Below are 57,671 nucleotides of genomic sequence, written 5' to 3'. Positions count from 1 at the left end.
CAGTCCTTTAATCACTGGGATGATATTGATACCCATTTCAAGGGGCAGGTTGTTACCTCTGGCGGCCACGGTTTTTGCGGCATAGGCCGCAAGCGTTTGCTGAATATCCTGCAAGAACGTTGCGAGGAGCTGGATGTCAAGCTGGTATTTGAAACCGATGTGACAGACGACCAGTCACTTGCGCTGGAATATGATGCCGATCTTGTTATCGCCTGCGATGGCTTGAATAGCCGTGTGCGCACCCGTTACGAGCAAAGCTATCAGCCCGATATTGACACACGTAAATGCCGCTTTGTCTGGCTCGGTACCAAAAAGCTGTTCTCGGCTTTTACCTTTGCCTTTGAAGAAACCGAACATGGCTGGTTCCAGGCGCATGCCTATCAATACGATGGCGATACGGCGACCTTTATTATCGAGACTCCGGAAGAAACCTGGCTCAAGGCTGGCATAGATAAAATGAGCCAGGAAGAGGCCATCGCTTTTTGTGAAAACCTGTTCGCCAAATATCTTGATGGCAATCCCCTGATGTCAAATGCCACGCACTTGCGCGGCTCTGCCAACTGGATCAAGTTCCCGCGCATCATCTGCAAGAACTGGGTGCATTGGACTCAGTTAAATAATAAACGCGTGCCCGTTGTTTTGATGGGGGATGCTGCCCATACCGCACACTTTTCAATAGGTTCAGGCACCAAGCTGGCTTTGGAAGATGCTATAGAACTGGCACGCAGTTTCGAAAAACATGGCGAGCAAGGCATGGATGCCGTGCTGGAAGCCTATCAGGATTTGCGTTCCATAGAAGTCTTGAAGATACAGAGCGCAGCCCGCAATTCCATGGAATGGTTTGAAAACGTCCAACGCTATACCGCCATGGAAGCGCCTCAGTTTGCCTATTCCATGCTGACGCGCAGCCAGCGTCTGTCGCATGAAAACCTGCGGGTAAGGGATGCTGACTATGTGCGCAGTTTTGAACACTGGATAGCACAACAGGCGTATGCCAAGGCTGGCTTGCAGGTTCCTAAAACAAAAACAGCGATTCCACCCATGCTGACGCCCTACAAGCTGCGCAATGTAGTATTGAAAAATCGTATCGTCGTCTCACCGATGGCGCAATACTCTGCGGTTGATGGCGTGGCCGGAGACTATCATCTCGTGCACCTGGGTAGCCGTGCCATGGGCGGTGCAGGCCTGGTGTTTGCCGAAATGACTTGCGTCTCTGCCGATGCACGTATCACGCCAGCTTGCCTAGGGCTGTATGCACCTGAACATACACAAGCCTGGAAGCGCATCGTCGATTTTGTTCATGCCAATACTGATGCAAAGATTGCCGTGCAGCTCGGCCATGCCGGAGCCAAAGGTTCCACCTGCGTGGCATGGGAGGGAACAGATCAGCCATTGAAAGAAGGCAACTGGCCACTAGTGTCTGCGTCTGAGCAGCAATACCTGCCCGGTATTTCGCAGGTTGCGCGTGCTGCGACAAAAGCAGACATGCAACGCATACAGGATGATTTTGTGCGTGCGACCGCGGCAGCAGCAGAAGCAGGCTTTGACTGGCTGGAACTGCATTGCGCACACGGTTACCTATTATCAAGCTTCATTTCGCCACTGACCAATCAGCGTGAGGATGAATACGGTGGTTCACTGGAAAACCGTTGCCGTTATCCGCTGGAAGTGTTTGCCGCCATACGTGCTGTCTGGCCTGCTGATAAACCCATCTCCGTGCGTATATCTGCACATGACTGGGTGGAGGGCGGGATTACGCCAGATGATGCAGTCGCCATCGCCAGGCTGTTCAAGGTAGCAGGTGCCGATATGATAGATTGCTCATCCGGACAGGTCAGCAAACAGGAAAAACCTGTCTATGGCCGCATGTTCCAGACGCCGTTTGCGGACCGCATACGCAACGAAGCACAAATCCCTACTATCGCCGTTGGTGCGATATTTGAGGCCGATCATGCCAACAGCATCATCGCCGCCGGCCGTGCTGACTTGTGCGCCATCGCCAGGCCACACCTTGCTGACCCTGCCTGGACTTTGCATGAGGCAGCCAAACTGGGCTTTAAAGATATGCCCTGGCCCAAGCAATATCTCGCTGGAAAAATGCAACTGGAACGCAATCTCGAACGTGATCGGCAAGTTGCCGCAGCTAGTGCCGGTCTGACGCCGCAGCAAGTTGCTGCCAAATTGCTGGAAGGATGAACATGACAGCGTATCAGGAACGTTTGCAAGGCAGGCATGCACTGGTTACTGGTGGCGGCAAAGGTATAGGCCTGGCGATAGCGCGAGCTTTGCTCAATGAAGGTGCGACAGTAACACTGGCAGGCCGTAGTGAAACGACCTTGCAGGAAGCTGTGGCTTCCCTGGCCCATGCAAAGGTTCAGTATGTAGTCATGGATGTCAGCAATGCGGATTCGGTACAAGCGGCTTTTGAATTATCGCAAGGCAGGGATGGTCGCATCGACATCCTCATCAATAATGCAGGCCAGGCCAGTTCCGCTACTTTCCTGAAAACCGATGCCAAATTGTGGCAAAACATGCTGGACGTGAACCTGAACGGCAGCTTCATTTGCATGCAACAAGCCTTACCTGCAATGCTGGAAGCGGGCTGGGGCCGTATCGTTAATGTGGTCAGCACGGCGGGTTTGAAGGGCTATGCCTATGTCTCTGCCTACTGCGCTGCCAAACATGGCGTCATCGGTCTGACGCGGGCAGTGGCGTTGGAGGTTGCAGCCAAAGGCGTGACGGTGAATGCGGTTTGTCCTGGTTATACCGAAACCGATATCGTCAAGGAAGCCATTTCCAATATCGTTGCCAAAACCGGTCGTACAGAAGAACAGGCGAAAGCTGAGCTGGCTGCGGGTAACCCACAAAAACGCCTGGTGCAACCGCAAGAGGTCGCGAATGCGGTGTTGTGGCTATGCATGGACGGTGCGTCGGCAATGAATGGGCAGTCGATTGCTGTCGCTGGTGGCGAAGTGATGTGATGAAATCTGAAGAGCAGACAAAATCAGGTATGAAAGAAGACAGTAATCCCGTGTTCGACATGGAAACCCGCCTGACGCAAGATGACCATCAGTCTTTGCGCCTGTGGTTGCGCATGCTGTCTTGTACCGTGATGATAGAAGGCGAGATCCGTAGCCGCCTGCGTAGCGAGTTCGGCATTACCCTGCCACGTTTTGATTTGATGGCGCAACTCGAACGGCATCCCGAAGGCTTGCGCATGGGGGAGTTGTCCAAGCGCATGATGGTTACCGGTGGCAATATCACCGGCATTACCGATCAGTTGGAGCAGGAAAAACTGGTGACCCGCGTCGCCGACCTTAAAGACAGACGTGCTTACAGCGTCAAGCTGACACCTGCTGGCCGCCGTGCTTTCAAGCGCATGGCTGCGGTGCATGAAGCCTGGATAGCCGATATGTTTTCCGGCTTGCAGTCTGAGCAGAAAAGTAAATTATTTGAATTATTGTCGCAAGTGAAAACGCATTTGCATGAGCCGGGCACTGATGGTGGCCTGGACAACAAACCTTTGCAGGAACAATCAATATGAAATATCTACCTGGACAAGCCCAGGATTTACCTGGCAATCGCCAGCAGCTGGCAAACTATACAGCTCAGCATTTTACCTATGCCTTCAACGCAGGCGTTGCCACCATTACCCTGAACCGGCCTGAGCGCAAGAATCCGCTGACCTTTGATTCTTATGCAGAGTTGCGCGATTTGTTCCGCACTTTGTCGTATGGCGATGATGTCAAGGCCATTGTCATTACCGGCGCGGGTGAAAACTTTTGTTCTGGTGGTGATGTGCATGAAATCATCGGCCCGCTGACCAAACTTGATATGCCAGGTCTGCTGAGTTTTACCCGCATGACGGGTGATCTCGTCAAAGCCATGCGAGCCTGCCCACAGCCGATTATCGCGGCAATTGATGGCGTCTGCGCTGGCGCTGGCGCCATCCTCGCGCTGGCTTCTGACATACGCATAGGCACGGCACGTAGCAAGACAGCCTTCCTGTTCACGCGGGTTGGACTGGCAGGTTGTGATATGGGCGCTTGTTCCATTTTGCCACGCATCATAGGGCAGGGGCGGGCTTCGGATTTGTTGTATACCGGACGCTCCATGTCTGGTGAAGAGGCAGAACGCTGGGGCTTTTTCAATCGCCTGGCAACACCGGGGGACGTGCTGGCAGAAGCGCAGGCCTATGCAAAAAATCTGGCTGAAGGCCCGAATTTTGCTCACGGCATGACCAAGAAAATGCTGCAACAGGAATGGAATATGGGCGTTGATGAAGCCATAGAAGCAGAAGCACAGGCCCAGGCGATATGCATGATGACCAATGACTTTCATCGTGCCTACCATGCTTTCGTTGCCAAGCAAAAACCTGTCTTTGAAGGAAATTGAGCATGACGCATATAATGTCTGACACCAGTTACCTGGACTGGCCCTTCTTTGAAGACAAGCACCGTGAGCTACAACGCACGCTGGATATCTGGTCTGCAGAAAACCTGCCAGATCATCACGCCTCTGATGTTGATCAGGCCTGCCGCGATCTTGTCAAGCGACTGGGTACAGCTGGCTGGCTCAAAAATGCCATAGGCGGCAGTGCCTATGGCGGTAACGCTGATGTTATCGACACCCGCGCCATTTGCCTGATACGCGAAACCCTGGCCCGTCATTCTGGTCTGGCAGATTTTGCTTTTGCCATGCAAGGGCTTGGTTCTGGCGCGATTAGCCTGCATGGCACAGAAGTGCAAAAGCAAAATTATCTAAGTAAGGTAGCTAAAGGCGAAGCGATTGCTGCCTTTGCCCTGTCTGAGCCACAAGCTGGTTCGGATGTGGCAGGCATGCAATGTGCTGCAGAATTTGTCGCTGATGCAGATGGTGGTCACTATGTCTTGAATGGCGAGAAAACCTGGATTTCCAATGGTGGTATCGCCGACTTCTATGTATTGTTTGCCCGCACTGGCGAAGCACCCGGTGCACTTGGTATCACTGCCTTTATCGTTGATGCTGGTTTGCCCGGTTTTGAAATTGCCGAACGTATCGATGTGATCGCACCACATCCTCTGGCACGCCTGAAGTTTACTAATTGTCGCATCGCGGTTACGCAGCGCCTGGGTGAGGCGGGGCAGGGTTTCAAGGTGGCGATGGCCACATTGGATATCTTCCGTACATCCGTTGCTGGTGCTGCCCTTGGCTTTGCCCGTCGTGCCATGGACGAAGCCATGCACAGAGTGACGACACGCAAGATGTTTGGTCAGACCCTGGCCGATTTTCAGCTGACGCAGGCCAAACTCGCGCAGATGGCAACCATTATAGACAGTTCGGCATTGCTTATTTACCGCGCTGCCTGGCAAAGAGACCAGGGCAGAAAAGTCACTAAAGAAGCTGCCATGGCAAAACTGACTGCGACTGAAGGTGCGCAGCAAGTGATAGATGCAGCGGTGCAGATGTTTGGCGGGCTTGGTGTCGTCAGCGAAGTACCGGTAGAGCGCCTGTACCGTGAAATCCGGTCTCTGCGTATTTATGAGGGGGCGACGGAAGTGCAGCAACTGATCATAGGCCGTGAATTGCTGAAAGAGTTTGCCGCATCATGAGCTTTAATTATGATTTTTACCGCTGAATTAGCTATACGCTTTGCCCATTGTGACCCGGCAGGCATCGTGTTTTATCCGCGCTATTTTGAGATGATGAATGGCGTAGTGGAAGACTGGTGCGCGCAAGGTTTGGCTTGCAGTTTTCATGACATGCATATGCAACGTGGCATAGGCCTGCCTACCGTACATCTGGAAACGGATTTCATCAAACCGGCTGAACTGGGCGAAAGTTTGCTGGCAGAATTGGTCGTGACGAAGTTGGGCAAGAGTTCAGTCGAACTGGAAATTTGCTTTAGCGGACCGCAACAGGATGTGTGTCTCAAAGCGAAGTTGGTGCTGGTCATGATGGATTTGAAATTGCGCAAATCTATAGCCATACCAGATGAACTGCGTACTGCCATGCAGAAGTACTGCGATATATAAGATAGATATAATGGACTTTTCAGACTTTAGGGGCTGAATAGTCATCAATGAAAGGATAGATGATGGACATTTTGCAACCTCCAGGCTGGGCCAGGCCACGTGGCTATTCGAATGGCATTTCTGCCAGTGGCCGCACTGTGTGCGTCAGCGGCATGGTGGGCTGGGATGCGCAATGCACCTTTCAGACAGATGATTTCGCGGGCCAGGTAAGACAGACCTTGCAAAACATCGTAGAAGTCTTGACAGAGGCAAATGCCAAACCTGAGCATATCGTGCGCATGACCTGGTATGTCATCGATAAAAAAGAATATGTAGGAGCCTACAAGGAAGTTGGCGAAGCCTATCGCGATATCATAGGCCGCCATTACCCAACCATGACTGCCGTGCAGGTGGCTGGCTTGATAGAAGACAGAGCCAGGGTAGAGATAGAAGTCACCGCCATTGTGCCGGAGTAAATATGAAGACCAGTATTGCAGATGTCGGCGCTGTTGGCATCGTCGGTGCCGGTGCCATGGGGCGTGGCATCGCCCAGATTGCGGCACAGGCAGGTTTTACTGTGCTCTTGTTTGATGTACAGGAAGATGCCGCCAGCAAAGCCAGCCAGTTGATTGCTGAACAATGGCAAAAAATGTTGAGCAAGGAAAAAATCAGTGCAGAACAATATCAGCGTGCTGTGGAAAACCTGCAGGTCGTCAATAGCATGCAGGAACTGGCTAAATGCGATCTGGTCGTAGAGGCAATTGTTGAAAAGCTGGACGTCAAACGTGCTTTGTTCCAGCAATTGGATGCCATCGTCAGTGACACTTGTATACTGGCGACCAATACTTCTTCCCTGTCAGTCACCGCCATTGCGGCTGGCACAAAAATACCTGAGCGTGTCGCTGGCCTGCATTTTTTTAATCCTGTCCCCTTGATGAAGGTGGTGGAAGTCATCGATGGCTTGCTGACCGATGCTGCGATCGCAGAGCAGCTCATAACATTTTCCACGCAAACCGGACACTTGCCAGTGCGCGCCAAAGATACACCTGGCTTTATCGTCAATCATGCAGGCCGTGGTTATGGCACGGAAGCCCTGAGGATATTGCAAGAGAATGTCGCCAGCTTCCGCCAGATAGACCAGATCATGCGTGAGGCAGCAGGTTTCAAGCTTGGCCCGTTTGAATTGCTGGACCTGACCGGGCTGGATGTATCTCACCCGGTCATGGAAGCGATTTATCATCAGTATTATGAAGAGCCACGTTATAGGCCCAGTGTCATTACTGCACAGCGGGTATATGCAGGTGTGCTGGGTCGCAAGACCGGGCGCGGTTTTTATTCTTATAGTGGCAACCAAGATGTACCGGCGGTTCCTGAGCAACAGCCTGCGTGGATGGGGTCAATATGGATCAGTCATGAAAACGCAGACGCTTTGCCAGCGCTGCTTGCGCTGTTTGAGCGTTGCGGCGCTATCGTCGAAAATGGTGAGCAGCCATCTGCAGAGGCACTGTGCATAGTCAGCCCATACGGCGAAGATGTCAGTACCTGTGTAGCAAGAGCCGGGCTGGATGCACGTCGCACCCTTGGCATCGATGCACTGACTGCTTGTCAGGGTCATCTGAGCCTGATGATGAATCCCGCTACAGATGCAAACCTTGCAGCACAATGCCAGTCCCTGCTGCAAAAAAGCGGGCAGGGCGTCAGCCTGATACAGGATAGTGCAGGTTTCGTGGTTCAACGTATTCTGGCGACCATCATCAATATTGCTAGCGACATAGCCCAGCAAGGAATATGCAGCCCGCAAGACCTCGATAAGGCAGTGGTATTAGGCCTCGCTTATCCGGCAGGCCCGCTGGCATGGGGCGACAAACTCGGTACTTCGCGTATACTATTGGTTTTGCGGAACTTGTATGCCAGCACTGGCGACCCGCGCTATCGCCCCAGCCCCTGGCTGGTGCGCAGGGCGCAACTGGGTTTATCCTTGCTGCATTTGCCGGGTCAGGCAAGTACTTAAGACCGTATAAAACATGACTTGTCACTTCTTATTGTGGGAAAGTGGCATGCAAAAAATAATGAAATACATAATTCAATCAGGAGAAACAGATGGCCAAGGCTGTATTTAGTTGGGAAGATCCCTTGTTATTGTCCTCGCAACTCAGCGATGAAGAACGCATGGTGCAGGATGCCGCACGTGTTTATTGCGAAGAAAAGCTGACGCCGCGGGTACTGGAGGCTTTCCGTCATGAAAAAACAGATCCAGCCATTTTCCGTGAGATGGGTGAGCTTGGTTTGCTGGGTTCCATGATCCCTACGCAATACGGCGGTGCTGGTTTGAACTATGTTTGCTATGGCCTGGTGGCGCGTGAAGTGGAGCGTGTTGATTCTGGTTACCGTTCCATGATGAGCGTACAAAGCTCGCTGGTCATGGTGCCTATCAATGAATTTGGTAGCGAAGCACAAAAACAAAAATACCTGCCCAAGCTGGCGACGGGTGAATGGATAGGCTGCTTTGGCCTGACTGAACCTAACCACGGTTCTGACCCCGGCAGCATGGTGACCCGTGCCAGGACTGTGCCGGGTGGTTATTCCCTCAGTGGAGCGAAGATGTGGATCACCAATAGCCCTATCGCTGATGTCTTTGTGGTTTGGGCAAAAACGGATGATGGCCGTATCCGTGGCTTTATCCTGGAAAAAGGCTGGAAAGGCCTGACAGCACCAACCATTCATGGCAAGGTCGGCTTGCGTGCTTCCATCACTGGCGAAATCGTCATGGATGAAGTATTCGTGCCAGAAGAAAACCTGATGCCGAATGTGGAAGGCCTCAAAGGCCCGTTCACTTGCCTGAATTCAGCCCGTTATGGTATCGCCTGGGGTGCTTTGGGTGCGGCAGAATTCTGCTGGCATACAGCACGCCAATACACCATGGACCGCCTGCAATTTGGCCGCCCACTGGCAGCAAATCAGCTGGTACAGAAAAAACTGGCAGACATGCAAACAGAAATCACACTCGCACTGCAAGGTTGTTTGCGTCTGGGTCGTATGAAGGATGAAGGTACGGCAGCCGTTGAAATTACGTCCATCATGAAGCGTAATTCTTGCGGCAAGTCCCTGGATATCGCCCGCACTGCGCGCGATATGCTGGGTGGTAATGGTATTTCCGATGAGTTTGGCATTGCCCGTCATCTGGTGAACCTGGAAGTCGTCAACACCTATGAAGGTACGCACGATATCCACGCACTGATATTGGGCCGTGCGCAGACTGGAATCGCTGCTTTCTAAAATCGCAGCATTCCAGGCTACTTACAAAACCATAAAAGCCGCTTTGCCTTTAAGGCAGGCGGCTTTGGTTTTATGGCATGGCTTGATTTGCCTGCCTGATTTTTTTACCGCAATTTCTCCCGCCTATTCTTCGACTTTCTATAAAATTTGCGCGATCGCAAGGTGTGTTCAATTTTTTCCATTGATGATTGCCAAAAAGCGATAAAGCAGGATTCAGATCCTACAGATGCTGTCGCGTGTTCGTCTTGATGAGATTTTTGGTGAAAATACAATGAAATTTCCAGTGACTCAACGCTTCTGGACCTGGTTTACCCGTCCTTTGTTATTGGTGGGGTTGCTGTTGACCATCCCGGCATTTTATCTGTTGCTGGGTGGTACTACTGACATCACCGAGCTGGCCGGGCGCAGCCTGTACGCGGCCTCAGCTTTGTTGATGCTGGTCGATACTGGTCTGCAATGGCAAAAGAACAGGAGTCAAAAAAGGCGTAGTGGCAAGCTGGCACTGGATGGCGTGATTATCGCTGGTTGCCTGCTAAGCGTCATTTTTACCGGCGAGGCTTGGGGGACGCTTGAATGGCTGCTGCGCCTGGCGCTGGTAGCCGTCATTCTGCTGCGTCTTGCCACCCTGGTTTTGCAGCACATGAAACCCAGTCATCTGGTGCAGATGATAGTGCTGGCCTTGTTGATGCTAAGTTCCGCAGGTGCCGGGTTTTACTGGCTGGAACCCAATGTGCATAGCTATGCAAATGGTGTCTGGCTGGCTTTTACGACGATAGCTACCGTGGGTTATGGAGATATTGTTCCATCTACACCCGCGTCCAAGATATTTGCCGTCTTCATCGTTTTGCTTGGATATGCCATGTTTTCCATCGTAACGGCCAATATCGCCGCTTTATTTGTGGAGGAAGAAGAAGCGAATCTGGAAAAGCAACTGCATGCTGATATACGCCACTTGAGCAGGGAAGTGGCTGCGCTCAGGGAAGAGTTGCGCAGCCGGGATCGTCTTTTCCTGGAGAAGGAAAAGGCTAGGGAATTGAAACAGGCTGCGCAAACTGAGTAATGTCCGGCAGCCTGTAGGCTAATTGATTTTTTGGTAAGTGAATGAGCGGGCGATGATACGGTCCAGCAGAGCGCTCTTCGCCTGTCCATGCAAGCTTCCATAGACACGACCACATTCAGCATCTGCGCGGCTTTGTATAAAGGTGAGGGCGATATCTTCTTCAGCATATTCGGCCATCAAAAAAGCCTGTGCCGTCAGTACCAGTTTTTGGGTAATGCGGCGGGCGTTCATTTCCCTGAATTCTGTTGATGCCAGGTCTGGTTGTAATTCCTGCACCATTTTCCTGACCTGCTCAGATGCTGAATTGCTCCATAATTGCAACAGTAATTGCAGGCCTTCCGGGTCTTTTTCCATGGCACGCAAGACATCCAGGCACATTACATTACCTGAGCCTTCCCAGATGGAGTTGACTGGCGCTTCACGATATAACCTCGCCATGGGGCCAGTCTCGACATAGCCATTGCCACCCCAGACCTCCATGCATTCACCGGTAAATTCCAGCGCACGCTTGCAAATCCAGAATTTCGCGGCAGGCGTCATGATGCGTTTCCAGGCGCGTTGCAAGGCGTCATCTGGTGCATCCAGGGCTGCCGCCAGGTGCAGCATGAGGCGGGTTGCTGCTTCACTTTCCAGTGCCAGGTCAGCCAGAACATTGCGCATTAAAGGTTGATCTGCCAGCTTCTTGCCGAAAGCCGTGCGGTGGCGTGCATGATGGATGGCCTGCACCAGTGCCTGCCGCATCAGGCCCGCGCTGCCTATGACGCAATCCAGCCGGGTCAGGTTGGCCATTTCTATGATGGTTGGTATGCCCCGGCCGTCATTACCTATCATGACGCTATAGGCATCCTGGAATTCGACTTCGCTGCTGGAGTTGGATTTATTACCCAGTTTGTCTTTGAGTCTTTGTACCAGGATAGAATTCTTGCTACCATCAGGGCGCCAGCGTGGTACGAAGAAGCAGGACAAGCCGGTTTCGGTTTTGGCCAATACCAGATGGGCATCGCACATGGGAGCCGAGAAAAACCATTTGTGGCCGGTGAGTGCGTAGGCCTGGCCCCGTCCCTCAGCACCCAGCGCTACAGCCTTGGTGGTATTGGTGCGCACATCCGAGCCGCCCTGTTTTTCCGTCATACCCATACCGATCAGGATGGATTTTTTCTGGGCTATAGGCAAGTCACGCGGGTCATGTTCCAGCGAGTACAGTTTGTCTTTGAGTTCCGCGAAAAGGGCTGCTTCATTTTGCAACACGGGGATGGAGGCAAAAGTCATGGTGCTGGGGCATAAGGAGCCAGACTCTACTTGTGACTGCATGAAATAACCTGCGGCACGCGCAACATTTGCGCCCATGCGCGGCTGACTCCAGGGGCTGGCATGCAGACCTTGCTTGCGCAAGATCCCCAATAAGTGATGCCAGCTTGGGTGAAAATCTACCCTGTCTATGCGTCTGCCCTGTCTGTCATGAGTATGTAGTTCAGGCAGATGTGTATTGGCCAGCGCAGCAGCTTCCAGTACAGCGCTGCTGCCCAACTCCTGACCGGATTCCGCCAAGGTGTTTTGATGCCAGTCAGCCTGATACTGTGCCAGGCTGGTCATTAGAACGGCATCACTAGTGAAAATATTGTAATCTTGCAGGTCTGCGACCTGATTGCTTATTTCATGGGTTTGCCACTGCATATGGGCCTCATTGAGATGGGAGTATTTATGTGGAGTAAATAAGTAAGCCAGATGAATAGTGTAGTCTGATGAAGTAATCAAGATGTTCGCCTTTTGGCATTTCCCCCAAGTACCTGAACTTATAAAACAAGAATCACCATGAGCGAGACTGCCAGCCCTTTGAAATTACGCCGCAAGCCAGTGCAGCAACGCTCTAAAATGACACAATTGGCAATCTTGGATGCCTTTGTTCGGCTTTTGGTAGAAAAAAGTTATGCCGATCTGACCATGCGCGATATCGCCCTGGTCGCTGGGGTGGGTCTGGGCACCTTGTATGAATACTTCCCCGGCAAGAAATCGATAGCAGCGCATTGCATCCATGAGCGCATGAAGAATATCGGCGCGCAGATGCGCATCTGGGTAGAATTGCAGCATGGTCAGCCCTTGCAAAACATCGTCACGGATCTGTTGGAGCGCATCATACTTTTGCATGCCGACAAGACCGAGGAGTGGTCGGCCCTGATTTTCCTGGAGCGGCAGATTTCCAATATGGAGGCCTATAGCGCCTTGTACGGGCAGGTTGTTGATATCTGGGAATCTGCTTTTGCGGCAAGTTCAGACCGTGCAGCTTACCCAAATACCAGCCCGGCCATAGTCCATGCGGCTGTCTATGGTGTCTTGTATCAGACCCTGATGTTGTCCCCACAAAGCCTGCAAGAGCCTGAATTTCTTGCTCAGATGAAAAACTTGGTGTTGGGATATCTGCAAATCACTGATCAGAGCGCCCGAATAAGGTAAAATCGCGGGATGTCCTATCAAGTCCTCGCCCGAAAATATCGCCCCAAGAGTTTTGAAACTCTGGTGGGGCAAGAGCACGTGGTCCGTGCCTTATCGCATGCGCTAGAGCAGCAGCGGCTGCATCACGCCTATTTGTTTACCGGTACCCGTGGTGTCGGCAAGACGACGCTGTCACGCATACTGGCCAAATCCTTTAACTGCGAGACCGGCATTACTGCCCATCCTTGCGGTGTTTGCGAAGCCTGTACGGCGATTGATGCCGGGCGCTTTGTCGATTATATAGAAATGGATGCCGCCTCTAACCGTGGCGTCGATGAAATGGCCTCGCTGCTGGAGCAGGCGATTTATGCACCGTCCAATGCACGCTTTAAAGTCTATATGATAGATGAGGTGCACATGTTGACCAACCACGCTTTCAACGCCATGTTGAAAACGCTGGAAGAGCCGCCTGAGCACGTCAAATTCATTCTGGCAACGACAGACCCGCAGAAAATCCCTGTCACGGTCTTGTCACGTTGCCTGCAATTCAATCTCAAACAAATGCCGCCTGGCCACATCGTTGGTCATTTGGAAAACATTCTGGGACAAGAGCAAATCGAATTTGAATTGCCTGCCTTGCGTTTGCTGGCGCAGGGTGCCCATGGTTCCATGCGTGATGCCTTGTCGCTGACTGATCAGGCAATTGCCTATGCTGCCGGTAAAGTCAGCCTTGATGCCGTGCAAGGCATGCTGGGTGCGCTGGACCAGTCTTATCTGATACGTCTTCTGGATGCTTTGCTGGCCCAGGATGGCAAAGCCTTGCTGGATGTTGCCGACGAAATGGCAGCGCGCAGCCTGTCGTATAAAGCCGCCCTGCAAGACCTGGGTAGTTTGCTGCACCAGATCGCCGTGGCGCAAATGGTACCTGCGGCAGTGGCAGAAGATATTCCCGAGCGTGAGCAGGTTTTGCGTCTGGCACAAAGTTTTGCCAAAGAAGAAGTACAACTGTTTTATCAAATTGCAGTACATGGCCGTAACGAGCTGGCACTGGCTCCTGATGAATATGCAGGCTTCAGCATGACGCTGTTGCGCATGCTGGCGTTCAAACCTGTCAGTGGTGAGCAGTTGGCGCAGCCGCCTGCCAGTACGCCACCGGCTGGTGGTCGTCCTGCATTGCCAGTTAATACTGTGAACAATGCAGCACCTGCACAAAGTCCTGCGCGTTCTGGCCCTGTTTCCAGCCCTGTTTCTAGTCCCGCAGCTTCCAGCAGTACTGCTAGTGCTACACCTGTAGTAAATACAGTGCTGGCAGCGATGCCTGCACGTTCTGCGGCAGAAGTGCCGAAACCGGCGATACAGGATAATACCGAGACACCCGCCAGTGCACCTGCTGCTGGCACACGGGTCAGCCCAGTAATGGCTGCCCTGGCTGCGGCACGCGCAAATACCAAGAATGGCACGCCAGCAGGAAAAGCTGCTACTGCCGAAGTTGCACCAGTAGCCAAAGCTGCAATTGCACCCGTGACTCCTGTGTCCCCAGTTGCTCCAGTCTCACCTGTAGCTCCGGTCAGGCCCGTTACTCCTGTCGCAACACCGTCAGTCAAAGTAGTACCGCCAGTGGTCAAGCCTGCTCAGCCCGTGTCTGCGCCCGCGCCTTTGATTGCCGAGCAGGACATGCAATCCATGGGCATGGATGATATGCCTCCGCCGTGGGATGAGGGAATGTTCTTTGATGCAGAGCCTGCAAAACCGGCGATGCCACCACGAGTGATTGCTCCTGCTTCTGCCCCTATTGTGCAGCAAGAGCAAGCCGCGCAAGTTGAAGTGGCCGTGCTGGCTGATGCTGCTGCATTTGCTGCATCTGCTGACCAGGAATCGCAAGCCGCCGCTGCAGAAGCGGTCAAGCCTAGAGAATCGATCACCCTGAATGCTGATCGCCTGATCGCGAATGCGCCAGTCCCTGAGTTGAACTGGGATGGTCATTGGCCTTCGCTGGCAGCCAGCTTGCCAGTACGCGGCGTAGCTCAGCAAATGACACAGCAAAGTGAACTGGTCAGTTGCAAGCAGGATGGTAATGCCCATGTATTCCGCCTGCGCCTGCCTTTATCTACACTTTTGTCTTCGGGCAGCGTTGAAAAACTCAGTGCGGCTTTGTCTGAGCGTTTTGAAAAGACCATACGGGTAGAGACCGAGATAGGTGCCGTTGAGCATACTGCCAACGCACAGGCTGTGGCTGAGCGTGAAGTGCGCCAGCAACAGGCAGAAAAATCCATACAGGGCGACAGTTTCGTGCAGACTTTGATGCGTGAATTTGGTGCCACTATCGTCACGGGTAGCATAAGGCCGGTCTGATGTCGGTGATATGCAAAAATAATGCAAGTCCGCGTGACCAAATTTAATCAATATTCCATTTTTATTTTCGGAGAAATTTTATGATGAAGAATCAATTAGCTGGCCTGATGAAACAAGCCCAGGCAATGCAGGACAATATGAAAAAAGCCCAGGATCAATTGGGCCTGGTAGAAGTAGAAGGCCAGGCTGGTGCTGGCTTGGTCAAGGTTGTTATGACCTGCAAGAACGATGTCAAGCGCGTTACCATCGATCCATCTCTGCTGGGTGACGACAAGGACATGCTGGAAGACCTGGTTGCTGCTGCATTCAATGATGCAGTACGCAAGGCTGAAGCTACTTCACAAGAAAAAATGTCAGCTTTGACCGCTGGCATGCCTTTGCCACCTGGCTTCAAAATGCCATTCTGAGTGTGAAAAAACTCGGTAGCCTGGAAGCCTTGTCTGAGGCGCTGCGCCGCTTGCCCGGCGTAGGGCCAAAGTCAGCTCAGCGCATGGCTTATCACTTGCTGCAACATGACAGGGAAGGCGCCGCCATCCTTGGCATGGCGCTGACTCACGCGGTTGAACGCATACAGCATTGCGCATCCTGCAATACCTTTAGCGAGAGCGAAGTTTGCGAAACCTGTCTGGATGCGGTGCGCGATACCAGTCTGCTGTGTGTGGTGGAAACACCTTCTGATCAGATGATGATAGAACAGACCATGACGTACAAGGGACTGTACTTTGTGCTCATGGGGCGGCTCTCTCCGCTTGATGGCATAGGCCCGAAAGACATTCATCTGGAAAAGCTGGTCTCCAGGGCTGCCGACGGTAAAGTGCAGGAGGTGGTGCTGGCCACCAATTTCACCAATGAAGGTGAGGCAACCGCACATTACATCAGCGAAACGCTGAAGGCACGTGGCTTGCGGGTCAGCCGCCTGGCACGTGGTGTGCCGGTTGGTGGTGAGCTTGAATATGTGGATGCAGGCACGATTGCCCGCGCCATGCTGGATAGACGGACTACTTAATACAGTAACTGAGATAATAATAAGCCATCATGTTTCTGATCCCCGCCGAACAAAAAAGCAAATTGCAGTTGCAATGGTCAGACCTGATACAGGGCTTGGCTGGTAGTCCCCGGCATGCCAAGGAAGTGTGGGCCTTGCTGGATAAGCATTACTCTGAACCTCAACGCAGTTTTCATAATCTCACGCATATCCAGTCCATGCTCAGGCATGCTGAAGAGCGGCGCGCAGATATCCAGAATTTCCCTGTCGTGTCCCTGGCGATCTGGTTTCATGACATGGTGTATGACACCCATGCCAATAATAATGAACTGAAAAGTGCAGAGCTGGCAGGGGAGTTGATGATGCGCATGGAGATCAATCCTACCGTCATTATGCATGTGCAGCAATGCATACTTGCCACGGCCAGGCATGAAGTGGCTGATTTTAAAAATCGTGCGGCTGATATTCCCTTGTTTCTCGACATTGCCCTGACTATCCTCGGCGCTCCCAAGGACGTTTATCAACAATATAGCCGGGCTATCCGCAATGAATTCCGCTGGCTGGAAGCGCCAGCCTACAGAGCAGGGCGTCTGAAAGTGCTGAAGCGCTTTGCCGACCGCGAACAATTATATTTTCATCCCATCATGGCGGCGCAATTTGATGCACAGGCACGCGCCAATATCGCATGGGAAATCAAGAAGCTGACTTTTGTATAAGTCTGTCCCGTAAAATTTTTTCTGAGCGCATTTCCTCTTATGCAGTCACAAGCTAAAGCACATGGCCCTTTGGCGGGCATCAAGGTTCTGGAGTTGGGTACGCTGATCGCAGGGCCGTTTTGCTCGCGCATGCTGGCTGAATTTGGTGCCGAAGTGATCAAGGTAGAGTCGCCCGATGGCGGCGATCCTCTGCGTCGGTGGCGTGTGCTGAAAGATGGCACTTCGCTGTGGTGGAGTGTGCAGGCGCGCAATAAGAAAAGTATCACCCTGAATATGAAGCAGGAGCAGGCGCGTGAAATTGCCAAACGCCTGGCCCTGGATGCCGACATCATCATAGAAAATTATAGACCCGGTGTACTGGAAAAATGGGCGCTGGGATTTGAAGATTTAAAAGCGATCAACCCTGCCACCATCATGGTACGTCTGTCTGGCTATGGTCAGACAGGACCCTTGAAAGACTTGCCCGGCTTTGGTGCCATCGGTGAATCGATGGGCGGTTTGCGCTATGTGTCTGGTCATGCTGACCGGCCACCTGTGCGCGTAGGCATATCGATAGGGGATTCTGTCGCCGCTTTGCATGGTGTTATTGGTGCCATGATGGCCTTGCGTCATCGCGATGTTACTGGCGGACGCTGGAATGGCAAGCAGGGTGACGCATGTGTCGCTGGGCAGGGGCAAATGGTGGATGTGGCTTTGTATGAGTCAGTATTCAACTTGATGGAATCGCTGGTGCCAGAATTTGATCATGCCGGTGTCGTGCGTGAACGTACTGGTGGTGCTTTGCCTGGCATCGTCCCATCGAATACTTACACCACGGCGGAAGGTGAAAATATCGTCATTGCGGGTAATGGTGACGCGATTTTCCACAGACTCATGAAAGCCATAGACCGTGATGACCTGGCACAAGACCCAGGCCTGGTGCGCAATGATGGCCGCGTTCCGCGTACGGCAGAAATCGATGCGGCAATTCAAGCTTGGTGCTCAGGCCATGATATAGAAACTGCTTTGCAAATACTTAAAGCAGCCGATGTGCCGGTGGGTAAAATCTACTCCGTACGCGATATGATGAGTGACCCGCAATTCCTGGCGCGGCAGATGTTTGAACAGCATGCATTTGAAGATGGCACGCCAGTCAAGTTGCCTGCGATTACACCGAAGATGTCAGAAACTCCTGGTCAGACACAATGGCTGGGTCCACGCCTGGGACAACATAATCAGGAGGTCTTGAGCGGGCTGGGTTATAGTGATGCCGAGATCGCGCAAATGACTGCGGACAAAGTAATTTAAATCAGTAATTTAAATAAGTAATGTAAAGGTCAACCATGAACCGCCAGATGCTTAAAAATTTCCTGATCGCCCTGGCGCTGTTCCTGCTGGGTTATTTCACTTCTAATTACTGGGCATCTTGATTTAGCTGGCCAGGCTCTCAATGCCTGGTCAGCCAAGTTTGATTAGTTCAGGGTTTTCAGATAATCCCTGATCCCCGCCAGCAGCATTTCGACCGACATGGCTGTCAGTATCAAGCCCATCAGGCGTTCAAATGCAGTCATGGCGCGCACACCAAGAACCTTCTGCATACGTTCCGCACTCAATAACACCACCAGCCAGACCACGGCAACGGCAGTCAATGCCGCCAGATGCACCATCATGTCCTGACGGCTGTCGGATGAAAACAGCAGCACAGTTGCCAGCGCAGACGGGCCAGCCAGCGCTGGTATGGCCAGTGGCACGATGAAGGGTTCGTGACCATCTTCCACATCGCCGAAAATACCACCTTCCTGCGGGAACACCATGCGCAAGGCGATCAGGAACAGGATCACGCCGCCACCTATGCGCAAGGATACTTCAGTCAATTGCAGCGCAGTGAGGAAGTGTTTGCCAAAGAACATGAACAGCAAAAGCAGACCAAAGGCTATCGCGCATTCGCGCACGACCACACGCCAGCGCCGCTCGGGTGCAACATGGGACAGGGCGCTGACAAAGATGGGGACGTTGCCAAACGGGTCGGTGACCAATACCAGCAACATCAGGGATTGAAAAAAATCTTGAGTCATGAAGACCTTGCGTTAAAAATGATACTTTGGGGCTTTGGTGTTTTAGATTAATGCCAGTGTCGCTTTGACGGCAGCTTCTATGCCTGCCGCTGCTTCAGCAATATTTTCCGCCAGCATATAGGCGGGTGTGCTGACGACTTTTCTCACTTTATCGACGACAAATTCTTTAACTGGGCAATTGATGTGCTGGCCACCCATAGCAGTGACAGCAGCAGCTGTGCCCTCGTCATTACCTATGGTGACTTCAATGCCGCTGCCATATACCATTGGCAGCATGGCCGGGGCTATGCAGATATAACACGCTGGTTTGCCAGCGTCGGCGATAGCTTTGGCAAAGCGCAAGACATCCGGCTGTATCTGACAGTCTGCCCCTTTGCTGGCAAAATCAGACAGGTTTTTGGCAGCACCAAAACCACCAGGAAAAAATACGGCGGCATAGTCGTCGGCATTGGCCAGAGCGATATCCTTGATCTTGCCACGGGCGATGCGGGCGGATTCCACTAATACATTGCGGCTTTCACCTTCAGCGACCAGGCCAGTAAGGTGATTGACAACATGGGCTTGCGGGATATTGGGTGCCAGAAATTCTGGTTCTGCGCCGGCTCTGACGAGAGCCAGCATGGTCAGCACACTCTCGTGAATTTCAGCGCCATCGAAGACGCCGCAACCGGAAAGAACAACGGCTACTTTCATGATGTACCTTTATATTTGTGAGGGATAGACAGAAGGCAGCCAATTTTCCCGCTGAAGCCTGTAGGCTGTCAACAAAGTCCCTCTGTTTCTGGAAAAATAGAGGGCAAAATAGAGTGAGGCCACCAACGCAGTAATCAAAAAAACATTTACTATTAGCCGGGGAAAATGCGAACGCTCGTTTTATTATAAAAGCGCCAATCTCTCAGGCAAGATTTTCCTGAAAACAAGAGTACATATATATGTCAGTAATAAAGATGGAAGGCAAAGAACGCCCGGATACACCCTGTGTTGCTGTTTGCTCAACAACATTTGATGATGTCTGTCGTGGCTGTGGCCGCACTGTTGCTGAGGTGGCTGACTGGGTGTTCATGACGGCAGAACAAAAGGAAATCGTCTGGACGAGGATATTGGCAGAAGGTTATCCAAGACGGAATACATAAGTGCGCCAAATATATAAGAAATAATATAAAGGCGACAAAAATAACGGAGACAGCGCATGTCGCAGCTTAAAAAATCAGGACGCCGCCGCTTCATCCTGGGTGGCTTGGGATTGACTGGTGCATTGCTGGTAGGCTGGGGCTTCATGCCACCGCGTCAGCGCCTGAACACCAGTACGCCCTTGCCAGTGTCAAATGGCGAAGTCGCCATGAACGGCTGGATCAAGATTGCGCAAGATGGCACAGTCAGTGTTGCCATGCACAGGAGCGAAATGGGGCAGGGCATACATACTGCACTGCAAATGCTGGTGGCCGAAGAGCTGGATGTGCCCATGAGCATGGTCAAACCCATGTATGTGCCTGCAGATGAAATTTACGGCAGCATGGCGGCACTGGCCGACGGTCTGCCTTTTCACCCCGATGACCATGGCAGCGTGAAGCGTGTCGCCCAATGGGTGACGCTCAAATTTGCCCGTGAACTGGGTTTGCAAATGACAGGTGGCTCATCCAGCGTCAAAGATGCCTGGCAACCCATGCGCGAAGCGGGTGCCACTGCCCGTGCCATGCTGATTGCCGCTGCAGCAAAAAAATGGAATGTGGCTGCGGCAGAATGTACGACCAAAGATGGCGTAGTCAGCCATGCATCCGGCAAGCACGCCAGCTATGCTGAGCTGGCTGCCGATGCTGTCAATAGCAAACCTGGTGAGATACAACTCAAGCGTCCGCAAGATTTCAAAATCATAGGTCAGTCGCAGCCGCGTACTGATGCGGCACCCAAAGGCGATGGCAGCGCCCAGTTTGGTATTGATGCGCGTCCGGAAGGTATGGTCTATGCCGCCATCAAACAAAGCCCGACCATAGGCGGTCGTATCAAGTCTTTTGATGCTGCTGCAGTCAAAGCCATGCCGGGCGTCATTCAGGTTGTTGATTTTTCCATGGAAGGCGCGGTAGCTGGCGTTGCCGTGGTGGCGCAGTCTTATTGGCAAGCCAGACAGGCATTGGATAAATTGCCCATCACTTGGGATGCGGGTGAGCATGCGCAACTCTCTACAGAAACTATTTTTAAGGACTTTGCCAGCAAGCTAGATAGTGAATCTGGTTTTGCCTATCACAATGCAGGGGACGTCGAAGAAACCTTGGCTGGCAAGGGCGTAACAAAAACCGTGGAGGCAGAATATCGTGCGCCGTTTCTTGCACATGCAGCGATGGAGCCTATCAATTGCACCGCACAGCTCAAGGATGGCAAGCTGCAAATTTGGGTTTCTACTCAAGTACCTGGCGTGGCAGCAGATGTAGCTGCTAAAGTCACCAAGCTTAAATCTGAAGATGTCACTCTGCACATGGCCTATCTGGGTGGTGGTTTTGGCCGCAGGCTGGAAGTAGATATGGTCGCGCAAGCCGCGCGTGTTGCCTTGGAAACCAGGGGTGCTCCGGTCAAGCTGATCTGGAGCCGGGAAGAAGATACTACGCACGACATGTATCGCCCGGCCGCCCTGGCACGCTTCAGGGCAGGGCTGGATAGTGCAGGCAAATTGCTGGCTTATGACAACAAGTCCGTGTCGGGTTCAATTACCCATCAGGTATTGGCGCGCACCTTTGGTTTGATGGGGGCAGGTCCTGATAAAACCACGGCAGAAGGTGAATTTGACATGCCGTACGAAATCCCTCATCAGCGTATCCGGCATGTCATTGCTCCAAGCCCGGTGGCGCTGGGTTTTTGGCGCTCAGTAGGCCATTCACACAATGCCTTTTTTAAAGAGAGTTTTATCGATGAACTTGCCCACGCAGCCAATCAGGATAGCCTGACATTCCGCCGTGGCTTGCTGAAAGATCATCCACGTCATCTGGCCGTGCTAGATGCAGTAGTACAAAAAGCGGGCAAGCCAGCGGAAGGCAGGGCCCATGGCCTGGCATTGCATGAATCCTTTGGCAGTATTGTCGCCCAGATAGCTGAGGTCTCGGTGCAGGATGGCCAAATCCGGGTGCACAAGGTCACTTGTGCTGTGGATTGCGGCATCGCTGTTAACCCCAACATCATTGCCCAGCAGATGGAGTCTGCGGTGGTGTTTGGCCTGAGCGCCGCCTTGTATGGCGAGATCACGATCAAGGATGGCAGGGTGGTTCAGAGTAACTTCAACGACTATCAGGTCTTGCGCATCAATGAGGCACCAGAGGTCGAAACTGTCATCATCAAGAGCGCAGAACCGCCGCAGGGAATAGGTGAGCCAGGGGTTCCGCCCATCGCTCCGGCCGTTGCCAATGCGGTATTTATACTAACGGGCAAACGTCTGCGTAGTCTGCCGCTGAAATTGAGTTGACACATACTGGTGGTAGTATGAAGTGCAATTCAACAGAATTCGTACATATTAATTTCCAATTTTGTGTTTAAATATTGTCTTCAAGGCATTTTTTGTTACTATTCGATACAGAAAGTGGCCCCAGGGATAATCTCAGGATTTATACTGCGTCAGCGTGCAGCTAGTATGTACGCCACGCATTTTTTTATTTTTAGAGTTTTTATTTTTTAGAATTACGCCATGCTTAATTTTTCAGTTCCTTCAGTTTCATTACGTGCAGGCAAGGCTCGAAATTCCGAGCGCGGTTTTACCCTGATAGAGATCATGGTTGTTGTGACCATCATCGCCATTTTGGGCGCATTCATGGTACCTAGACTGGTTGGTTACACCCATGAAGCCAGGGTGACTGCAGCCAAGCAGGATATTTCCACCATCATGGGTGCACTGAAGATGTACAAGTTGCACAATCAGCGTTACCCGACTACTGAACAGGGTTTGCAGGCACTGATAGAAAAACCGACGTCTGGCCCGGCAGCAAACGCGTGGCAGACAGGTGGCTATATAGAAAAACTGCGCAATGACCCATGGGGCAAGCCATATCAATATCTTTCGCCAGGTATCAGGGGCGATATTGATGTATTCTCCCTTGGTGCTGATGGCCAGCCCGGTGGTAGTGGTGAAGATGCAGACATAGGTTCCTGGGATTTATAAGAAGCACGCATGAAGATGAAGCATGGGCAGCGGGGATTTACCTTGCTGGAGCTATTGGTGGTATTAGTCATTTTCGGCATCATTCTGGGTGCCATCAGTATTAATGCCATGCCAGGCGAGCAACAGCGCCTGGAAAATGACGCCAAACGCATTTCCCTGCTTTTGCAACTTGCGCGTGATGAAGCCATTGTGCGCAATCTGCCCGTGGCTTTTGAAGTCGATCAGAATGGTTATCGCTTTCTGGTCAGGGAAGACAGAATCTGGTCCCCTATCAAGGATGACATGCTGCGCGAACGTTTTTTTCAAACTGCGCCAGTAGAATTATCCATGCAACCGCAAGCGGCAGACAGTTCGGTGATCAGAATACTGTTTGGCCGTGAACCCGTCGATAAGCCCTTTGTGCTGACCATCAAGTCCAATGACAAACATGTCAACGTGCGGGCCGACGGTATAGGCCATTTTTCAGTGGAATAAGATGCATAAGATGCCGCGCTTGCGCTCACAATCTGGATTTACCTTGCTGGAAGTACTGGTGGCGCTGGTCATCGTCGGTACTGCCCTGGGTGCCAGCTTGCGTGCAGTGGGTAGCCTGACGCAAAACAGCAGCAGCTTGCGCGCCTCCATGATGGCGACCTGGTCGGCTGAAAATCGTCTTGCACAAATACGCCTGGCGCATGAATGGCCCGCCTTTGGTGAGCGCACCTTTGCCTGCCCGCAGGGCGACTTGCACCTGATGTGCGAAGAGCATGTTATTGCCACTCCCAATCCTTCTTTCAGAAGAGTTGAAGTGTTTGTGTATGAAGCAGACAGCCCTGAACGTCGCATCATCAAGCTGACGCAGGTGGTGCCGAATGCACTTTAAACTTAAATCATCCCGGAAAAACCGAGCGGTCTGTTTGCCGCAGTCCGGTTTTACCCTCATAGAGCTCTTGGTAGCAATTACCATATTGGCGATTATCGCCGTGCTTGGCTGGCGTGGCCTCGATAGTATTGTCCGTGCCCGCACCGTGCTGGCGGAGGAAATGGAGCAGACGCGCGGCATACAACTGGCGTTTGCCCAGTTGGAGAATGATTGCGCGCATATTGTCGATGCCAGTAACTTGCCGGGCCGCGAAGTTTTCAGCGCCCAGGGGCCCAGATTAGCACTGGTGCGCACTGTATTTGAAGAGAATCAACCCACCCGCTTGCAAGTCGTCGTCTATAGCGTGCGTGGTGGGGTACTTGGCCGGCGTGAAATGTTGCCCACCCGTGAACTGGCAGTGCTGGAACATGACTGGCAAGATGCCTTGTCTGAAGCAGAAACCACGCCCTCGATCGCCTTGCAGACTCAGGTGACAGGCTTTGAAATGCGCACCTGGAAAGAAGGCGAGAACGGCTGGCGTGCCGGGGGCAATGAAGCCGCGGCTGCCAATCCAGTACCAGCTGCGCCAGGCATTCCAAGCAGATCCGGTAAATTGACCGGACTGGAAATTGCCGTACAGTTAACAGGCCGTGAACTGCCTGTCACCAAAGTATTCTTGCTGGGTGCGGTATGAGGCCAATAAATACCCGCCAACAGCGTGGCGTAGCTGTGATTACTGCCTTGTTGCTGACGACTCTCGCTATCACCATTGTTGCCAGTCTGTTCTGGCAACAGCAAGTACAGGTCAGGTCGATAGAAAACCAGCGCATGCAATTGCAAAAGAAATGGATTTTGCGCGGGGCGATAGATTGGGCAAGACTGATATTGCGTGAAGACGGCAAGCAGTCTGCCAATGTTGATCACCTGGGGGAGCCGTGGGCAGTCAAGCTGGCAGATACCCGCCTTGATCAATATGTAGAAAATGCCAAAGCTGAAAATGAAGATAGCGATGCCACACTGTCAGGCCAGGTTGTCGATGCGCAAGGCATGTATAACCTGAATAATCTGGCGACAGATGGCAATGTAGATGCGCGTGAAGTGGCCGTGTTTAGCCGCCTACTGGTGAATTTGCGTTTTGATGGGCAACTGGCAAATGCTGTTGCGGACATGGTGGCAAGGACACAAACCCGGGCGATTGCAGCGCCAGGTTCTTCTTCCGCTGAAACAGGAACTGGAAAAAGCACCTCCGATTTCTCGCAACCTGAAGTACAATTCTTGCGCTTTACTCAAGTAGATGATTTGCTGGCAATTAATGGATTTACGCCGGAAATGATGGAGAGGCTAAAGGGCTTTGTCACAGTGTTGCCAGGCAAGACCAGTATTAATGTCAATACGACATTTGCTGAAGTGCTGGCTGCCAGAATTGATGGGCTTAGCGTGGGTGATGCCGCCGCCATGATCGCCAGTCGCGACCGTGCTTACTTTCGCACGGTGGCAGAATTCAAGTCGCGCTTTGAAGACAGACTAAAAACACTGACGGACAAGGATGTAGATGTCGCAACCAAATACTTCATCGTCAATGGCAAGGTCAAAATGAATCGTTCGGCACTGGATGTCAGTGCATTGATAGAACGTGCCGATAATATGGGATCGACGGCAATGACAACAACGGTGCTTTGGGTACGGGAAAATTAAATAAAAATGGCAAGCACACTGTATATCTCTTTGCCCTCCAGAGTGGCGGCACAACACAGGCCAGATTGGTCTGCGCAAGCATTGGCTTTTGCCTTGATATCGGCAGAAGGCCGCTTGCAACAGCAAGGCCATTCGAGCCTCGCCGAATTAAAAGCGCTGGCGATCAGCGCAAAACAGGTGGCTTTTATCCTGGCTGCCAGTGACACCAGCTTGCTGAAGACCAAAGTGCCGCCGATGTCAGCAGCCAAGTTGAAGCAGGCATTGCCGAATTTGCTGGAAGATCAACTGATTACCGATCCCTCAGACCTGGTGCTGGTCGGTGGTGATGTGCAGGATGGGGAAATTACTGTTGCCGTCACGGATAAAGCCTGGCTCGAAGGTTTGGCCAAGCGGGTAAAAGACTGGCCGACCAGGAGATTTTCTGTCTATCCCGCACAATTGTCGCTTGCCTATGATGAGGTCAGCCAGACTGCCTCAGCCCTGATAGAAGAAAAGGATGAGGGGCTGGAGCTGAGCCTGCGTGACGGTGTTCAGCATGGCCTTGGCCTGAGCCTCGAAAGTGCAGGCATGAGTGATGCGCTTTCCATGTTGGCGCAGCTGAGCAACAGCCCTAAAGTTACTGCTTATGTTCCGGCGACTGCAATCGAAGCCTGTCAACTGGCATTGAAGACAGATGGCCTGGAAGACAAGATAGAAATCTTGCCGGTAAGCTGGGTCAACCGGGTGGCAGGTATCAATACCAATACGCCAGACCTGATGACAGGCGTGGCGGCGGAACACATGGCCAGTTTTGACTGGAGCAAATGGCGCTGGCCGCTACGTTTGGCAATAGCCTTGGCGGTAGTCAATTTGCTGGCGCTGAATATTGAATGGTTCAATCTGAAGCGTGAAGAAAAAGATCAGAAGAGTGCCTTGTTGCAGGTATTCCGTAATACCTATCCAAAAGAAACCGTCATTTCTGACCCCTTGAAACAGATGCAGCAAAAAATCAACATATCAAAACGGGCAGCGGGGCAGTTTGCAGTCAACGATTTTGCCGTGGTTGCAGCGCAATTCTCGCAAGTCTGGGACAGGGTTGGTGTGCCCGGCGGTGTGGCGTCCATAGAATATAAAGACAGATCACTATTTGTCAGAATCAAACCGAATGTGCAAGTACCGATGGATGCCTTGCGTTCTGCACTGGCCGAGCAATCCATGAAAATCAGTACCGCGTCAGATGGTGCTTTGCGTGTTTCTACCGGAGGTAAAGAATAATGTTCAGTGCAATCAGAGAACAGTTCAATTTCTTTTGGCAATCCAGGGTAGGGCGCGAGCGCAAAATGCTGATCATTTGTGCCTTGTTCATTATTGCTGCCATAGTCTATGGTTTTTTTCTTGCTCCTGCCTTGAACGGCCGCAAGCAATTGAGTATTGCATTGCCTGTCTTGAATCAGCAATTGGCAGAAATTACCGAGTTAAGCAAACAGCAGGCCGGCTTGACTGCCAATTTGTCTGAATTTGTTGCGCCTGTGAGCCGCGAGCAAATAGAGGCGGTGTTGGGGCGGCGTGGTATCAAGGTGCAAACTGTCGCAGTCAGTGATGATCTGGTACGTTTGCAAATTCCAACCGCTTCTTATGCAAGTTTGATGGAATGTCTGGTTGAAATGCAAAAAGCCTCAAGACTGACAGTGGAAGAAGCAAAGCTGGTGTCCCTGCTCGAAAGTGGTCAGGTAAGTGCGACCCTGACTTTGCGACAGCAAAGAAGTTCTACCTGAGGCCGGAATATAGCAATGTTAATCACCCGGCGTTTGACGTGGATACTGGCAGCACTGATCAGTGTCATTTTGACTGTAGTTGTGTTTTTGCCTGCCAGCTGGCTGGGCTTTGTGCTTGAAAGACAAAGCCAGGGCAGGTTGAGTCTGGGCGATGTGCAAGGCAGTTTCTGGCAAGGCTCGGCATTTGTGGGTGTGGCAGCAGGTAAAGTCGGGCCGGTGACGCCCTTGTTCCCTGGGCGGTTTCAGTGGCGTATTTCGCCTCTGCTGATGTTGGGGCAAATCAAGGTAGAGCTGGAAAATTCTGCGGCCCTGTCTGCTCCGGTCAAGATTGCAGGCAACTTCAGTCAGTGGCAAGTCAGCCCGTCGGTGTTGTTGTTGCCACCAGAGCGGCTGGAAGGTTTGGGGGCTCCTTTGAATACCGTAGGTCCTACAGGTTTATTGCATTTGTCCTGGAATGAGTTACTTTTTTCGCGCAAGAATGCGCAACTGAGTATGACGGGGCATATGCAACTGGAGCTGGCAGAAATGGCATCACGCCTGTCGCCTATCAAGCCTCTGGGTAGTTACCAGATGGCGTTTGATTTGCGCGGAACAGAAGCAGATATGCAGTTGTTGACGATAAAGGGTCCGATGATGCTGGCAGGAAGTGGAAAGATGATAAACGGTCGTTTCCAGTTTTCTGGCAAGGCATGGGCAGAAGCAGGGCAAGAAGCAAGGCTGGCAAATTTATTGAATTTGCTTGGGCAGCGTCGTAATGACGGTGAAAAAGATGTAATTGCGTTAGAGTTCAAATGAAAACATTTCCATTAAAGCACAGGGTCGCCATGACTAGAAATTCGCTACGCCAACCTATCCAGCAATTGTCTGCATTGACTGGTGCGGCAATATTGACCGCCGGTTTCTTGATGGCACCCATGGCCATGGCACAAGACCCGTCAAAAAATACGGTCGATATCAACCTGGTTGGCGCGGACATAGAGTCGGCCATCAAGGCTATAGGTCACTACACTGGGGTCACTTTTATCATTGATCCACGCGTCAAGGGACAGATTAATCTGGTGTCGGAAACACCGCTGACCAAGGACCAGGCGTATAAGTTACTGACTTCCACTTTGCGTCTGCAAGGTTTTTCAGTAGTGACGGCGGACGGTTATTCCAAGGTGGTGCCAGAGTCAGATGCCAAGCTGCAACCAGGCCCTACGCATAATACAAATTCGGAAAGATCCGAGACCGCCAAAGGCGATCAGGTCGTCACCCAGATTTATAAACTGAACTATGAATCATCCGCCAATATCGTCACGATATTGCGTCCGTTGATTTCACCGAATAATACGATCAATGGCAACCCCAGCAATAATACGGTGGTCATTACCGATTACGCAGACAACATCAAGCGCTTGAACAAGATCATCGCTGCCCTGGATGTGCCTGCAACCACAGATATGGATGTGGTCCTGATCAAGCATGCAATCGCTTCTGACATCGCCACCATGGTTTCCAAGGTCGTAGATTCGGGCGGCGGCGGTGCTGATCCTACCAAGCCGGTATTGCTTGCTGACCCGCGTTCGAATGCCATACTGGTGCGTGCTTCTTCCGTGGCCAAGGCAAACCAGATCAAGTCGCTGATCGCCAAGCTTGATCAGCCGACCTCACAGCCTGGCAATGTCCATGTGGTTTATTTAAAGAATGCTGAGGCTGAGAAGCTGGCGCAAACCTTGCGCTCCATTGTTACTGGAGATACTTCTTCTTCGCGTAGTTCAAGCAGCACGATTTCCAATGCAGGCAGCACAGCCAATGGTACCAACAGCCCTGTATCTGCAAATACTACCGGCACTGCGCAAAGCAGCATGCCATCATTCAGTAATAACAGCACAGGCAGCAGTTCTAGTGGCGGCGGTGCAGCTGGATATATCCAGGCTGACGCATCGACCAATACCCTGATCATTACCGCGAGTGAACCTGTCTACCGCAATTTGCGCACGGTGATAGAACAGCTTGATGCCCGCCGTGCCCAGGTTTATGTAGAGGCCCTGATTGTTGAGATCAGTGCAGACAAATCCAATGAGCTGGGGGTGCAATGGCTGGGTTTGTCAGGTGACAGTACCAGTAATTATCGTATAGGCGGCGGCACGTCGTTCTCTACCAAGGGAAATAATATCCTTAACCTTGCTGCAGGCAATGCCACTACTTTAGGCTCGGTGTTGCCGGGCTCAGGCTTGTCCCTGGGCTTGTTCAAGCAAGTCAATGGTCAATTGGGCCTGGGAGCATTGGCGCGCGTGTTGCAGACAGATGGCAATGCCAATGTCTTGTCGATACCAAATATCGTCACGCTGGATAATGAAGAAGCCAATATTATCGTCGGTAAAAATGTCCCACTGATTACTGGTCAATTTACGACTGCATCCAGTGGTACTGCTGGTGTCAATCCTTTCCAGACCATAGACCGCAAACAGGTAGGTTTGAAGTTGAAGATCAAGCCGCAAATCTCTGAAGGCGGCACGGTCAAACTGGCGATCTATCAGGAAGTATCAAGTGTTGATGATACGACCAATGCCGCAGGCATTATTACCAAGGAACGCTCGATCACGACCAATGTGCTGGTCGATGATGGCCAGATTATTGCGCTGGGTGGCCTGATTGAAGACAGCACCACTGATGGTGGCGAAAAAGTACCAGGCCTGGGTGACATTCCGTTTATTGGCAATCTGTTCAAATATCAGACGAGCAAACGTTCCAAGACAAATTTGATGGTGTTCCTGCGTCCTACAGTGATACGCAATGCAGAGCAAAGCAATAATATTTCTGTTGATCGCTATGACTATATGCGTACCCAGATCGTACCTTCCAAGGATGGCGTTGCAGAGAATTTGTGGCCGTCTGCAGAAAAAGGAAAATTACTGACCACCCCTTTGCTGATCTCTCCTGAGAAAACACCGACCACAGGCAAGGAAGGCAAATAAGCCATGCTTGATCATCGTCTATTGCCTTATGGTTTTGCCAGGGATTTCTCTGTGCTGGCTGTCAGGGACAATGCTGTCCTGAATGGCGTCGTAGAAATCCAGATTTCAAAAATGACGCCGTCTGCAGCGATATCTGAAGTCGGGCGCAAGTTTGGCAAGGTCAAACTGGTCGTATTGCCCCATACAGAGTTGTCTGAGGCAATCGCCAAGGCTTATGCCGGTTCTGGTGGCGACGCTGCCGACGTTGTGGGTGAAGTGGAATCTGATCTTGATCTGGCCAAGCTCATGCTGGATATGCCAGCCATCGAAGACTTGCTGGAGTCTGCTGATGATGCGCCAGTGATACGCATGATCAATGCGCTGCTGACGCAGGCTCTGCGTGACGGCGCATCCGACATCCATATCGAGCCGTTTGAGCAGATTTCTGTCGTCCGTTTCCGTGTTGATGGTGCCTTGCGTGACGTGGTGCGCCCGAAGAAGGCAATTCATGCATCGCTGATTTCGCGTATCAAGATCATGGCGCAACTCGATATTGCTGAAAAACGTCTGCCACAAGACGGCCGCATTACCTTGCGCATAGGTGGCAAGCCTGTTGATGTGCGGGTATCCACTTTACCAACCGGCCACGGAGAACGTGCTGTATTGCGCTTGCTGGATAAAGAAGCGGGGCGTCTGGATTTGAGTCATCTGGGCATGAGCGCCGATGTGTTGACGCAATTCGACAAGCTGATTGCTCAGCCGCATGGCATCGTGCTGGTGACCGGGCCAACTGGCTCGGGCAAGACCACCACTTTGTATGCAGCGCTGTCACGGGTAAATGCCGGTACCACCAATATCCTGACGGTAGAAGATCCTATCGAGTATGAATTGGCCGGTGTAGGCCAGACACAGGTCAATGCAAAAATCGAAATGACTTTTGCCAAGGCCTTGCGAGCAATTTTGCGGCAAGATCCTGACGTCATCATGATAGGTGAGATACGCGATCTGGAAACTGCGCAAATTGCCGTGCAGGCTTCTTTGACAGGCCATCTGGTGCTGGCAACCTTGCATACCAATGATTCTGCCGCCGCAGTGACACGTTTGCTGGATATGGGGATAGAACCTTTCCTGTTGTCTTCCTCTTTGCTGGGTGTGGTTGCTCAACGACTGGTGCGCAAATTGTGTACGCATTGCCGTGTTGAAAAAGAAGGTGCCTGGCATGCGGTTGGTTGCGAGCATTGTGGCCATACTGGTTATCAGGGGCGCGTTGGTGTCTATGAGCTATTGCAAACCACGGACGCGATTCGTGCTCAGATACATCATGAGGCGGCAGAAGCAGAAATACGCACGGCTGCCCAGGCAGATGGCATGAGAACCATGCGTGAAGATGGCGATCGCTGGCTGAAAACTGGTGTTACTACGCCAGAAGAGTTGTTGCGCGTGACTAAGGAATAAGTACATGCCAGCATTTCGATATGAGGCTGTTGATACCACGGGCCATACCAGCAAAGGCGTATTAAATGCCGATAGTGCCCGGGCAGCCCGCAGTGACTTGCGAGCGCAGGGTCTGGTGCCGGTTACTGTAGAGGCTATTGCCAATCAAATGGATGCGGGTGGCAAGCGCAAGACCAGCTTCTTTGCTGATCATCTTTCTACCGTAGAAAACGCCTTGTTTACCAGGCAATTGTCCAGCCTGCTGGAGGCTGGCTTACCGCTTGAGCAATCCCTGTCTGCTCTGCTTGAGCAATCAGAGCGCACTTATGTCCGTGACCTGGTTGGTTCTATACGCTCGGAAGTCATGGCCGGTAATTCCCTGTCTGACGCGCTGAAGCAGCATCCCAATGATTTTACCGATATCTATTGCGCACTGGTGGCTTCGGGCGAGCATATCGGCCATTTGTCGCGGGTGTTGTCGCGACTGGCCGATTACATAGAGAGGCGTAATTCGCTGGTGCAGAAAGTCAGGCTGGCATTTACTTATCCGGCAATCGTGACCGTGGTGGCTTTTGCCATCGTGATTTTCTTGCTGACTTATGTGGTGCCCCAAATTGTTTCTGTTTTTGCCAATACCAAACAGAAGCTACCTTTCCTGACACTGGTGATGCTGGCAATTTCAGATTTTGTACGGGCTTATGGCTGGATCGTTGCAATTCTGTTGGTGGCTGCTTTCTCCCTATGGCGGCTGGCTTTGCGCAATCCTGATTTCAAGATGCGCTGGCATCGCTGGTTATTGCACGCGCCTCTGTATGGCAAGTTTGAACGCAGCCTGAATACGGCAAGGTTCGCCAGCACATTGGCGATTACGACAGGCTCAGGTGTACCTATCCTGCGGGCTTTGCAAACCAGCCGTGAAACCTTGTCCAATGTGGCCATGCGGGCACAGGTGGAAGAGGCAACGGCCAGTGTCAGGGAGGGTGTCAGTCTGGCGCGCGCCTTGTCGGCACACAAGCATTTTCCACCTATGCTGATACACATGATCAGAGCTGGTGAGGTGACCGGTGAATTGCCCGCCATGCTGGAGCGTGCGTCAAATACCCAGGAGCAGGACCTTGAGCGCCGGGCAATGACCATGGCTGGCTTTCTGGAGCCGGTATTGATCCTTACCATGGGTGTCGTCGTCTTGCTGATCGTGCTGGCGGTACTGATGCCTATCATAGAAATAAATCAATTGGTACGCTAAAAGGATAAAAATGAAACGCTTGCCTGTCCTTGTGACGTTTATTGTATTTGTCGCACTTTGTGCGTCTCTGAGTTTTTGGGCTCTGCGCTTGTTCAAACCACAGGCCAGAGCTGTCGCCGCTGGATTTCAGCAAAATAGCTATGAGCCTGGTACCGGGCAATGGGGCGGTATTTTTGGTAATAGTCAGGTAGCGCAGGCTGCCGCCACTAACTATCAATTAAAAGGCATAGTGCTGGCAAAGCGGGCTGAAAAGAGCCTTGCCATCATCAGTGCCAATGGCAAGCCTTCGTTGGCCGTGGCCATGAACAAAGAAGTTGCCCCTGGTGTCATTTTGAAAGAAGTGCATGAACAATATGTGATAGTTTCTGAATCAGGCATCATGCGCCGTGTAGAATTGCCGCAAACGCCAGACATGAACCGTGGACCTGCGCAAATTCCACCTTTAAATCAATCGAATTCAGTGCCACCTCAAGTTGCGCCTGTCGCATTTCCTTCAGCAAAGCACAATGATGCACCTGGCGGGCCCATCAGCAGCCCACCACCACCTATGGTGACACCGGGCTTGCCTACGGCTTCTTTGCCATCTGCGATGCCGGGCGGGCAGCAATGAGTTCTTGGCAAGATGTGTGCCCAGAAGATGTACGTCTGGCAATTCAGCAGGCACATTCCTCCTGGAGGCCTGCAATAGAGACGGGATTGCAGCGAGTGCATGATGCCAGCCCCGATTATTTTTCCGGGTTAACGAGATCTGAGTATTTGCCCAATCAAGGCAGGTTATTCGCTGCCTTTTCCATGCCCATGAATGATGTACGATTTATCTTGATGGGTGAAGGGCCTTATCCGCGTGCGGAAAGTGCTACTGGTTATTGTTTTATGGATGGTGCGGTCAAAAGCTTGTGGTCTGATGAAGAGGGGGGGGGCTTATCCAAGAAAGTCAATCGCGCCACGTCCCTGCGAAACTTTATGAAGATGTTGCTGGTTGCTTCTGGTCATTTGGAACAAGAGGCAACTGCTGGTGTCGCCATGGCTGCTGTTGCCACGCTGGCGCGTCTGCCTGAGGGCGGTTTTGTACAGACGCTGGACGATTTACAACACAAGCTCATCGCACGAGGATTTTTACTATTGAATGCCAGCCTGGTATTTCGTGAAGACACAGCTCCGGTAAAAGATGCAAAAGCATGGCAGCCATTTCTGCAAACAGTTTTATCTGCGCTACATCAATATCAAAGTTCGCACAAAAGGCAAAAGGCAGTGTTAGTCTTGTGGGGTAAGATTGCAGAGCAGCTTCGTGTCATACCTGAGACCGCACTGTACGAGCACATCAGTGCTGAGCATCCATATAATTTGAGTTTCATTAATAACAAAACCATGCAGGATTTTTTCCGTCCCATGAATTTATTGGGTAAATTGCCTGAAGGAAAAATTTTGTAATATGCTGCTTTAACTGCTGGCTTGTAGTTGAGCTTTGTAGAATAATTGGGTGACACTCATTGAAGCGTTGTTTGCTTACCCAATTTATAACTTTTCCCTGCCTATGTTGAAGAAAATTGAAGTTGCTCAACTGAGGATTGGCATGTATGTGCAGGAACTTTGCAGTTCCTGGATAGATACACCGTTCTGGCAAAAGTCTTTCTTGCTTGGGGAAGCTGAAGAATTAAAAAAAATCCAGGCAACCAAAATCCGTCACGCCTGGATAGATGTCAGCAAGGGTCTTGATGTTCTGCAAGACGCGGTAGAAAAAAAGGCTACCGAACCTGAGCCAGAGCCGCAGCCTGAACCCACACCAGAACCCCTGCCAGAACCTGCTCCACAGCCACGCCAGATCAGCTCAGTCTCCATGGATGATGAACTTGGGCGTGCTTCTGCCATTGTCAGTAAATCCAAGCAAGCCGTGTTCAGCATGTTTAGTGAGGCGCGCATGGGCAAGGCAGTGGATGTTGGTAATGCCCAGAATATGGTGGAGGAAATTGCTGATTCTGTCATGCGCAATCCTGGTGCCCTGATAGGTCTGGCCAGGCTCAAGACCAAAGATGATTACACTTACATGCACTCGATTGCCGTGTGTGCACTGATGGTGGCATTAGCCAAGCAACTGGGCTTGTCTGAAGAGGCAACCAGAGAGGCCGGCTTGGCTGGCTTGTTGCACGATATAGGCAAGATGATGGTCGATGCTGATATTTTGAATAAGCCAGGAAAATTGACGGATGCTGAATTTGTCTCCGTCAAGGAACATCCGGTGGCTGGCTACAAAATGCTGAAAGAAGCCAAGGGCGTCAGTGCGATTGCCTTGGATGTGTGTCTCCATCATCACGAGAAAATAGATGGCACAGGTTACCCAAGACGCCTGAAAGGGGATGAGATCAGCTTATATGCGCGCATGGGGGCAGTATGCGATGTGTATGATGCGATTACTTCAGACCGGCCTTATAAGCAAGGTTGGTGTCCAGCCGAATCGCTGCGCAAAATGGCGGAGTGGAGCAATGGGCATTTTGATGAGAAAATCTTTCAGGCCTTTGTCAAAAGCATAGGTATTTATCCTGTCGGCACTCTGGTCAAGCTGGAGTCTGGCAGGCTGGCTGTCGTCGTTGAGCAACAAATTGGTAAGTCGCTTTTATTGCCCAAAGTCAGGGTATTCTTCTCTGCCAAATCCATGGCCTATATCGCACCTGAACTGATCGATTTGTCGCGCCCGGGCATGAATGACAAGATCGCTTCACGTGAGGATGCAGCCAAATGGGGCATCAAGGACATCAATCGTTATTGGCTCGGTGAGGCTGCCAACAATCGTTAGCAAGTAATCCTTTTTTGGGGAGGCGGACCTCGCACTGAGGCGAGGTCTTAAGCTTTATTTTTCAGGTTGTATGACTATCTTGCCAGTCACTTTGCGGGCTGCCAGGTCGTTCAAGGCTGCTGGTGTGTCTTTGAGTGCATAGCGGCCAGAGATACGCGGCTTGATTTTTCCTTCGTGCAGCCAGCCCATCAGCTCACGCATGGCAGCCAGATTGGCTTTAGGTTCACGCTTGGCAAACTCACCCCAGAAAACACCAACCAGAGAGGCGCCTTTGAGCAGAGTCAGATTCAGTGGCAGCTTGGGTATTTCGCCGTTGGCAAAACCCACCACCAGGTAGCGGCCTCGCCAGCCTATGGAGCGGAACGCGGGTTCTGCGTAAATGCCACCGACTGGGTCATAAATCACATCCGGCCCTTTGCCATCGGTAGCTGCCTTGATGGCTTCGCGCAAATCCTGATTGCTATAGTTGATCGTGATATCCGCACCATGCTGCTTGCAAATGTCGAGTTTTTCATCGGTCGATGCTGCTGCAATGACACGGGCACCCAGAGCCTTGCCGATTTCTATTGCGGCAAGGCCGACGCCACCGGCAGCGCCCAATACCAACATGGTTTCACCAGCTTTTAACTGGGCACGATCTACCACTGCATGATGGGAGGTACCATAGGTCAGGGTGATCGCTGCTGCAACGTCAAAGTCCATGCCTGGTGGCATGGGCATGACGGCATTGGCAGGGGCAACTACCTGTTGTGCAAACGCACCATTGCCAATAAAGGCAATCACCTTGTCACCAACCTTGACATGGCTGACACCTTCACCAACAGCATAGACTATCCCGGACAATTCGCTGCCCGGCGTAAATGGCAATTCAGGTTTGAACTGGTACTTGTTTTGTATGATCAATACGTCGGGGAAGTTGACGCCTGCTGCCTTGACGTTAATAGCAACCTGGCCGGGTGCAGGCACCAGATCTGCCAAGTCTTCTATCACCAAAGTGTCTGGCAATCCCCACTCCTTGCAAACAACAGCTTTCATTTTGATGTCTCCATAAAATAGTACGACCGTTTGATTTTGTGATTATGCCGTAAAAATCTGTTCTCTGTAGAAATTTATATTTCAGCATCAGGTAGAATACAAAACATGAAAATTCTGATCAGTAATGATGATGGCTATCTCGCTCCTGGCATCGTGGCGCTCGCTGAGGCCATGGCATCAATTGCCGAGATTACCGTGGTGGCTCCCGACAGTAATCGTTCCGGGGCGTCGAATGCCTTGACCCTGGACCGGCCCTTGAGTGTGCAACGTGCCAGTAATGGTTTTTACTTTGTGAATGGTACTCCTTCTGACTGTGTGCACATCGCCCTGACCGCCATCATGAAAGAAAAACCTGACCTGATCGTTTCTGGTATCAATCAGGGACAGAATATGGGGGACGATACTTTGTATTCTGGTACCGTAGCCGCAGCGACTGAAGGGTTTTTGTTTGGCATTCCGGCAATTGCCTTTTCGCAAACTGAAAAAGCCTGGACGCATCTGGATTCAGCGGCACGTATTGCGCTGGATATGGTGAAGCGTGGCTTCACTGGCATGGCTAGCCCATACCTGCTGAATGTAAATATACCGAATTTGCCGTTTGATGAAATCAAGGGAGTGCGCAAGGCGCGTCTGGGTAAACGTCATACCTCTGAACCTGTCATCCACATGACAGACCCGCACGGCAGGGATATCTACTGGATAGGCCCGCCCGGCGCCGCGCGGGATGCTAGTGCAGGAACAGATTTTGATACGACGGCCAGGCATTTTGTGTCGGTGACACCTTTGCAGATAGATTTGACGAATACGCGCCAGCTGGCTGATCTGGATATGGATTTTGCATGACAACCAAGGATAAGCGCTTTCCCTTACCCTTGTCTTCTGTGGTGAACCAAAAAGACAAAGCTGGTAGTGGGGCGGTACGACATACCGCCATGCCGCAAACTGCCATGCGCAATGCAGCACATCATTTAAGTGGTGTGGCTGCAGCAAAGGCCGCAAAATCGCAGCAAATGCATGTGCCGCAGGGTGCTGCGGGCACTTCGGCGGGTTTGTCACCATCCTTATTATCAGGTCCCCTGGTGTCTGAAGGTGTCAGGCGTGCCATGGTCGCACGTGTCGCTCAACAGGGTGTCAAGGATGCGACCGTGCTGGCTGCTTTGCAGGCTGTGCCCAGGCATCTGTTTCTGGAGTCCGGCATGGCCAGCCAGGCCTATGTCGATGCGTCTTTGCCGATAGGTCATCACCAGACCATTTCGCAACCGTATATTGTGGCCCGTATGCTGGAGATCATGCGTAATGGTGGCAAGTTGGAGCGCGTGCTTGAGATTGGTACCGGCTGCGGCTATCAGGCAGCCGTCCTGTCTGTAATGGTCAAGGAAGTGTATTCCATCGAGCGTATCAAGGCCTTGCATGAGCTCGCCAAAAGCAATTTGCGCCCTATGCGTATCGCGAATATCCGGCTTTTATATGGTGATGGCATGCAGGGTTTGCCGGGTGAGGCTCCTTTTGACGGTATCATATTGGCAGCAGCGGGATTGGAAGTGCCTCAGGCCCTGCTAAAACAGTTGCGGGTAGGTGGCAGGCTGGTTGCCCCTGTGGGGGGGCGTAATCAGGTGTTGCAATTGATAGAACGTGTATCCACTTATGAATGGAAGAGTTCTGTGCTCGAATCCTGCCATTTTGTGCCTCTGCATCCCGGTGTAATTTAGCTTTGCCCATGGCAACAATGAATTTGATAGATTAAAACAGAAATGAAGAAAATACAGCGAATAATACAAACTGGTTTGTCCATCACAGTCCTGGCGCTTGTGACTGCGTGTACCACCAATGTTCAGAATAAAGCGCCGGTCGTGGAGCGTGGCTTTGACCCCAGGCCAGTTGATCCTCCTCCTGTGGTTGAACTTATTAAGCCAGTAGTTAAAGTGCCTGATAATACGCGCGGTACCTATGTCGTCAAGCGTGGTGATGGCCTGTATAGAATCGCCCTGGATCATGGGCAAAGTTATAGTGACCTGGTTGCCTGGAACGACCTGAAAAACCCGAATGACATCAAAGTAGGTCAGGTTCTGCGAGTTGCGCCACCGGATGCTGTCCAGGGGGCGCAAACTTCAGTAGTGGCATCGAATGCCGGAATTGAAGTCAAACCCTTGCCAGTGAATGCAGCTACCAACAAAACCAGTCCGCGCGGTGATAAGCGGCCATATTCAGAGGCTAATCTCGCCGAGTTGCAAAAAACGGATTCCACAGTAGTAGCTTCCGTCACACCGACAGTGCCAGTTACCAAGTCCGAAACTCCTGCTACACCAGCCAAAGTCTCAGAATCGACAACTGAGACTGAAAGTGTTGATTGGATGTGGCCTGCTGACGGTAAAGTCCTGGCGACATTTGACGATGTTAAGAACAAGGGTTTTGATATTGCCGGCAAACTGGGGCAGGATGTATTGTCGGCAGGCGCAGGTAAAGTTTTGTATGCAGGTAGCGGCATCCGTGGTTATGGTAATCTGGTGATTATTAAACATACCAGTACTTTGCTGTCAGCCTATGCGCATAACAAGTCCATACTCGTCAAAGAAGGGCAGAGCATCACCAAAGGGCAAAAAATCGCTGAAATGGGAAATTCTGATAGTGATACGGTGAAGCTGCATTTCGAGATCAGGGTGCAGGGGAAACCGGTAGATCCAGCCAGATATCTGCCGGCCCGCTAAGTGGTTTTGTTGTGGAGATGCAGCAAGTATCGATGTTTTGCGCAAATTGACATTTTTTATGTAGGGTAATTCCAAAAAAACTGTATTGGTAAATTAATATTGTTATTTTCAGCAATAATTTGTTTAAGCAGGACTCACTCACCGGATTCCCAAACCAGCTCAGATCATGCATAACAATTTAAGCACCTACAAGTTGGAAAACTCTGCCGCTGGCGATGAGCCGGATATGTCGCCGGACGGCGCTGATGTTGATGCGCACTCCACCTCAGATGCTGCAGATATGGATGATGCGGCGGATCTGACGCAAGAGGGGCAGGAAGAGCAAAGTGAAGATCCTGCGGCGCTCATTGTTGCACCTATTGATGAGTTAAAAAATGTTCTTGCTGCCGAGCTTTCTACCGATACCACGCAATACTATTTGAATCAGATAGGTACCCGGCCCTTATTCGCCTCTGCTGAAGAACTGCATTATGCAACCCTGGCCAAGCAAGGTAATTTTGAAGCCAGGCAAAAAATGATAGAGCATAACCTGCGCCTGGTCGTGTCGATTGCCAAACACTATATCAACCGCGGCGTTGCTTTGCTCGACATGATAGAAGAGGGCAATCTGGGCCTCATGCATGCCATTGACAAGTTTGAGCCTGAGCGTGGTTTTCGCTTTTCAACTTATGCGACGTGGTGGATACGCCAGAGCATAGAGCGCGCCATCATGAACCAGGCTAGGACCATACGTCTGCCTGTGCACATGGTGCGCGAACTGAATCAGATATTGCGGGCCAAGTACCACCTTGAATCGCAAAGGCGCGATGGTAGGGATGCGGCACTTGAAGATATTGCACTGCTGGTCGATAGGCCCGTCGATGAAGTGCAGGATATTCTGACCCTGTCCGAGCACGCAACTTCGCTGGACACACCGCTGGATAATGATCCTCAGTCCAGTCTGATGGACATGTTGCCAGGCGATAGTGATGATGCGCCAGACATTCGCGCCGAGCAGCATGAAATGACGATCCTGGTCAGGGACTGGTTGTCAAAATTGCCTGATAAGCAACGCATCGTCATCGTGCGACGTTTTGGACTTGATAATGATGATCCGGCAACGCTGGAAACCCTGGCCGATGAAATGGGAATCACCCGTGAGCGAGTTCGCCAGATACAGCAAGAAGCCTTGATCAAGCTTAAGCGCTCATTTGCGTCCCGTGGTGTGGGACGCGATTCGGTACTTTAATCCGGATTCGCTGAGCAATTTACATATTTCTTGGGGTGCGCGTCCGCGCATCTCTTATAATTCCGTCTTTTAAATCTCACTTCCCATCGGCGTGATGTGTTTTGCGCCATTAATTTCCATGAATACAATAGAAATTCGCTCTTTAGATATGGACGCGCGCGGCGTCGGTAATTTGCAAAACGAAGATGGCAGCGCTGGCAAGGTGGTTTTTGTCGATGGCGCATTGCCGGGTGAGTTGGTCGAATTTAGCACTTACAAGAAAAAAGCCAGTTGGGAAGCCGCCACCATGATGAGTGTGGTGCGTGAGTCTTCACAAAGAGTGGAGCCTAAATGTGAGTTTTTTGGTACTTGCGGCGGTTGTTCCATGCAGCATCTGGATGCCAATGCCCAGGTTGCCATGAAGCAGCGCGTGCTGGAGGATAATCTTTGGCATATCAGCAAGGTTAAATCCGATATTATGCTGCGTCCCATCATCGGCCCTACCTGGGGTTATCGCTACCGCGCCCGTTTGTCAGTACGTCATGTGATTAAAAAGGACACGGTATTGGTTGGTTTTCATGAAAAAAAATCACGTTATGTCGCCAATATGGAGACCTGTGAGATATTGCCCGAACATGTCTCGGCCATGCTCATGCCTTTGCGTGGCTTGGTAGCTTCACTCTCCATTGTTGAGGCTTTGCCGCAAATCGAGTTGGCGATAGGCGAGGGCGTCACGGCCATGGTGTTGCGCATCATGGCACCTTTGACCAAGGATGATGAAGTCAAACTGAGAGCATTTGCGGATCAGTATCAGGTGCAATGGTGGTTGCAAACCAAGGGTCCCGATACCGCAGAACCTTATTATCCTGCGACCAGTGATTTGCATTATCTGTTGCCAGAGTTTGGTGTCAAAATGCCTTTCAAGCCTACCGACTTTACCCAGGTGAATCATCATATCAACCGTGTTCTGGTGGCACGTGCTTTGCGCATGCTGGATGTGCAAAAAGATGAGCGCATAGCCGATCTGTTCTGTGGGCTGGGTAATTTTACTTTGCCTATCGCTACTCTTGCGAGGGAGGTGGTAGGTATAGAGGGTAGTGACACCCTTACTGAGCGCGCTTTGGAAAATGCCAGGCACAATGGCCTGGCAGATAAAACATCCTTCAGTACCCGCAACCTCTTCGAAGTGACGGCGCAAGACTTCGTCAAGCTGGGCAAATTTGACCGCTTTTTGATTGATCCGCCACGTGATGGTGCCATGGCTGTCTGTCAGGCTTTGATCGATCTAGGTGAAATTGCACCGGAATTAAAACCCAAGCGCCTGGTATATGTCTCATGTAGTCCATCAACCCTGGCCAGGGATGCTGGCATGCTGGTCAATCAGGCCGGCTATCGTCTAAGTAGCGCGGGTGTCGTCAATATGTTCCCGCACACTTCCCACGTGGAATCTATGGCAGTTTTTGATCTGATCTAGATTTTTGCAGAAGCAAATCCATCAATGTAGCTGGCAATTATTGCTGGCAATGAATCGTGGATTTGCTTTGATGCAATGAAATCCCTGTTTTAGATAATTAAAATTTAATTGATCCAGTCTGCGACCAATTGTATTTCTTGAAAGACATATCTGGGATGGTGGTTTCATGTTAAAATCTAAGGTTAGATGAATTATTGAAATTTTTCTTAACCCTTTCTTTTTATTGGAGTTTTTAGATGGCTATCGAACGTACATTGTCTATTATTAAGCCTGATGCAGTTGCAAAAAACGTCATCGGTCAAATTTACAGCCGCTTTGAAGGCGCTGGCCTGAAAGTAGTTGCTGCCCGTATGGCGCAGTTGTCCCGTGCAGAAGCTGAAGGTTTCTACGCTGTTCACAGCGCCCGTCCTTTCTTCAAGGATCTGGTTGATTTCATGATCTCCGGCCCAGTAATGATCCAGGTTCTGGAAGGCGAAGGCGCAATTTTGAAAAACCGTGACCTGATGGGCGCGACAGATCCTAAGAAAGCAGACGCAGGCACAATCCGCGCTGATTTCGCTGACTCTATCGATGCTAACGCTGTTCATGGTTCTGATGCTCCAGAAACAGCTGCTGTGGAAATCGCTTACTACTTCCCAGCGTTGAACGTTTATTCCCGTTAATTCAGACTTTGTCTGCATGTAAGAGAATAAAGAATTAAGATATGCACCTCATACAGTCTGGTGCTGTATGAGGTGTGAAAGAGAAGATCATGACGGTACTCACAAATTTATTGGATCTGGATCCAGCGCAACTCGTCGCATACTGCGGTGACTTGGGTGAGAAGCCGTTTCGTGCCAAGCAATTGCAACGCTGGATACACCAGTTTGGTGCCAGTTCGTTTGATGAAATGACAGACCTCGCGAAATCCCTGCGCGAGAAGCTCGCTACGCGGGCGATGATTGCCGCTCCCGCTGTGATCAGTGACCATACTTCCACGGATGGCACCAGAAAATGGCTGGTTGATGTCGGCCAGGGTAATGCGGTAGAAACTGTATTCATCCCTGAAGAAAACCGTGGCACCCTGTGTATTTCTACCCAGGCTGGCTGTGCAGTGAATTGCCGTTTTTGTTCCACCGGCAAACAGGGTTTTAACCGCAATCTGAGCGTAGGCGAAATCATAGGCCAGCTCTGGATGGCAGAATTTGAATTGCGCAAGACTAAAGGTATTGCTCCTGGCCCCAAGGGTGAACGTCAGATCACCAATGTGGTCATGATGGGTATGGGCGAGCCTTTGCTGAATTTTGAACCAACTGTGACTGCCTTGCGTCTCATGCTTGATGATAATGCCTATGGCTTGTCGCGCCGCCGTGTGACGCTATCTACCAGCGGTGTTGTGCCCATGATAGACAAGCTGTCGCAAGAATGCCCGGTCGCGTTGGCGGTGTCGCTACATGCATCGAATGATGTTTTGCGTGACAGCCTGATACCACTGAATAAGAAGTACCCATTGAAAGAGTTGATGGCGGCTTGTAAGCGTTACCTTGAATTTGCGCCGCGCGACTTTGTCACGTTTGAATATTGCATGCTGGATGGCGTCAATGACACTGATGCCCATGCGCGGGAATTGATAGAGCTGGTGCGTGATGTGCCATGCAAGTTTAATCTGATTCCTTTTAATCCTTTCCCGGAATCTGGCCTGAAACGCTCGGCCAATCCACGTATTAAGGCATTTGCCCAGATTTTGCTGGATGCGGGCCTTGTGACCACCACGCGTAAAACCCGTGGCGATGATATCGATGCAGCTTGCGGTCAATTGGCTGGTGAAGTGCAGGATAGAACACGCGTGCAAGAGCGCATGCAAAAGATGGCGGAATATCAAAAGAAGTTTGGCGAAAATTTTGGCAAGATCGTGGAGATCACTCAGTGAAAATTTCTCAAATGCGTCAATGTTTTTTGAGCGGGGCGTTGGCGGTGCTGGCACTGTCCTTGTCGGCATGTGCATCCAAGAGTCTTGAGGGTGACAGGCCAGATCAAAACATGTCTGCCGAAAAGCAGGATGCGCGAAAACGTGCTTCCATACGCATGGAGTTGGCGGTTGGTTATTATCAACAGGGGCAGCAGAAAGTTGCTCTCGAAGAGATTCGCCAAGCCTTGCTGATTGCTCCTGATCTGGTTGATGCTTTTAGCCTGCGTGCACTTATATTCATGGATATGGGTGAAAAGCAATTGGCGGAAGATAATTTTCAACACGCACTGAAACTCGCACCAGGCAATAGTGATATTGGCAATAATTATGGCTGGTTCTTGTGTATGAATGGTCGCGAAAAGCAGGGGCTGGTGTATCTAGAGAATGCTGTCAAGGATCCCGCCTATAATGCGCCAGCCAAGGCCTTGAATAATGCTGGATTGTGCAGTTTGCGTATGAAGGATACGCTTGCTGCAGAACGTTATTTCATGCAGGGTCTGCGTGAAGATGCAGGTAATCCGCAAATCAATGCGAATCTGGCCGATGTGCTTTACAAGCGCGGCGAATACAAGCAGGCGAAGTTTTATATTGGCCGTGTACTTAAGTTGGACGTGTTGGCAGCGAATGTATTCTGGCTTGCTATCAAAATCGAAAGAAAACTGGGTGATGAGGCTGCGGTAAATAGTCTGGCGACGCAATTGCGTCGCCGTCATCCAAATTCAAATGAATTTTCTCTGTATCAACGTGGAGTGTTTGATGAGTGATGCGGGCGCGAATCTACCTGTAGAACCTTTGGCTTCTGAGATATCTGAGACTAAAGCGGTTTTGTCTGTTGTGCAGACTGCCGGTTCTCAATTGTCTGCTGCGCGCGTTCAACTCGGTTTGACTGTGCAAGAGGTGGCGGATCAACTCAAATTGTCCCAGCGCCAGATACTTGCGCTGGAGAGTAATCAATTTGATGACTTGCCCAAGATGGTGATCGTGCGCGGTTTTGTGCGCTCTTATGCAAAGCTTCTCAAGCTTGATCCGACACCAGTAATTGACTGCCTGCCTGCAGAAAAGGGGTTGTCTGGACTGGATGCAGATTTGCGTCCTACCCTTGCAACACCTTTTATGGAGTCGCGTACGCCTTTCCTTGGACGTCAGGACAGCAACAATAATCGCAAGTACGTGATAGGTGCGATAGTGCTGGCTGCATGTGCCTTGATCTTTGTCGCGGTTCAAAAGCTGGAGCAAAACGATTACATCAAAAGCCTGATCTCAGGGCAGTCTGCAAAAAAAACGACTGAAGCAGAGCCTGAAAAACCTGTCGAAAATCCAGAGTCTGCATCTGGCAAGTCAGAAGCAGACAAGCCTGCGGCATCGACTATTCCTACGGTGCTTGGTACGCTCAATGACGCAAAACCAGAAACCCAGGATGTTGCGCCTCCTAAAGTGAATCAGGATGTGCAAACACCGGTGTCGGCGCAAGCAGTGACACAGCAAAGTGCAATTCCGGTTCCGGCTCCTGCAGCTGCGGTAGTCCCTGGCCCGGTGTCAACTACCGCTGCGCTTGTCGCGCCCGCTGTTGCAGAACCAGGAAATAATCAGCTGAAATTGAAATTCAAGCAGGATTCCTGGATACAGGTCAAACGTGAAAACGGCAGCGTTGTAACTTCTCATTTGGCAAAAGCTGGCACTGAAGAAGTCTTTGACATGAAAGAAGCCTTGCAGTTGAGAATAGGCAATGCTGCCGGTGTAGAAGGCTGGTTGCGCGGCAAGTCTATGGAAATTGCACCGGGCAAGGATAGTAATGTCATTAATTTGAGTGTGAAGTAAAGATGACAGATTTTTTATCAGAAATCGGTTCTGGTCCCAAACTTAGACGTGCATCCCGTTCTGCCAAAGTTGTCTATGGCACTCGCGAAGTTCTGGTGGGTGGCGGTGCGCCTGTCGTAGTGCAGTCCATGACGAATACCGATACGGCCGATGCAATCGGTACGGCAATTCAAATCAAGGAATTGGCGAGGGCAGGTTCAGAGCTGGTGCGTATCACAGTCAATAATGCGGAAGCGGCGGCGGCAGTGCCGGCGATACGTGAGCAGCTGGACAGAATGGGCATAGATGTGCCGCTGGTAGGTGATTTTCACTACAATGGACACACGCTACTGAATGACTTTCCTGATTGTGCAAAAGCTTTATCCAAATACCGGATTAATCCTGGCAATGTAGGCAAGGGTGCCAAACGTGATACCCAGTTTGCCCAGATGATAGAGATGGCATGTCGCTACGATAAGCCTGTACGCATCGGTGTTAACTGGGGCAGTCTGGATCAGGCCTTGCTGGCCCGTATCATGGATGACAATGCAAAACGCCCTGTGCCATTGAGTGTGCAGGCAGTCATGTATCAGGCGCTGATTACGTCTGCGATTGAGAGTGCGCAAAAGGCTGAAGAGTTAGGCCTGGCTGGCGACAAAATTATTTTGTCTTGCAAGGTGTCAGGTGTGCAGGACTTGATCGCTGTTTACCGTGAACTGGCAGCGCGTTGCGATTACCCCTTGCATCTTGGACTGACTGAGGCGGGCATGGGTAGTAAAGGCATCGTGGCCTCAACAGCCGCGCTGTCCGTGCTGATGCAAGAAGGCATAGGCGACACCATACGCATATCCCTGACGCCAGAACCTGGCGGTGATCGCTGCAAAGAGGTCATCGTTGGTCAAGAGATTTTGCAAACCATGGGCTTGCGTAAGTTCACACCCATGGTCATTGCCTGCCCCGGCTGTGGCAGGACTACTTCGACTGTGTTCCAGGAACTGGCTGATGATATCCAGAGTTTCCTGCGCAATCAAATGCCAGTCTGGAAGAGCCAGTATCCCGGCGTAGAAAATATGAATGTCGCCGTCATGGGCTGTATTGTTAATGGCCCAGGTGAATCCAAGCACGCCAACATCGGTATCAGTTTACCCGGTACGGGTGAGTCGCCGGCGGCGCCAGTATTTATCGATGGTGCCAAGGCGCTTACCTTGCGCGGCGACCGTATCGCAGAAGAATTCCAGGAAATCGTACTGGACTATGTCAAGAGTCACTATGCCCCGGTGCATGGCGTAACAAATAATTAAATCAGGTAGCAAGTATGTCGGAAATAAAAAAAGCAGAAAAAATCGCTGGTGTGAAAGGGATGAATGACCTTTTGCCGGATGACGCCCCGTTGTGGGAGTTGTTTGAAAATACTGTGCAATCTGTATTGAAGAGTTATGGCTTCCAGCAAGTCCGTACACCTATCGTTGAGCCCACCAATCTGTTCGCGCGTGGTTTGGGCGAAGTGACGGATGTCGTCGAAAAGGAAATGTATTCCTTTGAAGATTCCATGAATGGTGACAAGCTGACTTTGCGCCCGGAAGGTACCGCAGGTGTCGTACGTTCTGCGATTGAACATAATCTCATTTACGATGGTCCAAGGCGCTTGTGGTATACCGGCCCGATGTTCCGTCATGAGAAACCACAGCGTGGCCGCTACCGTCAATTCCATCAGGTAGGTGCTGAGGCGCTGGGCTTTACTGGCCCGGATATTGATGCCGAACTGATCATGATGTGCCAGCGTTTCTGGGATGACCTGGGGTTGCAAAATGTGCGCCTGGAATTGAATTCCATTGGCGATGCAGAAGAACGCAACCAGCACAAGGCCGCGTTGATCGCTTATTTCGAACAACATCAGGACATTCTTGATGCTGAAGCAAAAAGGCGTTTGTTGACGAATCCTTTGCGTATTCTGGACACCAAGAATCCTGCGATGCAAGAGATGGTTAATGCGGCACCTAAATTGCTCGACTATCTGGGTGCAGAGTCACTGGCCCACTTTGAAGGCGTGCAAAAGATTTTGCGTCACAACAGCATTATATTTACCATCAATCCCCGTCTGGTGCGTGGTCTTGATTACTATAACCGCACTGTGTTTGAATGGGTTACTGATGATCTGGGTTCCCAGGGTACTGTCTGCGCCGGCGGCCGTTATGATGCCTTGTTTGGTATTTTTGGTGGCAAGCCAACACCAGCCTGCGGTTTTGCCATGGGTATAGAGCGCCTGCTGGAATTGATGAAAGCCAATGGCGACGTGCATCAACCTGCAATGTGCGATGCTTATCTGGTACATCAGGGGGCAGAAGCGCAAATGCAGGCAATGGTATTAAGTGAGCGTTTGCGTGATGCAGGCCTGGATGTTGTGTTACATTGCGCAACTGCCAATGGCGTTGGCAGTTTCAAATCCCAGATGAAAAAGGCTGACGGCAGCGGTGCGGCTTATGCTGTCATCATCGGTGAAGATGAGGCAAATAATAATACAGTGAGTATCAAGGAATTGCGCGCGGCCGACGGCGAAAATAATCAGGTTAACGTGCCTTTCGATACTGCTGTGGATTATCTGGTTGATCAAATCGCCGGTAGTGCAGACGCAGATTGCTGTGATGACCCGAATCATCACCATGTACACCATTAATCCATATTAAAAATATTAATAACATTAATAAAATAGATAGATAAAGACACTATGGCATACGATTTAGAAGAACAAGAGCAGTTAGATAACCTCAAGGCAATCTGGAAAAAATACGGCAACATGGCAACCTGGGGATTGATCGTTGCCCTGGTCGCTTATGCTGGCTGGACTGCATGGACATCGCGTCAAAACACCCAGACATTGCAAGCATCACAGTTGTATGAAGAAATGCAGAAATTGGTTGTCGCCAAAGACAATGCGAAGGTGCAGGCGGTGACAGAGGATTTGAAAGCCAAATTTGCCTCTACTTCATATGCACCCATGGCTGCGCTGGTGGCCGCAAAGAGTGCATTTGATGCGAATGATCTGAAGGCAGCCAAGAGTCAGTTGCAATGGGTGGCAGATACTTCCAAGGCAGATGAATACAAGGCCTTGGCAAGAATACGCCTGGCTGGCATCGCTCTGGATGAAAAAGCCTATGACGAAGCCTTGAAGCAACTGTCAGGTACTTTCCCCGCACAGTTCGATGCTGATGTGCTGGATGCCAAAGGCGATGTCTATGTAGCGCAAAACAAAATAGAAGATGCACGTACGGCGTATAAGTCAGCGCTGGAAAAAATGGCAGATAAAAGTCCAGGTCGTCAGGCTTTGCAAATGAAGCTGGATGTCATTGGTGGTGTGGCAGATACTAAAGTTGTCAGTAAATAAGGGGAATCATACATGCAATTTTCTGCCAAACTGCTCGTTGCATCATCTGTACTCATGGCAATGACGGGCTGTTCCACACTGTCTTCGCTGAATCCATTTTCATCTAAATCCGACGCAAAAAATCAGCCAGCAGTTTTGACTGAGATCAAGTCCAGCCTGGCGATTAAACCCAGCTGGACAGTGGCAATTGGTACTGCGGGTAACTATGTTTTCAGTCCTGCTGCCTATGCACAAAATGTTTATGTAGCTGCGGCTGATGGCACGCTGGCACGTATAGAAGTGGCGACAGGCCGCACGGTATGGCGTATCAATGCCGGTACCCGTTTGACGGCAGGTGTGGGCGTTGATGGTACAACTATTGCAGTTGCGGGTGAAAAAGGCCAGGTATTGGCTTTTGACCTCGACGGCAAGCTGCGCTGGAAAACCCAGGGTACAAATGAAATTTTATCTGCTCCGGCTGTTGGTCAGGGTCTGGTTGTGGTTCGTAGTATTGACAACAAGGTCAGTGCTTATGACCTGACTAGCGGGGAACGTAAATGGTCCATAGAGCGCCCATTGCCTCCTTTGACTTTGCGCCTTGCACCTGGCATCGTGATACAGGGGCAGCAGACCATTGTAGCCATGCCTGGTGGCCGCATGTCTTCACTGGCGCTGAATAACGGCGGTTTGCGCTGGGAGGCAACGGTCGGTGAACCTAAAGGTGCTACCGAACTCGAACGTGTCGCAGACGTTTCTGGTGCGCCGGTGATCTTTGGCGGTGATATTTGCGCCAGTTCTTATCAGGGTAGGGTAGCTTGTTTTGATGTGGCTACTGGTGCTTTGCGCTGGGCCAAGCCTTTGTCCAGCGATGTTGGCGTCAGTGTTGATGAGCGCTTCGTGTTCGCATCTGATGTCACCGGCGCTGTGAATGCCTTTGCCCGCAATGGTGGTGCAAGTGCCTGGCGCAATGACAAGCTCAGCTACCGTCGTCTGTCGGCACCAATTTCATATGACCGTGCAGTTGCGGTCGGTGATTTCGCAGGTTATGTCCACTTCCTGTCAAGGGAAGATGGTTCTTTCATCGGACGTATTACTACCGATGGTAGTCAGATTTTAGCAGCGCCTTTGGTGGTCGATGCTAAACTGATCGTTCAAACAAAATCAGGATCAGTGGTTGCTCTTGCAACCGAGTAATAATAATGAAGCCGGTTATCGCACTTATAGGCCGACCTAACGTCGGCAAATCCACGCTGTTCAATCGGCTCACCCGTTCACGCGACGCTTTGGTCGCAGATTTACCTGGCTTGACCAGGGACAGGCATTACGGCGAAGGTCGTGTCGGTGAACGCCCCTTTCTGGTTATTGATACAGGTGGTTTTGAGCCTGTCGCCAAAGAGGGTATCATGCATGAAATGGCCAAACAGACCAAGCAGGCTGTGGCTGAAGCAGATGTCGTTGTATTTATCGTCGATGGCCGCCAGGGCCTGACCCCTCATGACAAAACCATTACAGATTTCCTGCGCAAATCAGGCCGTTCTGTGATGCTGGTGGTAAATAAGGCTGAAGGTATGAAATATACTTCAGTCACTGCAGATTTTTACGAACTGGGCATGGGTGACCCCTACGTGATCTCTGCTGCTCACGGTGATGGTGTGGCAGACCTGGTTGAAGAAATGGTTGATATCGCCTTCGCCCAGCGCCCTGAAGAGGTTGAAGAGCCTGAGTCTCAGGTTCGCGGCATCAAGATTGCCATCGTTGGCCGTCCCAATGTTGGTAAATCGACGCTGGTGAATACTCTGCTGGGTGAAGAAAGGGTGATTGCCTTTGACATGCCCGGCACCACCCGCGATTCCATAGAAATACCATTCGAGCGTGATGGTGTTCACTATTCGTTGATTGATACTGCTGGTATCCGTCGCCGCGGCAAGGTGTTTGAGGCTATAGAAAAATTCTCTGTTGTTAAAACCTTGCAATCGGTGTCGGAAGCCAACGTAGTCTTGTTGTTGCTGGATGCTCAACAGGATATTTCAGAGCAGGATGCCCATATCGCCGGGTTCATTCTGGAGTCTGGCCGTGCCCTGGTCGTAGGTGTCAATAAATGGGATGGTTTGCAAAGCGACAGGCGTGATGAAATCAAGTTGGATATTGAGCGTAAGCTGAATTTCCTGACGTTTGCCAAATTCCACTTTATTTCAGCGCTGAAATCGACAGGTATAGCTCCTTTGATGAAATCCATCGACTCCGCTTATGCTGCGGCGATGGTCAACTTGTCCACGCCTAAACTGACGCGTGCCCTGATTGAAGCAGTGGAGCATCAGCAACCCAAGCGCAAAGGGTCCATACGTCCCAAGTTGCGATATGCCCATCAGGGTGGACAAAATCCGCCTATTATTGTTATTCATGGCAATGCATTGGAAGCAGTGGGCGATGTGTATAAACGCTACCTTGAAAAGCATTTCCGTGAGACTTTCTCGCTGACTGGCACTCCTTTGAGAATAGAAATGCGTTCTGGCAAGAATCCGTTTGACAAGTCATCGAAGTAAGCTCGTTCAGGTAAGCCTGCAGGCAAGTATCAAAATGTAAGAAAATGCTTGGTTGCTCTCCTTTTGCAGTGAAATTTAAGCAAGAGATATGCAATTAAGATGAAAATAGATTACATTACTTTGTAATCAACTTCTGGGAATACTTGTATTCTGATAAGTAGTCCCCAACTCCTAATCACAACAACACAATGGAGCTGTTATGAGCAATAAAGGGCAATTATTACAAGACCCATTTCTGAACGCTTTGCGTAAAGAACATATTCCTGTATCAATTTATCTGGTCAATGGCATCAAATTGCAGGGCCATATCGAATCTTTCGACCAGTATGTGGTTTTGCTGCGTAATACTGTGACGCAAATGGTTTATAAGCATGCTATTTCTACCGTTGTGCCAGCGCGCGCAGTCAGCATTAACACCGAGCCAGAGGCAGAGTAATTTTTGAGTAATGAAATAAAGAAGCCGTCCATGCGCGCCGCTTTGGTCGGCGTCGATTTTGGCAAGGATGACTTTGCCGCCAGCCTGGAAGAACTCTCTTTGCTTTCGCAGTCCGCGGGGGCAGAGCCGGTTACAACCATCACTTGCAAACGATCAAGCCCTGATGCTGCTTTTTTTGTCGGCAGCGGCAAGGCGGATGAGATTGCGCATGGTGTTGCCGATGCTGCGCTGGATATAGTCATTTTTAATCATGCACTCTCTCCGGCGCAACAACGGAATCTGGAACGACACCTGAAGGTCAGGGTGGTAGATCGTACCAGCCTGATCCTGGATATTTTTGCTCAACGCGCCCAAAGCCATGAAGGTAAAGTTCAGGTGGAGTTGGCTCAGTTGCAACATCTGGCCACGCGCTTGATACGTGGCTGGACACATCTGGAAAGACAAAAAGGTGGTATAGGTTTGCGTGGTCCAGGTGAGACGCAGCTTGAGACTGATCGCCGCTTGCTGGGTGAGCGTGTCAAAATGCTCAAGCAGAAGCTCGATAAGCTACATAAGCAAAGGGAAACCCAGAGACGCTCACGTGGCCGTAGCAATACCTTGTCGGTTTCTTTGGTCGGTTATACCAATGCAGGCAAGTCCAGCCTTTTTAACACCATGACCAAGGCAGGTGCTTATGCCGCTAATCAATTATTTGCGACGCTGGATACGACCTCCCGCCGCTTGTACCTTGGTGATGCGGGTAATATTGTTATTTCTGATACGGTTGGTTTCATACGCGAACTGCCGCATCAACTCGTTGCGGCATTTCGCGCAACATTGGAAGAAACCATACATGCCGATTTGCTCTTGCATGTCGTGGATGCAAGTAGTCCTGTAAGGTTTGACCAGATACAACAAGTCAACCAGGTGCTTGAAGAGATCGGCGCGGATCACATACCGCAGATACTCGTGTGGAATAAGATAGATCTTGCTGGCCTGGAGCCTTCGGTCGAGGTGGATGAGTGTGATAAAATCCAGAGGGTTTTTTTGAGTGCCCGCACCGGAGCAGGTATAGGTTTGTTGCGCGAAGCTATTGCCGAATTCGCATTGGTAAAAACGTCTGGTATTGTACAAGTGGCAACGCCAGAGGCGGTTGATGCCCGCTTTGATTTTCAGTAGTCCAACCCACTATTCATTGGATAGCGACAGAATGCTTGTTTCATTTCTCAAAAGAATTGGTGTGACCATGTCCATAAATGATCCGCAATGGGGGCGTGGTTCGCAAAACAATAATCAAAATAATAATAAGCCTGATGGCAAAAAACCACCTGAAGGCCCACCTGATCTTGATCAGTTATGGAAGGACTTTACCCAGAAACTGGGGCGTTTGTTCGGGCAAAATGGTGGTGATAATGGCGGCAATTTTTCACCAGACTCATCTGGCGCTAAAGTTGGTGCATCCCTGATTGTTGCCGTAATTGCGCTGGTATGGTTGTCCAGTGGTTTTTTCATCGTGCAGGAAGGGCAGACTGCTGTCATCACTACCTTTGGTAAATTCAGTCATCAAACTTCTGCCGGTTTTAACTGGCGCTGGCCGTACCCTGTTCAGGGTCACGAGATAGTTAATCTGTCGCAAGTCAGGACTGTAGAGATAGGCTATAAAAAAGGCTCAAAAGAGCGCGAATCCTTGATGTTGACTGATGATGAAAACATCGTCGATATTCAGTTTGCTGTTCAATACACCTTGAACAATGCCGCAGACTGGCTGTATAACAACCGTGATCAGGAAGAGATGATACTTCAGGTCGCAGAAACTGTTGTCCGCGAGGTCGTCGGTAAAAGCTCGATGGATTTTGTATTGTACGAAGGCCGTGAAAAAATAGCACTTGATGTCAGTGCAGGTATGCAAAAAATCCTGAATGCATATGGTTCAGGTGTGCTGGTAGCGCAAGTGACCATGCAAAACGTGCAGGCACCTGAGCAGGTTCAGGCTGTTTTTGAAGATGCGCAAAAAGCAAAGCAGGATAAAGAGCGTCTGAAAAATGAAGGCATAGCATATGCCAACGATGTTATCCCAAAGGCACGCGGTGAAGCGTCGCGCATGATACAAGAGGCAGAAGCATACAAGGGAAGTATTGTTGCCAATGCCCAAGGTAATGCTTCTCGCTTTCAGCAAGTGCTGGTCGAGTATCAAAAAGCGCCTGCTATTACCAGAGACAGGATGTACCTGGAAACCATGCAGCAAATATTTACCAATACCAGCAAAGTGATGATGGATACCAAGACTGGTAATAATGTGATTTATCTGCCTTTGGATAAAATGCAGGGTGACCAGGCGGCGAAAGTTGCGCCAGCGGCTCCTGCTCAGGTAACCATTCCCGCAGCGGATCAGATACCTACTGTGGAAATGCGTTATGGCAAGGATGGAAGATCAAAAGATAACCGTGATACTCGTGAAAGGGAGGGCAGATAATGAATAAGTTAGCTACTTTCCTTATTGCTGTTTGTGGTGCAATTTTAATTGCTTATTTAACTATTTTTGTTGTTGATCAGCGGTCGCATGCGATTGTCTTCGCTTTGGGTGAAGTCAAGTCTGTCATCAGTGAGCCTGGCTTGCACTTCAAGTTGCCACCGCCTTTCCAGAATGTCTTGTTGCTGGACAAGCGTATCCTGACTATCGATACGAATACAGGTGATCGTTTTGTCACTTCGGAAAAGAAAAACATCCTGGTTGATTCGTACGTGAAATGGCGTATCAAAGACCCACGTCTGTATTTCGTCAGCTTCAATGGTGAAGAGCGCAGGGCGCAAAACAGGATGTTGCAAATCATTAAGGCTGCCTTGAATGATGAAATTACCAAACGCAAGGTTGGTGAAGTGATATCTACACAGCGCGGCAAGGTAATGGACGCCATCAAGAAAAAGGTTGCTGACGAGACCAAACAGATAGGTGTGGAGATTATAGATGTGCGCCTCAAGCGTGTAGATTACGTAGAGCAAATCAATAATTCAGTGTATGAACGTATGAAGGCCGAGCGTACCCGTGAGGCAAACGGACTGCGTTCTACCGGTGCCGCTGAAAAAGAAGAGATCAGCGCAGATGCAGACAAGCAGAGGTTGGTGATCAAGGCTGAAGCTTATCGTGAAGCGCAAAAGATACGTGGTGCAGGTGATGCTGAAGCTTCACAGATTTATGCGCAGGCTTTTGGTCAAAATCCAGAATTTTATAAGTTCTATCGCAGCTTGGAGGCGTATACTGCGTCATTCAAGAACAAGAGCGATATCTTAGTAGTGGATCCAAACTCTGAGTTCTTTAAATATTTTAAGAGCCCTTCTTCTGCGGGTGGTAATGCTCCTGCTGCAAAGGGTAAGTAGCACTCGCCACTTTAAATAGTGATTGTAGTGACCGACAGCGATCTGCACAAATTTTGTGCAGATCGCTGTTTGTCGGATAGACTCAACCAATTTCTTGTTTTTTTGATTGTTCTTCATGCCGAATTGGCTTTTACCTGAAAATATCGCTGATATCCTGCCGTCCGAAGCACGCAAGATAGAAGAGTTGCGCCGCGTTCTCCTGGACAATTTCAGACTGTATGGCTACGAGCTGGTCATGCCGCCGATGCTGGAATACATAGAATCCTTGCTGACTGGTGCCGGTCAGGACATGGATTTGCGCACCTTCAAGCTGGTGGATCAAATCTCTGGTCGCACCATGGGTCTGCGTGCTGACATGACCACGCAAGTTGCCCGCATTGATGCGCATCTGTTAAACCGCCGCACCGTTACCCGTCTTTGCTATGCGGGCAGTGTCCTGCATACCAAGCCGTCTGGTCTGCACGCCACGCGCGAGCCTTTGCAAATCGGCGCAGAAATTTATGGTCATGCAGGCCTGGAAGCCGATGCTGAAATTCAAGAGCTGGTATTGGCTTGCCTGGCCCTGGCGCATGTCAAAGATGTGCGGCTCGATATGTGTCACGTCGGGGTTTTGCGCGCCTTATTGGCTGCCGATCCGCTGGCCAAGGCAGAAGAAAATACCCTGTATGCCTTGCTTGAGTCCAAAGACTTGCCTAGCATAGACAAGCTCAGCCAAAATTTTTCGCCCGAAGTGCGTGCCGCATTAATGGCTTTGCCAGTTTTATATGGCGATATTTCCATTATAAAAAAAGCACGTGCAGTATTGCCCGCACTTGAGGGTGTGCAAACAGCGCTGGATGAACTTGAGCATCTGGTGCGTTTGACAGGTGCAGCCCATGTCACGATAGACCTCGCTGATTTGCGTGGCTACCACTATCATAGTGGGGTAATGTTTAACGTATTTGTGCCTGGTTTGCCAAATGCGGTGGCGCGTGGTGGTCGTTACGATCATGTGGGTGAAGCTTTTGGTCGCTCACGCCCTGCCACTGGATTTTCCTTGGATTTGCGTGAACTGGCGCGTCTGCTTCCATCCGCAGAGAGAAAGGATGCGATCCGTGCTCCCTGGGGTAGTGACCCGGCATTGCGGGCAAAGATCGCAGAGCTGCGTGGCGAGGGCGAAATTGTGATTCAAAGCCTGCCAGGGCACGAGAACGAACAAGACGAATTTGATTGCAATCGCGCACTCACTTTCGATGCGGGTAAATGGATTCTTCAAAATGTAGGTTGAGTGATGACACAAACTAAAATTGCAAAAAACGTAGTCGTAATCGGCACCCAGTGGGGCGATGAAGGCAAGGGAAAAATCGTCGATTGGTTGACGGATCACGCCCAGGGCGTTGTCCGTTTTCAAGGTGGCCATAATGCTGGTCATACACTGGTAATCGGTGGCCAAAAAACGGCCTTGCAACTGATACCTTCCGGCATTATGCGCGCTGGAACGGCTTGCTACATCGGTAACGGTGTGGTTTTGTCTGTACCTGACCTCTTGCGCGAAATCGACAAGCTGCAGGCAAATGGCGTTGAAGTTGCTTCCCGTCTCAAGATTTCAGAAGCTTGCCCGGTCATTTTGCCGTATCACACTGCACTTGATGCGGCGCGTGAAATTGCCCGTGGTGCCGCCAAAATTGGCACGACTGGCAAGGGCATAGGCCCAGCCTATGAAGACAAGGTTGCCCGCCGCGCAATCCGTGTAGCTGATTTGCTTAATGAAGAACGCTTTGCTGAGAAACTGCGTGAAAATCTGGATTACCACAATTTTGTGTTGACCAATTATCTCAAGGCGCCTGCAGTTGAGTTCCAAAAAACACTGGATGATACCCTGGCCAATGTGCCGCGTATCCGCCCTATGGTGGCAGACGTATCAAGCGCCTTGTATGCGGCGCATAAAGCCGGTGCCAGCCTGTTGTTTGAAGGTGCGCAAGGCAGTTTGCTGGACGTCGATCATGGAACTTACCCCTTTGTTACCTCCAGCAATTGCGTGGCTGGCAATGCAGCGGCAGGTTCTGGCGTTGGTCCTAACATGTTGCATTACATCCTGGGTATCACCAAGGCTTACACGACACGTGTA

General features: G+C 50.9%; 56 protein-coding genes (2 of these 56 cut by a window edge). 52 read left to right on the top strand and 4 right to left on the bottom strand.

The genetic code is table 11. The annotated features are described in order from the left end of the window. From ACO0LN_RS08330 to ACO0LN_RS08285, 10 genes are all read left to right on the top strand, one after another. On the top strand, positions 1–2,196 hold the 3' portion of the coding sequence (locus ACO0LN_RS08330; RefSeq protein ID WP_422972703.1) for a bifunctional salicylyl-CoA 5-hydroxylase/oxidoreductase. 198 nt of this gene lie to the left of the window's left edge; the window shows 2,196 of its 2,394 coding nt (coding positions 199–2,394); its start codon lies beyond the left edge, outside the window; its stop codon occupies positions 2,194–2,196. A 2-nt stretch (positions 2,197–2,198) separates the two neighbouring features. Next, positions 2,199–2,981 carry an SDR family NAD(P)-dependent oxidoreductase gene (locus ACO0LN_RS08325; RefSeq protein ID WP_422972701.1) on the top strand — a complete coding sequence of 261 codons (783 nt, stop codon included), beginning with the start codon at positions 2,199–2,201 and terminating at the stop codon, positions 2,979–2,981. Next, entirely contained in the window at positions 2,981–3,544 is a 564-nt protein-coding gene (locus tag ACO0LN_RS08320; protein ID WP_422973108.1) for a MarR family winged helix-turn-helix transcriptional regulator, read from the top strand. Before ACO0LN_RS08325 ends, ACO0LN_RS08320 begins: the two co-directional genes overlap by 1 nt. Then, positions 3,541–4,395: an enoyl-CoA hydratase family protein gene (locus ACO0LN_RS08315; protein WP_422972699.1), complete on the top strand. Its 855-nt coding sequence runs from the start codon at positions 3,541–3,543 to the stop codon at positions 4,393–4,395. Before ACO0LN_RS08320 ends, ACO0LN_RS08315 begins: the two co-directional genes overlap by 4 nt. A 14-nt stretch (positions 4,396–4,409) precedes the next feature. Next, on the top strand, positions 4,410–5,591 hold the full coding sequence (locus ACO0LN_RS08310; protein WP_422973106.1) for an acyl-CoA dehydrogenase family protein: 1,182 nt from the start codon (positions 4,410–4,412) through the stop codon (positions 5,589–5,591). A gap of 9 nt (positions 5,592–5,600) precedes the next feature. Next, on the top strand, positions 5,601–6,014 hold the full coding sequence (locus tag ACO0LN_RS08305; protein WP_422972697.1) for an acyl-CoA thioesterase: 414 nt from the start codon (positions 5,601–5,603) through the stop codon (positions 6,012–6,014). Between the two features lie 62 nt (positions 6,015–6,076). Further along, a complete protein-coding gene (locus ACO0LN_RS08300; protein ID WP_422972695.1) occupies positions 6,077–6,469 on the top strand; it encodes a RidA family protein in 393 nt (130 codons plus the stop codon). Positions 6,470–6,471: 2 nt separating this feature from the next. Continuing rightward, positions 6,472–8,004 (top strand): 3-hydroxyacyl-CoA dehydrogenase, encoded by a 1,533-nt coding sequence (locus ACO0LN_RS08295; protein ID WP_422972693.1) that lies wholly within the window; start codon positions 6,472–6,474, stop codon positions 8,002–8,004. A gap of 89 nt (positions 8,005–8,093) precedes the next feature. Further along, on the top strand, positions 8,094–9,269 hold the full coding sequence (locus ACO0LN_RS08290; protein ID WP_422972692.1) for an acyl-CoA dehydrogenase: 1,176 nt from the start codon (positions 8,094–8,096) through the stop codon (positions 9,267–9,269). A 271-nt stretch (positions 9,270–9,540) separates the two neighbouring features. Further along, on the top strand, positions 9,541–10,329 hold the full coding sequence (locus ACO0LN_RS08285; protein ID WP_422972690.1) for a potassium channel family protein: 789 nt from the start codon (positions 9,541–9,543) through the stop codon (positions 10,327–10,329). Between the two features lie 18 nt (positions 10,330–10,347). Here ACO0LN_RS08285 and ACO0LN_RS08280 read toward each other — a convergent pair whose 3' ends face one another. Beyond that, positions 10,348–12,003 (bottom strand): isovaleryl-CoA dehydrogenase, encoded by a 1,656-nt coding sequence (locus ACO0LN_RS08280; protein WP_422972688.1) that lies wholly within the window; start codon positions 12,001–12,003, stop codon positions 10,348–10,350. A gap of 138 nt (positions 12,004–12,141) precedes the next feature. Between ACO0LN_RS08280 and ACO0LN_RS08275 the strand changes: the two genes are divergently transcribed. The 6 genes from ACO0LN_RS08275 (at position 12,142) to ACO0LN_RS08250 (ending at position 18,099) form a co-directional block, all read left to right on the top strand. Next, a complete protein-coding gene (locus ACO0LN_RS08275) occupies positions 12,142–12,780 on the top strand; it encodes a TetR/AcrR family transcriptional regulator (RefSeq protein WP_422972686.1) in 639 nt (212 codons plus the stop codon). A gap of 9 nt (positions 12,781–12,789) precedes the next feature. Continuing rightward, complete coding sequence (locus ACO0LN_RS08270; RefSeq protein WP_422972684.1) at positions 12,790–15,111, top strand: DNA polymerase III subunit gamma/tau; 2,322 nt, start codon at positions 12,790–12,792, stop codon at positions 15,109–15,111. 80 nt (positions 15,112–15,191) lie between these two features. Beyond that, a complete protein-coding gene (locus ACO0LN_RS08265) occupies positions 15,192–15,518 on the top strand; it encodes a YbaB/EbfC family nucleoid-associated protein (protein ID WP_110253135.1) in 327 nt (108 codons plus the stop codon). Positions 15,519–15,520: 2 nt separating this feature from the next. Continuing rightward, positions 15,521–16,117, top strand: coding sequence for a recombination mediator RecR (gene recR, locus ACO0LN_RS08260; protein ID WP_422972682.1), 597 nt, complete (start codon positions 15,521–15,523; stop codon positions 16,115–16,117). A gap of 29 nt (positions 16,118–16,146) precedes the next feature. Next, positions 16,147–16,812, top strand: coding sequence for a hypothetical protein (locus ACO0LN_RS08255; RefSeq protein WP_422972680.1), 666 nt, complete (start codon positions 16,147–16,149; stop codon positions 16,810–16,812). A gap of 39 nt (positions 16,813–16,851) precedes the next feature. After that, the gene (locus tag ACO0LN_RS08250) at positions 16,852–18,099 is read left to right on the top strand and encodes a CaiB/BaiF CoA transferase family protein (RefSeq protein WP_422972678.1); all 1,248 of its coding nucleotides are present in this window, start codon (positions 16,852–16,854) and stop codon (positions 18,097–18,099) included. A 164-nt stretch (positions 18,100–18,263) separates the two neighbouring features. Here the strand turns inward: ACO0LN_RS08250 and ACO0LN_RS08245 are convergent, their stop codons facing one another. Then, positions 18,264–18,866, bottom strand: coding sequence for a MarC family protein (locus tag ACO0LN_RS08245; protein WP_422972676.1), 603 nt, complete (start codon positions 18,864–18,866; stop codon positions 18,264–18,266). A 42-nt stretch (positions 18,867–18,908) separates the two neighbouring features. Then, positions 18,909–19,559, bottom strand: coding sequence for an isoprenoid biosynthesis glyoxalase ElbB (gene elbB / locus ACO0LN_RS08240; RefSeq protein WP_422972674.1), 651 nt, complete (start codon positions 19,557–19,559; stop codon positions 18,909–18,911). 239 nt (positions 19,560–19,798) lie between these two features. Between elbB and ACO0LN_RS08235 the strand changes: the two genes are divergently transcribed. From ACO0LN_RS08235 to ACO0LN_RS08160, 16 genes are all read left to right on the top strand, one after another. Next, the gene (locus ACO0LN_RS08235; RefSeq protein ID WP_422972672.1) at positions 19,799–19,999 is read left to right on the top strand and encodes a DUF1289 domain-containing protein; all 201 of its coding nucleotides are present in this window, start codon (positions 19,799–19,801) and stop codon (positions 19,997–19,999) included. 56 nt (positions 20,000–20,055) lie between these two features. Then, complete coding sequence (locus tag ACO0LN_RS08230; RefSeq protein WP_422972670.1) at positions 20,056–22,314, top strand: molybdopterin cofactor-binding domain-containing protein; 2,259 nt, start codon at positions 20,056–20,058, stop codon at positions 22,312–22,314. Positions 22,315–22,533: 219 nt separating this feature from the next. Next, a complete protein-coding gene (gene gspG / locus ACO0LN_RS08225) occupies positions 22,534–23,004 on the top strand; it encodes a type II secretion system major pseudopilin GspG (protein ID WP_422972668.1) in 471 nt (156 codons plus the stop codon). A gap of 9 nt (positions 23,005–23,013) precedes the next feature. Further along, entirely contained in the window at positions 23,014–23,478 is a 465-nt protein-coding gene (gene gspH, locus ACO0LN_RS08220) for a type II secretion system minor pseudopilin GspH (protein WP_422972666.1), read from the top strand. Between the two features lies 1 nt (position 23,479). Then, complete coding sequence (gene gspI, locus ACO0LN_RS08215; RefSeq protein ID WP_162041053.1) at positions 23,480–23,866, top strand: type II secretion system minor pseudopilin GspI; 387 nt, start codon at positions 23,480–23,482, stop codon at positions 23,864–23,866. After that, on the top strand, positions 23,856–24,539 hold the full coding sequence (locus ACO0LN_RS08210) for a PulJ/GspJ family protein (RefSeq protein ID WP_422972664.1): 684 nt from the start codon (positions 23,856–23,858) through the stop codon (positions 24,537–24,539). The genes gspI and ACO0LN_RS08210 overlap by 11 nt, the downstream gene beginning before the upstream one ends. Continuing rightward, a complete protein-coding gene (gene gspK / locus ACO0LN_RS08205) occupies positions 24,536–25,540 on the top strand; it encodes a type II secretion system minor pseudopilin GspK (RefSeq protein WP_422972662.1) in 1,005 nt (334 codons plus the stop codon). Before ACO0LN_RS08210 ends, gspK begins: the two co-directional genes overlap by 4 nt. A 6-nt stretch (positions 25,541–25,546) precedes the next feature. Beyond that, complete coding sequence (gspL, locus tag ACO0LN_RS08200) at positions 25,547–26,794, top strand: type II secretion system protein GspL (RefSeq protein WP_422972660.1); 1,248 nt, start codon at positions 25,547–25,549, stop codon at positions 26,792–26,794. Continuing rightward, positions 26,794–27,294 carry a type II secretion system protein GspM gene (gene gspM / locus ACO0LN_RS08195; RefSeq protein ID WP_422972658.1) on the top strand — a complete coding sequence of 167 codons (501 nt, stop codon included), beginning with the start codon at positions 26,794–26,796 and terminating at the stop codon, positions 27,292–27,294. Before gspL ends, gspM begins: the two co-directional genes overlap by 1 nt. A gap of 15 nt (positions 27,295–27,309) precedes the next feature. After that, positions 27,310–28,089: a type II secretion system protein N gene (gene gspN, locus ACO0LN_RS08190; protein WP_422972656.1), complete on the top strand. Its 780-nt coding sequence runs from the start codon at positions 27,310–27,312 to the stop codon at positions 28,087–28,089. Positions 28,090–28,118: 29 nt separating this feature from the next. Beyond that, positions 28,119–30,254 (top strand): type II secretion system secretin GspD, encoded by a 2,136-nt coding sequence (gene gspD, locus ACO0LN_RS08185; protein ID WP_422972654.1) that lies wholly within the window; start codon positions 28,119–28,121, stop codon positions 30,252–30,254. Positions 30,255–30,257: 3 nt separating this feature from the next. Beyond that, on the top strand, positions 30,258–31,688 hold the full coding sequence (gspE, locus tag ACO0LN_RS08180) for a type II secretion system ATPase GspE (RefSeq protein ID WP_422972652.1): 1,431 nt from the start codon (positions 30,258–30,260) through the stop codon (positions 31,686–31,688). Positions 31,689–31,692: 4 nt separating this feature from the next. Then, the gene (gene gspF / locus ACO0LN_RS08175) at positions 31,693–32,913 is read left to right on the top strand and encodes a type II secretion system inner membrane protein GspF (RefSeq protein WP_422972650.1); all 1,221 of its coding nucleotides are present in this window, start codon (positions 31,693–31,695) and stop codon (positions 32,911–32,913) included. 10 nt (positions 32,914–32,923) lie between these two features. Further along, the gene (locus ACO0LN_RS08170) at positions 32,924–33,523 is read left to right on the top strand and encodes a type II secretion system protein N (RefSeq protein WP_422972648.1); all 600 of its coding nucleotides are present in this window, start codon (positions 32,924–32,926) and stop codon (positions 33,521–33,523) included. After that, positions 33,520–34,344 (top strand): uracil-DNA glycosylase, encoded by an 825-nt coding sequence (locus ACO0LN_RS08165; protein WP_422972646.1) that lies wholly within the window; start codon positions 33,520–33,522, stop codon positions 34,342–34,344. The genes ACO0LN_RS08170 and ACO0LN_RS08165 overlap by 4 nt, the downstream gene beginning before the upstream one ends. 103 nt (positions 34,345–34,447) lie before the next feature. Further along, positions 34,448–35,704: an HD-GYP domain-containing protein gene (locus ACO0LN_RS08160; protein ID WP_422972644.1), complete on the top strand. Its 1,257-nt coding sequence runs from the start codon at positions 34,448–34,450 to the stop codon at positions 35,702–35,704. Between the two features lie 54 nt (positions 35,705–35,758). On the opposite strand, the gene ACO0LN_RS08155 is transcribed toward ACO0LN_RS08160, so the two are convergent. Further along, positions 35,759–36,739 carry an NADPH:quinone oxidoreductase family protein gene (locus tag ACO0LN_RS08155; RefSeq protein WP_422972642.1) on the bottom strand — a complete coding sequence of 327 codons (981 nt, stop codon included), beginning with the start codon at positions 36,737–36,739 and terminating at the stop codon, positions 35,759–35,761. Between the two features lie 105 nt (positions 36,740–36,844). On the opposite strand from ACO0LN_RS08155, the gene surE reads away from it, so the two are divergent. The 20 genes from surE to ACO0LN_RS08055 form a co-directional block, all read left to right on the top strand. Further along, entirely contained in the window at positions 36,845–37,582 is a 738-nt protein-coding gene (gene surE / locus ACO0LN_RS08150; protein WP_422972640.1) for a 5'/3'-nucleotidase SurE, read from the top strand. Then, on the top strand, positions 37,579–38,448 hold the full coding sequence (locus tag ACO0LN_RS08145; RefSeq protein ID WP_422972638.1) for a protein-L-isoaspartate(D-aspartate) O-methyltransferase: 870 nt from the start codon (positions 37,579–37,581) through the stop codon (positions 38,446–38,448). Before surE ends, ACO0LN_RS08145 begins: the two co-directional genes overlap by 4 nt. Positions 38,449–38,490: 42 nt before the next feature. Then, positions 38,491–39,444: a peptidoglycan DD-metalloendopeptidase family protein gene (locus ACO0LN_RS08140; RefSeq protein WP_422972636.1), complete on the top strand. Its 954-nt coding sequence runs from the start codon at positions 38,491–38,493 to the stop codon at positions 39,442–39,444. Between the two features lie 166 nt (positions 39,445–39,610). Further along, a complete protein-coding gene (gene rpoS, locus ACO0LN_RS08135) occupies positions 39,611–40,672 on the top strand; it encodes an RNA polymerase sigma factor RpoS (RefSeq protein ID WP_422972634.1) in 1,062 nt (353 codons plus the stop codon). 118 nt (positions 40,673–40,790) lie between these two features. Further along, the gene (gene rlmD, locus ACO0LN_RS08130) at positions 40,791–42,125 is read left to right on the top strand and encodes a 23S rRNA (uracil(1939)-C(5))-methyltransferase RlmD (RefSeq protein WP_422972633.1); all 1,335 of its coding nucleotides are present in this window, start codon (positions 40,791–40,793) and stop codon (positions 42,123–42,125) included. Between the two features lie 236 nt (positions 42,126–42,361). Continuing rightward, positions 42,362–42,787, top strand: coding sequence for a nucleoside-diphosphate kinase (ndk, locus tag ACO0LN_RS08125; protein ID WP_110253161.1), 426 nt, complete (start codon positions 42,362–42,364; stop codon positions 42,785–42,787). Between the two features lie 86 nt (positions 42,788–42,873). Continuing rightward, the gene (gene rlmN, locus ACO0LN_RS08120; RefSeq protein WP_422973104.1) at positions 42,874–44,034 is read left to right on the top strand and encodes a 23S rRNA (adenine(2503)-C(2))-methyltransferase RlmN; all 1,161 of its coding nucleotides are present in this window, start codon (positions 42,874–42,876) and stop codon (positions 44,032–44,034) included. Next, on the top strand, positions 44,031–44,837 hold the full coding sequence (gene pilW / locus ACO0LN_RS08115; protein ID WP_422972631.1) for a type IV pilus biogenesis/stability protein PilW: 807 nt from the start codon (positions 44,031–44,033) through the stop codon (positions 44,835–44,837). Before rlmN ends, pilW begins: the two co-directional genes overlap by 4 nt. Continuing rightward, complete coding sequence (locus ACO0LN_RS08110) at positions 44,830–45,891, top strand: helix-turn-helix domain-containing protein (protein ID WP_422972629.1); 1,062 nt, start codon at positions 44,830–44,832, stop codon at positions 45,889–45,891. Before pilW ends, ACO0LN_RS08110 begins: the two co-directional genes overlap by 8 nt. Positions 45,892–45,893: 2 nt before the next feature. Then, positions 45,894–47,171: a flavodoxin-dependent (E)-4-hydroxy-3-methylbut-2-enyl-diphosphate synthase gene (gene ispG, locus ACO0LN_RS08105; protein WP_422972627.1), complete on the top strand. Its 1,278-nt coding sequence runs from the start codon at positions 45,894–45,896 to the stop codon at positions 47,169–47,171. 14 nt (positions 47,172–47,185) lie between these two features. Next, entirely contained in the window at positions 47,186–48,544 is a 1,359-nt protein-coding gene (hisS, locus tag ACO0LN_RS08100) for a histidine--tRNA ligase (protein WP_422972625.1), read from the top strand. A 51-nt stretch (positions 48,545–48,595) separates the two neighbouring features. Beyond that, positions 48,596–49,252, top strand: a complete 657-nt coding sequence (locus tag ACO0LN_RS08095) for a YfgM family protein (protein ID WP_422972623.1) — start codon at positions 48,596–48,598, stop codon at positions 49,250–49,252. Between the two features lie 12 nt (positions 49,253–49,264). Beyond that, a complete protein-coding gene (gene bamB / locus ACO0LN_RS08090) occupies positions 49,265–50,425 on the top strand; it encodes an outer membrane protein assembly factor BamB (protein ID WP_422972621.1) in 1,161 nt (386 codons plus the stop codon). 5 nt (positions 50,426–50,430) lie between these two features. Further along, on the top strand, positions 50,431–51,774 hold the full coding sequence (gene der, locus ACO0LN_RS08085) for a ribosome biogenesis GTPase Der (protein ID WP_422972619.1): 1,344 nt from the start codon (positions 50,431–50,433) through the stop codon (positions 51,772–51,774). A gap of 199 nt (positions 51,775–51,973) precedes the next feature. Then, positions 51,974–52,210: an RNA chaperone Hfq gene (hfq, locus tag ACO0LN_RS08080; protein ID WP_162041076.1), complete on the top strand. Its 237-nt coding sequence runs from the start codon at positions 51,974–51,976 to the stop codon at positions 52,208–52,210. 30 nt (positions 52,211–52,240) lie between these two features. Beyond that, entirely contained in the window at positions 52,241–53,368 is a 1,128-nt protein-coding gene (gene hflX, locus ACO0LN_RS08075; RefSeq protein ID WP_422973102.1) for a GTPase HflX, read from the top strand. 31 nt (positions 53,369–53,399) lie between these two features. Continuing rightward, positions 53,400–54,662 carry an FtsH protease activity modulator HflK gene (gene hflK, locus ACO0LN_RS08070; RefSeq protein ID WP_422972617.1) on the top strand — a complete coding sequence of 421 codons (1,263 nt, stop codon included), beginning with the start codon at positions 53,400–53,402 and terminating at the stop codon, positions 54,660–54,662. Next, the gene (hflC, locus tag ACO0LN_RS08065) at positions 54,662–55,564 is read left to right on the top strand and encodes a protease modulator HflC (protein ID WP_422972616.1); all 903 of its coding nucleotides are present in this window, start codon (positions 54,662–54,664) and stop codon (positions 55,562–55,564) included. The genes hflK and hflC overlap by 1 nt, the downstream gene beginning before the upstream one ends. Before the next feature lie 115 nt (positions 55,565–55,679). Next, positions 55,680–56,831: an ATP phosphoribosyltransferase regulatory subunit gene (locus ACO0LN_RS08060; protein WP_422972614.1), complete on the top strand. Its 1,152-nt coding sequence runs from the start codon at positions 55,680–55,682 to the stop codon at positions 56,829–56,831. 3 nt (positions 56,832–56,834) lie between these two features. Next, positions 56,835–57,671: the 5' portion of an adenylosuccinate synthase gene (locus ACO0LN_RS08055; protein ID WP_110253174.1), read on the top strand. It continues 477 nt past the right edge of the window; the window shows 837 of its 1,314 coding nt (coding positions 1–837); its start codon is at positions 56,835–56,837; its stop codon lies beyond the right edge, outside the window.

It is taken from the genome of Undibacterium sp. TC9W, from assembly GCF_049339865.1.
Taxonomy (GTDB): Bacteria; Pseudomonadota; Gammaproteobacteria; order Burkholderiales; family Burkholderiaceae_D; genus Undibacterium.
The sequence above is the reverse complement of the archived record's forward strand: the minus strand, read 5'-3'. Positions and strand labels throughout refer to the sequence as shown.

Bases quoted from the DNA above. Each gene is read 5' to 3' on its own strand.
- ACO0LN_RS08265 (WP_110253135.1), top strand. From the start codon at position 15,192: ATGATGAAGAATCAATTAGCTGGCCTGATGAAACAAGCCCAGGCAATG.
- ACO0LN_RS08270 (WP_422972684.1), top strand. From the start codon at position 12,790: ATGTCCTATCAAGTCCTCGCCCGAAAATATCGCCCCAAGAGTTTTGAA.
- ACO0LN_RS08300 (WP_422972695.1), top strand. From the start codon at position 6,077: ATGGACATTTTGCAACCTCCAGGCTGGGCCAGGCCACGTGGCTATTCG.
- ACO0LN_RS08250 (WP_422972678.1), top strand. From the start codon at position 16,852: ATGCAGTCACAAGCTAAAGCACATGGCCCTTTGGCGGGCATCAAGGTT.
- ACO0LN_RS08230 (WP_422972670.1), top strand. From the start codon at position 20,056: ATGTCGCAGCTTAAAAAATCAGGACGCCGCCGCTTCATCCTGGGTGGC.
- gspN (WP_422972656.1), top strand. From the start codon at position 27,310: ATGTTAATCACCCGGCGTTTGACGTGGATACTGGCAGCACTGATCAGT.
- ACO0LN_RS08095 (WP_422972623.1), top strand. From the start codon at position 48,596: ATGGCATACGATTTAGAAGAACAAGAGCAGTTAGATAACCTCAAGGCA.
- ACO0LN_RS08170 (WP_422972648.1), top strand. From the start codon at position 32,924: ATGAAACGCTTGCCTGTCCTTGTGACGTTTATTGTATTTGTCGCACTT.
- ndk (WP_110253161.1), top strand. From the start codon at position 42,362: ATGGCTATCGAACGTACATTGTCTATTATTAAGCCTGATGCAGTTGCA.
- bamB (WP_422972621.1), top strand. From the start codon at position 49,265: ATGCAATTTTCTGCCAAACTGCTCGTTGCATCATCTGTACTCATGGCA.
- gspI (WP_162041053.1), top strand. From the start codon at position 23,480: ATGCATAAGATGCCGCGCTTGCGCTCACAATCTGGATTTACCTTGCTG.
- gspL (WP_422972660.1), top strand. From the start codon at position 25,547: ATGGCAAGCACACTGTATATCTCTTTGCCCTCCAGAGTGGCGGCACAA.
- ACO0LN_RS08305 (WP_422972697.1), top strand. From the start codon at position 5,601: ATGATTTTTACCGCTGAATTAGCTATACGCTTTGCCCATTGTGACCCG.
- ACO0LN_RS08160 (WP_422972644.1), top strand. From the start codon at position 34,448: ATGTTGAAGAAAATTGAAGTTGCTCAACTGAGGATTGGCATGTATGTG.
- ACO0LN_RS08320 (WP_422973108.1), top strand. From the start codon at position 2,981: ATGAAATCTGAAGAGCAGACAAAATCAGGTATGAAAGAAGACAGTAAT.
- ACO0LN_RS08235 (WP_422972672.1), top strand. From the start codon at position 19,799: ATGTCAGTAATAAAGATGGAAGGCAAAGAACGCCCGGATACACCCTGT.
- gspE (WP_422972652.1), top strand. From the start codon at position 30,258: ATGCTTGATCATCGTCTATTGCCTTATGGTTTTGCCAGGGATTTCTCT.
- ACO0LN_RS08140 (WP_422972636.1), top strand. From the start codon at position 38,491: ATGAAGAAAATACAGCGAATAATACAAACTGGTTTGTCCATCACAGTC.
- elbB (WP_422972674.1), bottom strand. From the start codon at position 19,559: ATGAAAGTAGCCGTTGTTCTTTCCGGTTGCGGCGTCTTCGATGGCGCT.
- surE (WP_422972640.1), top strand. From the start codon at position 36,845: ATGAAAATTCTGATCAGTAATGATGATGGCTATCTCGCTCCTGGCATC.
- ACO0LN_RS08245 (WP_422972676.1), bottom strand. From the start codon at position 18,866: ATGACTCAAGATTTTTTTCAATCCCTGATGTTGCTGGTATTGGTCACC.
- rpoS (WP_422972634.1), top strand. From the start codon at position 39,611: ATGCATAACAATTTAAGCACCTACAAGTTGGAAAACTCTGCCGCTGGC.
- hflX (WP_422973102.1), top strand. From the start codon at position 52,241: ATGCGCGCCGCTTTGGTCGGCGTCGATTTTGGCAAGGATGACTTTGCC.
- gspK (WP_422972662.1), top strand. From the start codon at position 24,536: ATGAGGCCAATAAATACCCGCCAACAGCGTGGCGTAGCTGTGATTACT.
- ACO0LN_RS08155 (WP_422972642.1), bottom strand. From the start codon at position 36,739: ATGAAAGCTGTTGTTTGCAAGGAGTGGGGATTGCCAGACACTTTGGTG.
- ACO0LN_RS08310 (WP_422973106.1), top strand. From the start codon at position 4,410: ATGTCTGACACCAGTTACCTGGACTGGCCCTTCTTTGAAGACAAGCAC.
- ACO0LN_RS08315 (WP_422972699.1), top strand. From the start codon at position 3,541: ATGAAATATCTACCTGGACAAGCCCAGGATTTACCTGGCAATCGCCAG.
- gspG (WP_422972668.1), top strand. From the start codon at position 22,534: ATGCTTAATTTTTCAGTTCCTTCAGTTTCATTACGTGCAGGCAAGGCT.
- hfq (WP_162041076.1), top strand. From the start codon at position 51,974: ATGAGCAATAAAGGGCAATTATTACAAGACCCATTTCTGAACGCTTTG.
- ACO0LN_RS08275 (WP_422972686.1), top strand. From the start codon at position 12,142: ATGAGCGAGACTGCCAGCCCTTTGAAATTACGCCGCAAGCCAGTGCAG.
- ACO0LN_RS08255 (WP_422972680.1), top strand. From the start codon at position 16,147: ATGTTTCTGATCCCCGCCGAACAAAAAAGCAAATTGCAGTTGCAATGG.
- gspM (WP_422972658.1), top strand. From the start codon at position 26,794: ATGTTCAGTGCAATCAGAGAACAGTTCAATTTCTTTTGGCAATCCAGG.
- rlmD (WP_422972633.1), top strand. From the start codon at position 40,791: ATGAATACAATAGAAATTCGCTCTTTAGATATGGACGCGCGCGGCGTC.
- hflK (WP_422972617.1), top strand. From the start codon at position 53,400: ATGCTTGTTTCATTTCTCAAAAGAATTGGTGTGACCATGTCCATAAAT.
- ispG (WP_422972627.1), top strand. From the start codon at position 45,894: ATGACAGATTTTTTATCAGAAATCGGTTCTGGTCCCAAACTTAGACGT.
- ACO0LN_RS08285 (WP_422972690.1), top strand. From the start codon at position 9,541: ATGAAATTTCCAGTGACTCAACGCTTCTGGACCTGGTTTACCCGTCCT.
- hisS (WP_422972625.1), top strand. From the start codon at position 47,186: ATGTCGGAAATAAAAAAAGCAGAAAAAATCGCTGGTGTGAAAGGGATG.
- gspF (WP_422972650.1), top strand. From the start codon at position 31,693: ATGCCAGCATTTCGATATGAGGCTGTTGATACCACGGGCCATACCAGC.
- ACO0LN_RS08280 (WP_422972688.1), bottom strand. From the start codon at position 12,003: ATGCAGTGGCAAACCCATGAAATAAGCAATCAGGTCGCAGACCTGCAA.
- ACO0LN_RS08210 (WP_422972664.1), top strand. From the start codon at position 23,856: ATGCACTTTAAACTTAAATCATCCCGGAAAAACCGAGCGGTCTGTTTG.
- gspH (WP_422972666.1), top strand. From the start codon at position 23,014: ATGAAGATGAAGCATGGGCAGCGGGGATTTACCTTGCTGGAGCTATTG.
- ACO0LN_RS08295 (WP_422972693.1), top strand. From the start codon at position 6,472: ATGAAGACCAGTATTGCAGATGTCGGCGCTGTTGGCATCGTCGGTGCC.
- ACO0LN_RS08060 (WP_422972614.1), top strand. From the start codon at position 55,680: ATGCCGAATTGGCTTTTACCTGAAAATATCGCTGATATCCTGCCGTCC.
- der (WP_422972619.1), top strand. From the start codon at position 50,431: ATGAAGCCGGTTATCGCACTTATAGGCCGACCTAACGTCGGCAAATCC.
- ACO0LN_RS08145 (WP_422972638.1), top strand. From the start codon at position 37,579: ATGACAACCAAGGATAAGCGCTTTCCCTTACCCTTGTCTTCTGTGGTG.
- ACO0LN_RS08110 (WP_422972629.1), top strand. From the start codon at position 44,830: ATGAGTGATGCGGGCGCGAATCTACCTGTAGAACCTTTGGCTTCTGAG.
- ACO0LN_RS08165 (WP_422972646.1), top strand. From the start codon at position 33,520: ATGAGTTCTTGGCAAGATGTGTGCCCAGAAGATGTACGTCTGGCAATT.
- ACO0LN_RS08325 (WP_422972701.1), top strand. From the start codon at position 2,199: ATGACAGCGTATCAGGAACGTTTGCAAGGCAGGCATGCACTGGTTACT.
- ACO0LN_RS08290 (WP_422972692.1), top strand. From the start codon at position 8,094: ATGGCCAAGGCTGTATTTAGTTGGGAAGATCCCTTGTTATTGTCCTCG.
- gspD (WP_422972654.1), top strand. From the start codon at position 28,119: ATGACTAGAAATTCGCTACGCCAACCTATCCAGCAATTGTCTGCATTG.
- hflC (WP_422972616.1), top strand. From the start codon at position 54,662: ATGAATAAGTTAGCTACTTTCCTTATTGCTGTTTGTGGTGCAATTTTA.